This window comes from Pedobacter yonginensis (assembly GCF_003173595.1).
In the GTDB taxonomy this organism is placed as follows: domain Bacteria; phylum Bacteroidota; class Bacteroidia; order Sphingobacteriales; family Sphingobacteriaceae; genus Pedobacter; species Pedobacter yonginense.
Genome location: NZ_QGNZ01000003.1, coordinates 691,426 through 749,096, shown reverse-complemented (window position 1 = coordinate 749,096; position 57,671 = coordinate 691,426). Strand labels below are relative to the sequence as shown.

Sequence of the window (57,671 nt, the reverse complement as noted above, 5' to 3'; positions counted from 1 at the left end):
TTCTGCCATCATTAAGTGGTAATCCGGCCATCGCATTACCCTTGGGCAATAATAGCGAGGGTTTGCCGTTAAGTATTCAGTTTACAGCCAAACATTTTGAGGAAGATAGGCTTCTGGCCTTCTCTCAGGCATTTTTAAAATAGGCATTAGCTCGGTTGAGCGGTGTTCGTATTTTCGTTAGCCTCGATTCTTTTATAAGGAATTGAATATCAGATTTTTATTATCACATCTGTGGGTAGCGAAATAAAACCAAATAGCCCATGATTAAAAAATTACTTTTTACATCCCTTTGTGCTTTAATCGGACTTGCATCTTCCACAAATGCGCAAAAAATCGTTAAACCCGATAGCATTTCAAAAGCTCAGAACAATATATTCATCAATACAGATACTGTTGCTGTTCCTTTAATTTATGAAAACCCCTTGTTAATGGGGCAAAATTACATTTATAAGCTTCGGTTAGATTCGATTGTGAAGACGATACCTTTGCCTTATAACGAATATGTTCAACAGTATATCGACATTTATGCCAAGCGTAAAGATATGTTTGGTAAAATGATTGGCCTGTCCAATTATTACTTCCCAATTTTTGATAAAGCCTTAAAGGATTATAATCTTCCAACAGAAATTAAATATTTAACGATTGTCGAATCGCAAATGAATCCACATGCCATTTCTAGAGTAGGTGCAACGGGCATTTGGCAATTTATGTTTGGTACAGGGAAGGCCTATGGCTTAAAGATGGATAATTTTGTTGATGAACGTAAAGACCCCATCCAAGCCAGTTATGCAGCCGCGGCTTATTTTAGAGATGCTTTTGAAGAATTAGGCGATTGGTTGTTGGCCATTGCGGCTTACAATTGTGGTAAGGGAAATGTAACCCGTGCGATGGACAAGGCTGGATCAAGAGATTTTTGGGAAATTAGGCAGTTTTTACCCAAAGAAACCCGAAACTATGTGCCCGCCTTTATTGCTGCGGTGTATGTGATGAATTATTCGGGAAAGCATCAAATTACGGCACAAGCTTGTAACCTTTTTTTGAAAACGGATACCGTTCAGGTGAATAAATTTGTCTCGTTATCTACCTTGGCTAAAGCATTAAATGTAGAAGAAACTACCCTGCTGGCATTAAATCCATCTTATAAAAAGAAAATTGTAAACGGCACAGATGAACTCCCGAAAAGGATTGTGATGCCCAAGCTTAAGAATTTTGATTACGCAGGTGTGTACGATGCACTAAATAACTCGGCAGCAGATACAGATATGAGAATTATTCAGGCAAGCACGGATGATGTTCGCGAGTTACGGAAGAAAAAGTCGTTGGTTGCGCCCAACTCAAATCCTAATGTAGTTTATCATAAGGTTGCTTCCGGACAAACGCTTAATACTGTTGCCGATAAGTATGGCGTAGAGGTTCAAGATTTAAAGGTTTGGAACGGCTTAAAGGCGAAAACAATTGTACCTGGTCAAACCCTTAAGGTGTATGCCAAAAACCAAAATAAGCTCAAAGCACCTGCTTCTTTTTTAAGCTACAAAGTTAAACTTGGAGATACACTTTCGGAAATTGCCGAAAAATTTGATGGTGCAACCGTTCAGCGGATTAAGAGAGACAACAGATTGGCTAAAGCGGGTTTGCAACCTGGAATGGTGTTGAAAATAAGTAAGGGCTAGTAAAAAAGGATTGTTCTAAATGGGCCTTTTTAAAATTTTAAATAACGGGAGTTCGGGAAAACAAAAAATTATCTGTTTAGAAGCTAAAAGAACCCTGAATTTATTCCAACATCTTAATCATGCTCATTTCCTTTCGTCCTTCTTCTTTAGGGCGTAAACCGAACACAGCTTAAAAAAGCACTAATTTTTGTTATCGTCTTAAAACCAATATATGCTTTTGCCTGTATTGGTTTTTTGGGTTTCATTGTCTGTTTATTCTTAAATGAACAGCATATTTATTTCTTGCCTAATAAAAGAATTGTACCTTTGCGCGGTCACTAATAAGTTACGTAATGAGTAAAACCAATAAAAAGCAAGATGCACTTGATTACCACGCTCAAGGTCGTCCGGGAAAGATACAAGTAGTACCTACAAAACCTACTAATTCTCAAAGAGATTTAACTTTAGCGTACTCTCCTGGTGTTGCAGAACCATGCTTAAAAATTGCAGAAAATAAAGAAGACGTTTATAAATATACCGCAAAAGGCAATTTAGTTGCCGTAATTAGTAATGGTACAGCCGTTTTAGGCTTAGGCGATATTGGCCCAGAAGCAGGTAAACCTGTTATGGAAGGTAAAGGCTTGCTATTCAAGATATTCGCTGATATCGATGTGTTCGATTTGGAATTAGACACGAAAAATGTAGATGACTTCGTAAAGATTGTTAAGGCTTTAGAACCCACTTTTGGTGGTGTGAACTTAGAAGACATCAAAGCGCCAGAATGTTTCGAAATCGAGCGTCGCTTGAAAGAGGAAATGAATATTCCAGTAATGCATGATGACCAGCACGGTACAGCGATTATATCGGCTGCTGCCTTGTTAAATGCTTGCGAAATATTCAAAAAGAAAATGGACAAGATTAAAATTGTGGTAAATGGCGCTGGCGCCGCTGCAATTTCTTGTACCAAGCTTTATGTTTCTTTGGGTGCTAAGAAAGAAAACATCGTCATGTGCGATCGTTCTGGAGTGATCCGTAAAGATCGTGCGGTGCTGGATGAAATTAAGGCAGAATTTGCTACTGATCGAAAAATAAACACTCTTGAAGAGGCAATGAAAGACTCTGATGTTTTTATTGGTCTTTCCTCAGCAGATTGTGTTACAGCTCCGATGCTGAGCTCGATGGCTAAAAATCCTATTGTTTTTGCCATGGCTAACCCAAATCCTGAAATTGCATATGATTTAGCGATCAAAACCCGCAAGGATATCATTATGGCTACAGGCCGTTCTGATTATCCAAATCAGGTGAACAACGTGTTAGGTTTCCCATATATTTTTCGTGGTGCTTTAGATGTTCGTGCAACCAGCATCAACGAAGCGATGAAAATTGCTGCGGTAAAAGCCATCGCCGAGCTGGCAAAAAAATCAGTTCCAGAAGCTGTAAACTTGGCCTACAATGCCCGGAACCTTAAATTCGGTAAAGAATACATCATTCCAAAACCAGTTGATTTTAGGTTGATTACAGAAGTATCTATCGCGGTAGCAAAAGCAGCCATAGAAAGCGGTGTGGCCCGTAAAATCATTACCGATTGGGATGCTTACTCAGAAGAATTGAGGAAACGTTTAGGTTTGGATGATGTAATTATGCGTGCCATTACCACCAAAGCAAAATCAGATCCTAAACGCGTTGTATTTGCAGAGGCCGATAATTACAAAATTTTGAAAGCGGCTCAAATTGTTAAAGATGAGGGGATTGCAATTCCAATTTTGCTGGGAAACAAAGAAAAGATACAAACCATTATAGATGAACATGCTTTGGAACTGGAAGGCGTATTGATTATCGACCAGATGCAAGAGCCAGAAAAGACCAAAAAATATGCGGATGCATTGTTCAAAAAACGTCAACGAAAAGGCGTTTCTGCTAGCGATGCAACCAAATTATTAAGGGATCGGAATTACTTTGGCGCATCAATGGTTGAGTTTGGAGAAGCCGATGCCATGATTTCTGGTTTAACTAAAAACTATGGTTCTACCATAAAACCAGCCTTGCATGTAATTGGTGTGGAGCCGGGTGTTAAGCGTGTTGCCGGCATGTACATGATGATGACCAAAAAGGGGCCTGTATTCTTTGGCGACACTACAGTTAACGTCGATCCAACAGCAGAAGAATTGGTAGATATTACGCTATTGCTCGATAAATCCGTTAAGCAATTTAACATCAAACCGCGTATTGCGCTGTTGTCTTATTCCAACTTTGGTTCTAACGATGGTGTTACGCCAGAAAAAGTGAGAGAAACTGCCAGGTTGCTTCACAAAAACCATCCAGAAGTTATTGTGGACGGCGAAATGCAAGGGAACTTTGCCATTAACAATGAATTGTTAGAAGATAATTTTCCGTTTAGCACATTGGCAGATGCACCGGCAAATACTTTAATTTTCCCTAACTTGGAATCGGGTAATATTGCTTATAAATTGTTACAAGAATTGGGTGGGGCAGAAGCAGTTGGTCCGATTTTGTTAGGATTGAATAAGCCTGTTCATATTGTTCAATTAGGAAGTTCGGTAAGAGAGATCATAAATATGGTTACTATTGCAGTTGTAGATGTGCAGGCTAAAGAAGAGATTGCCGCATCGAAACGCAAAGGTCTATTTAGTAAAGCAATTAAAAAATAAAATAAGATGTACGCCTATATTGATGGTAAATTAGCTTTTAAAAGCCCGGCTTATGTTGTGGTTGAAGCCGGAGGTATAGGCTATCATATTAACATCTCTTTAAATACCTATAGCAATCTGGGCGATACCGAGAGGTGTAAGCTATACACTTGGTTGCATGTAAAAGAAGATGCGCATACATTATACGGCTTCGCCGATGAGGGCGAACGCCGTTTATTCTTACATCTCATTTCTGTATCGGGCATTGGCCCAAATACCGGAAGAATGATTTTATCTTCTATCACTCCGATAGAAATTCAGGCTGCAATTGTTCATGCAGATTTGCCTTTAATCCAACGCATTAAAGGCTTAGGGGCTAAAACCGCACAACGTTTGGTTTTAGAATTACAAGACAAATTAAAAAAAGAGGGGGTAGATTCATTAATTTCTATGCCTCTACACAATACCGTTAAAGATGAAGCGTTATCAGCTTTGGTAATGCTCGGTTTTGCCAAACAAACTGCCGAAAAAACCATCGATCAAATATTAAAAGTAACTGAAGGAACACTTTCGGTTGAGCAACTAATTAAACAAGCTTTGAAAAATTTATAAACCAAACGCCTTTGAAGAGAATATATACCCTATTATTTCTCATCCCACTTTTTATTTTATTTGCCTCTCAAACTACCCTCTCTCAGGTCATAGCTGGCAAAGCAGACACAACTGCGTCAAAAAATAACTTTAGCCTACGCGAAAAACAATTGCTTGGGATAAGCCCCTCTACGAATCCATTTTACCCCTTGCCGAGCAATATCAAGCGAATTGTAGAGTACGATGCCAAAAACAAAAGGTACGTTGTTAAAGAACTCATTGGCGATAAATACGTTACGCAAACGCAGTATTTAACAGTTGATGAATATTCTCGTTTGGTGAACAGTGAAGTAAAGCGGGGAAATTGGCGCAGTATTTCAAACGCCGAAGTAAGCGATTTCAGAAGCACGGGCATTATTCCGCCAATTCAGGTAAATAGTAAGGCTTTTGAAAAATTATTTGGTGGACAAACAATAGATATTCAGCCGCGTGGTGAAGCTGAATTAACTTTTCTAGGGCGGATCAATAAAAACGAAAACCCACTCTTTAACGAAAGACAAAGGGTGCAAACTAACTTCGATTTTAACCAAAGAATTCAGATGGATTTGGTGGGTAACATCGGTACCAAGTTAAAAATCAAAAGCAATTATAACACTGAGGCGCAGTTCGATTTTGAAAATCAGATTAAACTAGATTATACGGGCGGGCCGGATGATATCATCAAAAAAATCGAAGCCGGTAATGTAAGCTTGCCTTTAAACACTTCATTAATTTCTGGAACACAGGCCTTATTTGGGATCAAAACCCAACTTCAATTTGGGAAGTTAAACGTAACCAGTGTTTACACGCAGCAGAAATCGCAATCCCGAGAAATTAAGATTACCAACGGTGCACAACAAAATGTATTTAGTGTAAGTGCCGATAATTATGAGGCCAATAAACACTTCTTCTTGGCGCAATATTTTAGAAACAACTACAATAAAAACCTCGCCAATGCGCCGATCATTACGTCGCCCATTCAGATTACAAAAATAGAAGTTTGGATTACCAATAAATCGGGCAATACCAACGATTCAAGGGATGTTTTGGGACTGATCGATTTGGGCGAGAATGTGCCATTTAATACCGCTCAAGTAGCTGGTGGTACATCGGCATTGCCAGCCGGTACAACCGCAACTGGCTTCGCACAGCAATCCAACAATTTGTTACAGGTGTTGCCAGCAAATTCTAGATTAACAAACTCTAATGATGTCATCAACTTTTTTCAGGCCAATAGAGGTACAGATAACTTTGCTAAGTTAATCTATGCACGAAAACTGACCGATAGGGAGTTTACCTTTCAACCGCAATTGGGTTATCTTTCATTAAACAACCCATTAAATTCTGATGAGGTGCTGGCTGTGGCTTACCGTTACACCTACAATGGAGTAGAATATCAAGTGGGTGAATTTTCAACAGATGTTCCTTTCGATCCAAATAGTCCGAAAGTTTTATATACCAAACTTTTAAAGAACGAAACCACTAAAATTAACCTTCCAACTTGGGATTTGATGATGAAAAACATCTATTCAATTGGTGGTTACCAAATTAGCAGCCAAAATTTTAAGCTAGATATTTATAGGATTGATAACGAAAGTGGTGTAGAAAAACCCATTATGACGGAAGGCCAAAATACGGCCAATAAGCAATGGATTGCCTTAACAGAGTTCGATAGGTTAAATCAGCAGAATGAAAGAAAGCCTGATGGGGTGTTCGACTTCGTTGCTGCAAACAATGCCTTCGGATCTTATTTTTCATCCAATACAGCGGCCAACAATAGCCCTTTTAGTTCCAGTCTTTCCAGTTCTGGTCTTTCATCGTTGGTAAATAATACAAATAACGGTTACATTACGATCGATCCTGCAAATGGTAGAATCATTTTTCCCATTATTGAACCATTCGGAAAGGATTTAGCAAACAGGTTTCTACCTAGCGAACAGGCCTTAATTGATAAATATACCTTTACTGCGCTCTACGATTCTACGCAAACCATTGCGAAGCAATTGTTCCAAAATCAAAACCGATATATACTTAAGGGTCATTATCAATCAGAGGTTTCATCCGAATTTAGCTTAAATGCCATTAATGTTCCAGAAGGATCGGTAAAAGTTTTTGCGGGTACGATGCCACTAACCGAGGGTGTAGATTTTACAGTTGACTATCAGGGCGGTCGGGTAAGTATCATCAATCAGGCACTATTAACCTCGGGTCAGCCGATTAGAATTACCACAGAAAATAATGAGCTTTTTGGTTTACAACAGCGTTCTTTATTTGGAACCCGATTGGATTATCGTGTAAATAATAAATTGAATTTGGGCGGTACCATTATGAACCTGACGGAGAAACCGCTAACGCAAAAAGTAAACATTGGCGAAGAACCGATTTCGAATACCATTTGGGGTGCCGATTTGAACTACAGCTCACCATCAAGGTTTTTAACCAAATTGGTTGATAAGCTGCCCTTAATTTCGACCAAAGCACCTTCAAGTGTTACCTTTTACGGAGAATTTGCACAATTAATTCCGGGCCACCCAAGCGCACTAAACTTTGCTGGCAGTAAAAATGGAGTAAGTTATTTAGATGATTTTGAAGCATCAAGATCAGTTATCGATTTAAAAAGCGCTATCGCATGGCAGCTTTCGGGTACACCGCAAATGTTCCCAGAATATGCCCTAAGCAATGATTTAGCTTATGGATACAATAGGGCTAGAGTGGCGTTTTATAACATCGACCCAACTTTTTATAATTCTGCTGCTTCTACAACACCATCCAATATTCGTAACAACGCCACCGAACTTTCCAATCATTATGTGAGGGAAGTAATTGAGCAAGAAGTATTTCCTTTTAAGGAAACGGCAACCGGGCAAGCCTTAAACATTACAACTTTTGATGTTGCCTATTACCCAACCTTGCGTGGGCCATACAATTTTAGTACCACTGGTTTTGCCAGCGACGGTCGGTTGCTAAATCCAAGAACCAGATGGGGAGGTTTTCAACGCAAAATCGAAACTAATGATTTTGAGGCACTAAACGTTGGATTTATTGAGCTTTGGGTGTTGGATCCATTTATCTATAAACCAAATTCCGTAGGGGGAGATGTATATTTCAATTTGGGTAACATTTCAGAGGATATACTTAAAGATGGACGTAAATCTTTAGAAAATGGCCTACCAGCAGGAAATGATCCAACTAAATACGATGAAACAGCTTGGGGGCGGGTGCCGAAACTACAACCCGTTGTGCAAGCATTTGATAATAATCCAGATAGCCGTAAAGCGCAGGATGTGGGTTTGGATGGTTTGTCTGACGCGAATGAACGTGCTAAATTTAATGCTGCCCTCACTCAAATTAGAGCACAGTTAAATGAAACGGCTGCGGCCGAAATAGATAACGATCCAGCATCTGATAACTATAGTTATTTTAGAGGCCCCGCACTAGATCAAATTAATGCTGGAATATTAAAGCGCTACGAAAAATATAACGGACCAGAAGGCAATTCAAAAACTTCACAACAATCGCAAGAAGAACTCGGATTAGAAAATTCTGCTTCAACTTCTTTACCAGACGGAGAAGATATCAATCGGGACAACAACATGACGCAAAGCGATGAATACTTTCAATATAAAGTTTCTATGCGCCCTGCAGATTTAGTGGTGGGTCAGAATTTCATTACCGATAAAGTTACCTCGCAGGTTAAACTTGCCAATGGAAATACACAAGCGGTTTCGTGGTACCAGTTTCGAATTCCAATCAATCAATATCAAGCAAAGGTAGGTAACATTCAAGATTTCAAATCCATCCGTTTCTTCAGGATGTTTATGACAAATTTTGCCGATACCACCGTAATGCGATTTGCTAAAATGCAGTTGATTCGTGGCGAATGGCGAGAATACAATGCCAAAAACACTGGAGATCAAGCAATCATTGATCCGGCATTGCCTGCATTAACGCCAGATAATTCGACCATCGAAGTTTCTACAGTAAACATTGAAGAAAATGGAAAGCGTTCTCCTATTCCTTACGTAACACCGCCAGGAATTTTACGTGAAAGAGATTACAGCAATTATAGAGGCGACACCCGTTTAAATGAACAATCTTTATCGGTAGCCGTAAAAAATCTTCGGGATGGTTATGGTAGGGCTGCCTTCAAAACTGCATACAGCGATTTCCGTTCTTATAAACACTTGGAAATGTTTATTCATGCAGAAGCCATAAACAACATTATTGTAAGCGATAACGAAACCGCAGCCTTTTTAAGAATCGGAACCGATAATCAGGATAATTATTACGAATACGTACAGCCCTTAAAAATTACTCCGCCAGGAACAAGCGATCCAGATGCAATTTGGCCAGAAGCCAACCGAATGGATGTTGATTTAACACTCTTTCAAAATGCAAAAGTAGCCCGTAATTCGGCAAAGCAAGCCAACGGACAGCCTTGGCCAATTAATGTTCCTTACACCTATTTTGATGGTACCAGAACTATTGTGGTAAAGGGACAGCCCGATATGAGTAAAGTTAGGGTTTACATGGTTGGGGTGAAAAATCCTTTACGTAACCCCGCAAATCCGGAAGGTGATGACGGTTTAGATAAAAGCGTGTTGGTTTGGTTTAACGAATTGAGGTTAACTGAGTTTGACGAACGAGGAGGATGGGCAGCAACCGCAAGATTGAATTTGAAATTGGCTGATTTTGCTGATGTAAACATTTCTGGAAGTAAATCAACCATCGGTTTTGGATCTATCGATTCGAGAGTGAGTGAAAGAAATAGGGCCGATAATGTTCTGTTAGATGTTTCTTCGGCAGTAGAATTGGGTAAATTTCTACCTCAAAAATCTGGCGTAAAGATTCCGATGTTTGTAAGTTATTCAAAGCAAGTTTCTACTCCTCAGTATAATCCGCGTACACCTGATATTGAATTAAAAAATACTTTAGATCAATCTACAAAGGCACAAAAAGATTCAATTTTGAACTTCGCTCAAGATTACACCGTACGCAGAGGGATTAACTTTACCAACGTGCGTAAAGAAAGAACCAATAATTCGAAGCCCGTTCATCTTTGGGATGTAGAAAACTTTGCGGTAAGCTATGCCTATACCCAATATAACCATAGAGATTTCATTAATCAAAGTAGCTTGCAAAATACCTATCGGGCTTCTTTACAATATAGTTATTCGAAAGAAGCTAAACAGTATGCTCCATTTGAGAAAATCATAAAATCGAATACGCTCGCTTTGTTGAAGGATTTCAATTTTAGTATTTTTCCAAGCGCCATTAATTTTAGAATAGATGTAGATCGTTTGTACTCGGAAAATACATTGAGAAATAACGATCCCCTTAATTCGATTCCAATTTACCAAAATGGCTTTGGAACAACCTTTAATAAAAACTTTAGGATGAGCAGGGTTTATGGCATTGCGTGGAATTTAACCCGTTCCCTTCAACTCGATTTTAATGCTACAAATTACTCTATTATTGATGAACCAGATGGTAGGATTGAAGGCTTAAAACGCGATACCGTTTGGCAGAACCTTAAACGTTTGGGAAGAACAACAGATTATAACCACAATTTGAATGTTACCTACAATTTGCCTATTGATAAAATTCCAGGGTTGAATTGGGTTAGCATTAAAACCCGTTACGGAACTGTTTTTAATTGGCAAACAGAGCCGCTATCTACACTTTTAGATCCAAATATCAATTTAGGCAACACGGTTCAAAACAGCCGAACCATTCAACTGAACCCCACCTTAAACTTAACAACCCTGTACAATAAATTTGGCTTTGTAAGAAATGCGGGTAATGCCGAAGATGGAAATAAAACGAAGAACTTCTTCATCAATTTATTAACGAGTGTAAAAAATATCAATGCAGCCTATACCCAAACCAAAGGGATTTTCCTGCCGGGCTATTTACCTAAGACCAATTATTTCGGTATTGAAAACGTAACAGGTGCACCTGGTCTTGGTTTTGTTTTCGGAAGTCAGAGAGACATCCGCGATATGGCTTTTGGGAACGGTTGGTTAACGACTGATACCTTACAAAACCAACTTTATGTAAACACATTAAGGGAGGATTTAAGTTTAACCGGACAAGTTGAGCCTTTTAAAGATTTACGAATTACGCTACGTGCAAATAAAGCTCAAACCAGAAACTTCTCAACCAATTTTAGGTATGTAGCAAGTGCATCGTCTTTCGAAAATCTGAGCGCCATCACAACAGGAGATTATAGCGTTTCATTCATTGCTTTAGGAACGGCTTTTAAAGAAAATAATTCAACTTTAACCTCAGCCTTGTTTCAACAATTTCAAGATAACAGGGCCATTATTTCTAGAAGGTTAGGGCAACAAAATCCAAATTCAACTGGCGCAACTGGTGGTTATGCAGATGGTTATGGAAAAGAAAGTCAAGATGTAATTATTTCTGCGTTTTTAGCGGCCTACAAAGGCAAAGATGCAAGCAAAATAAAGCTGAATGCCTTTCCAAAAATTCCATTACCTAACTGGAGTTTAACCTATAGTGGTTTAACTAGAATTCCTTTCATCGCCGATAAACTTTCGTCTGTGGATATCCGACATGGCTACCGCTCTGCATATAATGTTAACGGTTACAACTCTTTATTGCGATATACCGAGACCAATGGCTTTTCGAGCAATAGAGATGTAAGCAACAACTTCTTGCCACAATTCCAATTTGCACAGGTAACCATTTCCGAGTACTTCTCGCCTTTGGTGGGGATAGATACCCGTTTCAAAAACAACTTAACGGCATCCTTTGAATTAAACAAATCGAGGTTGTTGGGCTTGAGTTTGGCCAATAGCCAGCTGGCACAGTTATCAGAAAACAACATGGTATTAGGCTTGGGTTACCGAACAACGAAATTCCGTTTTCCATTTGGTTGGTTTAAAGGCTTAAAAATGGATAACAACATGGATTTTAAACTCGATGTTGCCATTCGGGATAATAAAACTGTGATTTATCGCGCTGATGTTAAAGATGCAGAGGTTTCATCGGGTGCCAAGAACATTACGCTGAGGCCAAGCGTTGATTACGTGTTGAACCAGAAATTTAACATCAAGTTGTTTTACGATTCGAACATTACCAAACCCTACACTTCGCAAACGTTTAACACCTCGTTTAGCAATTTCGGGTTTAGCTTAAGGTTTACACTAAATTAGGTATGATTTAAGTTGTAGAATGATGGAATAACGTTTTAACATTAGAACATTATAATTAACTTTGGAAAAACTAATTTTAAAACACATGAATTTTCCATCAGAATTAAAATATACCAAAGACCACGAATGGGTTAAGGTTGAAGGTAACGAGGCTTATATTGGGATTACAGATTTTGCACAACGCGAATTGGGCGATATCGTTTATGTTGACATCAACAGCGTTGGCTCTGAGGTTGCTTCAGAAGAAGTATTTGGTACAGTAGAAGCGGTTAAAACAGTTTCTGATTTGTTCATGCCTGTAGCTGGAACTGTTTTAGAGGTTAATGCCGAGTTAAACGATAACCCAGAGTTGGTAAACTCTGATCCTTATGGTAAAGGTTGGATGGTTAAAATTTCATTATCAGATGCTGCTGCGGTAGATGCTTTACTTTCTGCTGATGCATATCAAGCCCTAGTTGGCGCTTAATCTATAATATTCGTGTTCAAAGCATTAAAACATCAAAAATGGGCCATTTTTTGGACTGCAATAATTTTAGTGCTTTGCAACATGAGAATGCCCGAAGCCCAAGGCGGAGGATTCTTCTTCGAAGGTTTCGATAAAATGACCCATATGGGTTTCTTTTTTGTACTCTCTGTTTTACTGTTCTACGGCAAGATAAACTACCAACACAGCTTTGGATTTAGAACACTAACCATATTTAAAATACTCTTAATCAATGTGGCAATCGGCGGAGGCATAGAATTGTTACAATGGAAAGTATTCACCTATCGTTCTGCAGAGTGGTGGGATTTTGGTTGCGATATGTTGGGTGCCTGTATGGCCGTTTTCAGCTATGTTTTGTTGCATAAAATGAATTATAATGAAAAAAAGAGCTAGTTTAATTTGTATAATAGTCGCTTTAAGCTTCACTGGTTGCAGTATCTTCAAAAAAAACTGCAATTGCCCAAAGGTTTATTACAAAACCTATCCAAGCCCGCACAAATAACATTTAAATCTGCCCTTTTTATTGCTTTTTATCCACGTGTTATTGGCTGTACCTAAAATGTTACCAAGCTTTTAACACATCTTAACAAACCTTTGAACTTTCTCGTAGTCTGATAGCTTAGTTTTGTAATTATCAATCTAAATTTTTTTAATGAAAAGGAACGTTCAAAGGGCAATACTAATTGTTCTTATATTTTGTGGGTATATTGCACAAGCCCAAAACACAGGTTCAGTAAGTGGAAAAGTGATTAATGCTAAGGATAAAAAGCCAGTAGATTTTGCTACAATAGCAATCAAAAGTTTAAAAGATAGCAGCGTTGTTGCATCAGGTCAATCAAATCCAGATGGTACATTTTCTTTCAAGAATATTCCCGCAGGAAAATACAGAGTTTATGCAGCTTTTTTGGGTTTAAAAACAGCAACCAAAGATATTGATGTGGCAAAGGCTGCTGTAAATACCGGAGATATTGCAATGGGCGATGATGGCGTAGATTTGAATACCGTAAACGTTACGGCAGCCATTCCAATCGTGGTTAAGAAAGATACCATTGAGTTTGATGCAAAGTCTATCAAAGTAAGAGAGAATGCCGTAGTTGAAGATTTATTGAAAAAAGTACCAGGAGTAGAGGTAGCCAAAGACGGAAGTATTAAAGCCCAAGGTGAAACCATAACGAAAGTTAAGGTGGATGGTAAAGAATTCTTCGGGAACGATCCATTATTGGCAACGAAAAATTTACCTGCTGATATGGTCGATAAAATTCAGGTGATTGATGAACTTTCTGAACAGGCGCAATTTACCGGTATTGATGATGGAACGAGAAATAAAATCTTAAACATTACAACCAAAAGCGGCATGAAACATGGCTATTTTGGAAACAGTACGGTGGGTTATGGCTCCAATGATCGTTACGATGCAAATTTGAATGTTAATAAATTTGATGAAGATCAGCAACTGAGTTTTGTTGGGCAGTTTAATAATGTAAACAAACAAAACTTCGGCGGTGGCGGCGGTTTGGGTAATGGTTTTGGCGGCGGCGGTGGTCGCGGTGGTTTTGGCGGCGGAACGAGCTCAGGTGGCGGAATTACCACAACAAACGCGGCAGGTTTAAACTTTGCCGATGTGTATAAAGATGGAACTCAATTTCAAGCCAGTTATTTCTTTAATAATGCAGCTGTAATAAACAGTCAAACCTCTACTATTCAGAATCTTTTAGGAAATAATACCACAAACATTAACCAAGTTTTAAACAGCACCACCAATAAAAACAACCATCGTTTCAATTTCATAGTCGATACGAAGATAGACCCATCACTATCTATTAAAATTCAACCGAATGTAACCTATACCGAAAACGATGGAAACAGCATCACTCAGTACAACCGTGATTATGTAAGCTCCCTAACAAACGGTACCCAAAGGAATAATACTAACTCTTCTACCCCAACGATAAGCAATAACTTACTGGTTAGAAAAACCTTTAAACGCCGTGGCAGAACTTTATCGCTAAACGTAAGCACGAACATTAACGATAATGATGGTTCTAACTTTAATTATATTGAGGATAACAATACCATTAATGGCGTCACTACTAAGAAAATTACCGATCAATTAAACAATACCAATAGCCAGGCGGTAAACAATACTACTAGGGTTGTTTACACCGAGCCATTAAATAAAACCTTAAGCGTAGAGTTTAACTACCAAAATGGATATTCTAACAACGATTCTCAACGCGATGTGTTTAACTATAACCCAGCTACTTTGAGTTATGATTTGGTAGATAACACCTACTCAAATATTTACAACAACCGCACCCTAACCAATGCAGCTGGAATTAGCTTCACCAAAACAGAAAAGAAATACAACTGGAATATTGGAGTAGCCGCACAGCAAACCAACAGGGTAAATACAAATTTAAGTACGGGGGTAAAGTTTTCTCAAAACTTCATCAATATTACGCCATCGGCACAGTTTAGATATAACTTCAGCAACAGCAAAAGATTGTTCATCAACTATCGTGGATCAACTAATCAACCATCTATAGAACAAATTCAGCCTGTTCCGGATAACACAAACAGTCAAGCCGTTTTTATTGGTAATCCGAACTTGAGACCATCTTTTACCAACTCATTAAGAATTAATTTTAACAACTTTAACATTGCAAGCGGTCGTTTCTTCTTTGTACGCGCCAACTTAACACAAACCATAAATAGTATTGCCAATAGCGTAGCTTTGATTACGGACCCAGCCAGTACAAATTTTGGAAGGCAATCCAGCAGTTATGTAAATGTTGATGGAGTTTTTGCAGCAGATGCAAATGCCAATTTATCACTTCCATTGGTTGCTGAACGCAAATTAACCCTAAATATTTCTGGTGGTGGAAATTACAACCGAAACGTCAATTTGATTACCGGATTAAAAAACGTGACCAATAGCTATACCATTTCCAACGGTTACAAGCTGGTAACCAACGTAGATAAATTTGATTTAACAGGCGGAATAACCGGAAGTTACACACACTCAACTTTCTCGGCACAACCCACATCAAATACTCAATTTTATACCGTTAACCCAAGTTTTGATGTAAGTTATGTGCTTCCAGGAAAAATTAGATTGGCAATGGACATTGATTATTTTAGAAACTTTGGTGGAGGTGATTTATACAATCAAGAATACACCATTCTAAACCCTTATGTTAGTCGTCAATTCTTCAATAACCGCGGTACATTTAAATTCTCTGTAAATGATGCATTAAATCAAAACACAGGTGTTAGCCGAACCGCTACAGGTACATCCATTACCGATTTAAATTACAACGTTTTAAAACGCTACTATATGTTATCATTCACGTATTCGTTAACCCGAATTGGCGGCAGAACCATGAGTGGCGACATGCAGATGCCTGGACAAGGTGGCGGTCAACGCATAAGAATGTAAGATCTTGTTTTTAATTTTTTACTAAGGCTCGTGTTTTACGAGCCTTTTTTTTGAAGTCTATTTTAATTGTCTTGTTGACATTTTATGTATTTCAATTGTTACCTTAATCAAATAAACCTTTGCTACTTAATAACGTCTTAAAAGCACAAATCACATCCCTGCCGAATGAATAAATTTTTTACGCTCTTTCTCCTGTTGATTTCATCAATTGCATACGCTCAAAAAACAGGTACAGTTGCGGGTAGAATCATCCAAACGAAAGATAAGGCCCCTATTGATTATGCATCAATTGCAGTAAAAAGCTTAAAAGATTCTAGTGTAATTGGTGTCAGCACAACTGCAACTGATGGAAAATTTGCTTTCAAAAATCTTCAACCAGGTAATTATAGATTGTACGCTGCTTTTTTGGGTCTAAAAAATTCGACTAAAGATTTCACCATCTCAGCAGATAAAACGGATGTCAATCTTGGCGATATCGTTTTAGAAGGCAATGCGATTGACCTTCAAACGGTGGATATTAAAGCCGAAATTCCGCCCATTGTTGTTAAAAAAGATACCTTAGAGTTTAATGCAAGTTCATTCAAAGTGGTTGAAAATGCTGTTGTGGAAGATTTGCTAAAGAAATTACCAGGCGTTGAGGTGGATAAGGCCGGAACGGTTAAAGCGCAAGGCGAAACCATTACAAAAGTTAAGGTAGATGGAAAGGAATTTTTTGGAAACGACCCTTTGTTGGCTACGAAAAATCTTCCGGCAGATATGATTGATAAAATTCAGATTATCGATGAGCTTTCAGATCAAGCACAATTTACGGGGATAGACGATGGTACGAGAACCAAAATCATCAATATCACCACAAAAAAGGATAAAAAGAATGGTTATTTCGGAAATTCGACAATTGGCTATGGATCAGATCATCGATATGACGTAAATGCAAATGTGAATCACTTCGATCAAGATCAAAAATTAAGTGTAATTGCACAGTTTAATAATGTAAATAAGCAAAACTTTGGCGGTGGTTTAGGAGGCGGCAACGGCGGAAACAATGGGGGCAGAGGGGGTATTACTGAAACCAATGCTGGCGGTTTCAATTATGCTGACACATATAAGGATGAGACTGAAATCAACATGAGTTATTTCTTCAACAAATCAGATAACCTGATTTTAAGAAATAGCGTAACACAGAATTTATTGGGCGATACCAAAACAATTTTCAACAATCAGCAAATCAATAATGCCGATCGATTGAATCATCGTTTGAATTTCATGGTCGATACTAAAATTGATTCACTCACCTCCCTGCGCATCCAGCCAAACTTGAGTTATACCGATAATGAAAGCATAAACAACAGCATTTATACCAGAGATTACAATCTTTACAGAATTAACGGAACGCAAACTTTAACCAACCACAACACAGCACCATCCATCAGCAATAACATTCTTTTACGGAAAAAATTTAGGCGACGAGGCAGAACGCTCTCTTTAAACCTAAACACCAATATCAATAATAATGATTCCGATAATTACAATATAAATCCTGAAACCCGAGTTGAAGGAGGTGTATCTACTGCAAGACTAACCAATCAGTTTAACGATCAGGCAAGCGAATCATTAAATCAAAGCACCAGACTGGTTTACACCGAGCCTTTATCTAAAATTTACAATCTGGAATTTAATTACCAAAATGGATATAATCACAACACGTCTGATAGATTTACATACAATTATAACCCGGCAACATTACAGTACGATTTGCTCGATCAAACCTTTAGCAATGCTTACGAAAATACCATTTTGACCAATAATTTAGGTTTTAGCTTTAATGCCAACGCTCAAAAGTACAATTGGAATGTTGGCATGGGGGTGCAAAATACAGATCGAACCAATAACAACATTTCTCGCGGTTTCGTGCTTAAACAAAACGTATTCAATTACACGCCTTCTGCAATGTTTCGGTATACTTTTAGCAATAGCAAGCGTTTGGTATTTAATTATCGTGGCAGTACCAACCAACCTACTATACAACAGCTACAACCTATTCCAAATAATACCAACACACAAAGCATACCCATTGGTAACCCAGATTTAAAGCCTGAGTTTAACAATAACATCAGAATTGCCTACAACACTTTTACGGTGGGTAAAAACCGCTCTTTGTTCATCAACCTAAACTTAACACAAACCACAAACCGAATTGCCAACAGCAGTAGCCTCATAGAAAGTGGAGTGAATCAAGGTAAATTGGCCGTGTTGCCTGTTAACGTAAATGGAGTGTATTCTGGCTCAATAAGTTCTGCATTAAGTTTGCCATTAATGCCCGAAAATAAACTTAACTTTCACATTAACATTGCCAGCAGTTACGATAGAGACGTTAACTTTACCAATTCTTTAAGAAATGTAACCAACAGCTGGTCCATCGGTAATGGCTATCGCTTAGTTTCAAATCTGGATAGACTAGATTTAACAGCAGGCGTAAATGGGTCCGTTAACAGAGCAACCTATTCGGTACAACCAAATTCGAATACACGTTATTATACGTTCAGCCCAAATGTTAGCGTAAGCTATTTATTTCCTGGGGAAATCAGATGGTCTATCGATGCAGACTATAATCAAAATACAGGAAGAGGAGAAGGTTTCGATACTCACTTCACGCTCATCAACTCCTACATCAGCAAACAGTTTTTTAAAAACAGGGGAACATTTAAAGCTGCGGTAAATGATGTTTTAAACGAAAATCAAGGTGTTAGCCGTACAGCAAACAACAACACCATTCAAGATGTTAGCTTTAACGTTCTAAAACGTTATTTCATGTTTTCATTCACCTATTCCCTAAATAGGATGGGTGGTAAAAATAGAATTCAAGGCGGCGAAGGGAGAGGCAGAAATAGTGAGGGTAGAAGTGGAGGTGGTTTTGGCGGCGGCGGTAGAAGAAATTAATCATTAAACAGTCAAACAAAACTTTTTTGATTAGAACTTCCGTTCATCTTATTTGGAATAAATCTAAAGAAAGGGTAACTTGCGCCAAATTAAAGAGCAGAGCCCAAAATTAGAATAGGTTATTTTATTTTTTAGGTTCTCATCTGACAATTAAAATAGAATAACAGATGAAACTTTCACATTTAAAAGTCGGCGAAACAGGAACAATCATAGCTTTTACAGATTTAGAAATGTCTGTAAAGTTAATGGAAATGGGCTGTTTACCGGGTGAGACTGTAGAAGTAGAGCGCTTTGCTCCATTTGGCGATCCAATGGCCATTCGTGTTGCAGGTTATCAGCTTTGTTTGCGTAAAAGCGAGGCCGAGGTTATTATCATACAATAGAGAGGCTGGCTTTGGATATTAAAATTGCATTAGTTGGTAATCCCAATACCGGTAAATCTACACTGTTTAACCGCTTAACTGGTTTAAATCAGAAAATTGGAAATTTTCCTGGCATCACCGTAGATAAAAAAACAGGATTCACCAAACTATCCGACGGGAAAGAAGTAGAAATTATCGATTTACCCGGCACATACAGCTTATATCCAAAAAGTAAAGATGAGAGCATCGTATTTCAGGTATTGGCCGATCGAGAAAATAGCAGTTATCCAGATGTAATCATTCTTATTGTTGATGCTTCCAACTTAAAGCGAAATATGCTTCTGTTTTCTCAGGTAGCAGATTTGGGCATTCCAATGGTATTGGCTTTAAACATGACCGATCTGTCTGATAAACAAGGCATTTATATTCATGTAAATAAACTTGCCGAAAGGTTAGGCGTGCAGGTTATCCCAATATCGGCAAGAAACAATATTGGTATAGATAAATTAAAACAAGCCGTAGCCAATACCAATAAAATAGCCACCCAAGTAGGTGCTGTTGATGTGAACTTCTTGGCACCAGAGGCCATTAAGGAGCTGAAAGAAAAAATCAATTCTGAAAACGATTACTATACGCTTCAAGTTTTACATCAACACGAGCATTTAACTTTCTTTAGCGAGCAAGATCAATCAGAAATAGAGCAAATAGAGCAAAAGCACCATTTTGAATCGGCTAAAGTTCAGGCTGCCGAAACCATTGCCAGATATAAACACCTCAGCACCATCTTAGCCGACGTGGTTATCGACAAAGGCACCGCGCAAAAATTTTCTTTCAGCGATCGTTTAGATGCCATTCTTACACACAAAGTTTGGGGCTTCGCTATTTTTCTACTCATCCTTTTTGTCATTTTCAATGCCATTTTTGCCTGGTCTTCCTATCCAATGGAGTGGATAGAAGGCACTTTCGGCTGGATTACCACAATGGGGCATCAATACCTGCCATCAGGCATGTTGAGTGATTTGATTTTGGATGGCGTGGTAGCAGGCTTAGGCGGTATCTTCGTATTTATCCCTCAAATCGCCATACTCTTTGCCTTTATTTCCATTCTTGAAGATACGGGGTACATGTCTAGAGTTACTTTTATGATGGATAAAATCATGAGTAAAGTGGGTTTAAATGGTAAATCAGTAGTACCCATGATTGGCGGTTTGGCCTGTGCAGTTCCCTCAATCATGGCCGCAAGAAACATCGAAAATTGGAAAGATCGAATGATTACCATCATGGTAACGCCCTTAATCAGTTGCTCTGCCCGTTTGCCCGTTTACATCCTGCTAATTTCCATTATTATTCCTTCAAAAACCATTTTTGGAATTATCAGTTTACAAGGCTTAGCCCTAATGGTAATGTATTTGGTAAGTTTTGTAGCCGCAATTATAGTGGCATGGGTTATGAAAATCATCATCAAAACCAAAGAGAAATCTTACTTCATCATGGAATTGCCCATTTATCGCATGCCACGATGGAAAAACGTGCTCTTTACCATGTACGAAAAATCAAAAACCTTTGTTTTTGAAGCGGGTAAAGTAATCATAGCCATTTCTATCATTCTGTGGGTTTTAGCCTCATTCGGACCTGGAAATCGTTTCGAAAATATCGATCAAAAATATGCTTCCGCTTTAGCCGATACCAGCAAAAACACCGATCACATTAAAACCCTGGTGGCTACAGAGAAGTTAGAAAACTCTTACGTGGGTATTTTAGGCCATTTTATCGAGCCAGCCATTCGCCCGTTGGGTTACGACTGGAAAATTGGCATTGGCTTAATTACCTCTTTTGCCGCTCGCGAAGCATTTGTAGGCACTATGGCAACCATTTACAGTGTAGATGGAGGCGATGCAGATAGTGCAACCATAAGGCAACGTATGGAGGCATCAGTAAACAGCAAAAATGGTTTGCCCGTTTATACATTCGCTACAGGCATATCGCTTATGCTATTTTACGCCTTTGCCATGCAGTGTATGAGTACAGTTGCCATTGTGTATCGCGAAACCAAAGGATGGAAATGGCCCGCAATCCAATTGGGCTACATGACAGCAATGGCTTATGTTGCAGCATTAATAGCCTATCAATTGCTAAAATAAGCTGTAAATACTTCTTCGCTAAGCGCTAATTTTTTGAAGCGCAACTGCAGTAATAAAATTAATGCATAGTCCCGCTTTCCGTTTTACTGCGCCGTCAGCCAGAATGGCTTTGGCTCCGTGCACACTCCAATCAGGGCTAATGGGCAATAACAGCAAAAATATCCGCGGCAAATACCCGCCGCAAAACCATAAAGTTGGGCAGTAATGGTTATTTAATTCTTCCTTTTAACCCAGTTCAATCTGCCGCTTAATGCTTTCTTCCAACGAAATTAAAGTTTCTGTACGTTGTATTCCATTAACTGCCTGGATTTCCTCATTCAACACATGGCGCAAATGATTGGTATCTCTGCAAATAATCTTTGCAAACATACTGTACGCTCCAGTGGTATAATGTAACTCTACAACCTCTTTTATTTTGCTAAGCTGTGCCACAGCATCTTTATATTGGATTCCCTTTTCCAAGTAAATCCCTAAGAAAGCACAAATATCGTAACCCGCCTTTTGTGGGTCGATAATTAAATGCGAACCTTTTATAATGCCCATTTCATGTAGCTTTTTCATCCTAACATGGATGGTACCGCCAGAAACAATTAAATCTTTAGCAATTTCAGTATAAGGTTTTGTGGCATCCTGCATCAACTGTTTTAATATATCGATATCTAGGTTGTCAATTTCTAAATTGGAATTGTCTTTTTTAAGCATATTTTTGAATTATGACAAGCAAATTTACAATAATTTATCAATATTATAAAAATAAAATTAAATGTTTAAAATATTTGCAAGGTATTGGATGTTCCTTTACATTTGTATCAAGCAATTAACAAAAAAGGGAACGTTCTTTAACAATTGCCAAACATACTGTAGGGTGGTGAAACAGGCAGACACACCTCCTTGTCTCGGTGGCGGAGAATATGGAAAATACTGAGTAATCAGTACTAACTACTCCTTGAAGGTTCGACTCCTTCCCCTACAGCTTCTTTAGTCATGAGTCAGAATTAAACAATCCGTTTACAGGATATAGGCTCAAGGCGACGGAAATTACAATGTTGGGTGGTGAAACTGGCAGACACGCCTCCTTGTCTCGGTGGTGGGGAATAATGGGACAAACGCAGTTTATTGGGTTGACCACAATTAATTTTTTGAACTGTAGCTAACTACCCCTTGAAGGTTCGACTCCTTCCCCAACAGCATTTTTTATGAATAATAAGTTAGTTAATTGAGCAATCCCGGATGGGTTGCTCTTTTTCTTTTAAGGACTTTCTTTCATTTCATCAATAACAATCCGAATACAATTCCAAATCTTTCCATAAATTAAGTTCAACCCTAAAATAATTGATTATATTACCCTGTTCATAAAGTAGAAATATATTGAATAAAGAAGTTAATGAAGAAGAAAGTTCTGCTAAAAGATATTGCTAATCAGCTCAATATGTCCATTACAACCGTATCATTTGTAATAAATGGTAAGGCTAAAGAGAACAATATAAGTGATGCCTCTATCAAAAGAGTTTTGGATCTCGTTGCAGAACTGGATTATCAGCCCAACTCGCTCGCACAAAGTTTACGTACTGGCAAAACAAAAATTATTGGATTTTTGGTTGACGATATTTCCGAGCCATTTTTTTCAGGTATTGCCCGTCTAATCGATGAAAAAGCCTCCGAAAAAGGCTATAAGATATTATTTAGCAGTTCACGAAACAGCACGCAAAAAGCCATTGAATTATTGCAGATTTTTAGAGATCGACATGTTGACGGCTACATTATGGCCTTGCCCGAAGGGTTGGAAGACGAGATTAAGAAATTGGTACAAACAAACGCTCCAGTCGTACTTTTCGATCGTTATGTACCAGATTTGAAAACTGATTATGTTATAATCGATAATCAAGGCAGTACCGAAAAGGCAACTCAGCATTTAATCGATAATGGCTACAAAAATATTGCTTTTGTAACGATCGAGACGGAGCAACAGCAGATGATCGATCGCCTTTCTGGATACGAACTTGCCATTAGCAAGAATAATCTACAGATGCTTACCCTAAAAATTCCTTATCAAAACTCTTCAGATTCTATTCAGAAAGTAACAGATTTCCTATCTAAAGAAAAGCAATGTGACGCCATAATATTTGCCGCCAACTACATTTGCATGGATGGTTTAAGAGCATTTAGACAAATGGGCCTCCAAATTTTTGATGATTTGGCCGTAGTTTCTTTTGATGATTTTGAATTGTTAGAGTTTTGCGACCCGCCAGTCACAGCCATTGCCCAACCTTTAGAAGCCATTGCCGAGAACATTATGAAGATTCTGCTTTCGAGGTTGAACGCATCTACGAAAACCACTGTTAACAGGCAAATTGTATTGCCCGCAGTATTAAATGTAAGGGGTTCGAGTGAAAGGAAAAACAGATTATAGTATTGATATATTAAAAGTGCAGATGAGTGTGGGCTTCCTTTAATTTTTTAGAATGCCTTGAAATTTCTATTATTTCTTCGAGTGCAACACAATACAATTCTGCAATTCTAGCCAGCTGGGAAACAGAGAAATCCACCTCATTATTTTCCCATTTGCGGTAAGCAACCCTGCTAATTCCAACATAATTTGCAACATATTGTTGCGTATATCCATTCTTATCTCTAAGTTTTCTCAAAGTAATCCCTATATCTAACATCGTGAAGAGCGCTAATTTTAGTGTGTTTTTAGCTTCAAATATGTATCATTAATCACTAAATAATGATAACTAGGGATTGTCAAAAATAACTTTTAAAGTTGGTTTTTTTGTAGAAAAAATATTATGATAATACGTAATTTATTAAAAGCAACATTCTTTACATGTATTGCTTGCATCGCTTTGGGGAGCTGTAAAAAAGACTCCAAACCCTCCCTGTCAGAGGAGGTAAAAACTTATGAGAAATTACCAGATAATATCTCGCCTGAAGAGTTCAAAGTAGTCAAGCAGTATTACTCCAAAATTATTGGTGTAGATACAGGTAGAATCATTTTCAATGTTAGTGATAAAACTTTCTCTATACCGCAAACTCAAATTAAAGATGAGTATCAACAAATTAAATTGAGTTATGAAACCTATACTAAATACCATAAAGAATAAAACCTATGAAAAAATTAGTAATATTCATGTTGGCATTTACTTTAACTAAAGTTTCCTTAGCCAGTGTATCGTTTACAATAGCTCCGACTAGACCTTTTGATGCTGGATTAAATAGCATTGTTTTAAATACGCAAACCGAAACCAAGGTTGACTTCACTCTGCAAATGACAAGAGGAGTTAACAGTAATGGTACTTACGAGAGCGTATACGCTGTGATTTATTTCATTTATGATGTTGCGGGTAAACAAATGCAAATAGCAAAAAGGGAGATTAATAGCGAAAGTTTCAATAATTCCACAATTAATTCAAGTTTAGTCTTAACCTATCCAAAGTATGAGCCGAATGCGAAGATTATGGTTAAAGTAGATTACGGTAATGATAAAGGAAAGCAAATATCTTCTACCAACACGGTTCCTTATATTCCACCTACGATTACATTAACGGAAGGAACATTAATTCAACAGAACGATAAGGTTTACATCGTTATGGATGGGCTTCTGAGGCATATCTTATCTCCCGTTACAATGAATAAGATATTTATTAACAACCCACCTATAATTCGGCCTACACAGCCTTATTCCAATAAAATTGGTTCAGAAATTGTAGCAACAGCGAGATTAGTTTCTACACCATTTGACGGCAAAGTCTATTTTGAGGAAACCATTTGGTCTTTATCTCTAAAAAATGGTTATAAGGAAATTAAACGATTAAGGCATATAATTAGCCCCGAAGTCGCTAATATGTATAGTTTTAAATTAAGTAACTTACCAACCATCCCGAATACTCAAGGATATGAGATTGGTGAAAAAATGATCTTGAAGTCAGTAGTTGAGGGATCTCTTGTAAGATCCAATGATGGAAAACTTTATACAGTTATTGGAGGTGTTGCTAGGCATATTGAGAAATATGAGACCTATACCTCAATTTTTAATGTCAACGCATCAATCATTAATACTGGCTATATGGATGCAATACCTTTTCCGGTGGGTGCAAGTTTACGCTTAGGTTCGAGATTGGTAAATGATGTGACAACTGGGAGAGTGTATTTACAAGATGGTAATGTTTTGATGTATGTAAGTAATATGGATGTCGTAAATAAATACAGTTTCGACTTGTCAAAGGTTCAGAACATAAATGGTACAGCTGGCTATGTTCTTGGAAATACATTACTTTAGTTAAGTTAGATTCTATCCAATTAATATTAAGTTAATAATAAGGAAGGCAGAATTTAAGAACCAAATCCCTTGTCAACTACATCTTGGCTGACAAGGGGTTTTTAAAAAAACACATATGATGGATTTAGAATATAATGTTCAATTCAAATCTACTGCCCAACAATCCACTTGATTCTTTCGATTTTATTAATTAAATAAACTAGAAGATAACTAACCAAATAGGTAAATAAAAATCTTCCATACTGAATTAAAACTAAATCGAAAGAAGATTTTCCATCTGGTGTGATGTGAAGTGGCCTAAAAATAAGTGGTAAAATCTGTGCAATTATAATATAATGAATTAGATGAACGCCGTAGGTTGAACTTCTAGGATTTAACTTATTTATCCATTTTATGTTTCCTACCTTATACAATAATAAAAATGAAGTAAGGGAGTAGACTATATTGGTGATTTTAAGCGTATTGTACGGATCTACAGTAGATCCAGAATTCATTATCGATAAACTTTCCCAACAAGAGAAGAAAAAAGTTAAAGCCACAAATATGATTAATGGAAGCATCCGTATCCTTTTTATCCAACTATCAAACTGACTATAATTCTTGTGCATGATAACACCTAGCCACAAATAGAATACAAAACCTAAAATTGCGGTTGTGTGCCTTGTAGGAATCCATTCAAAATATAGGTTTATAGAATAAAACACTGAGCAAGCAAACAGAAAGACACCCAGCCAGTATTTGTAGAGAAATTTCCTGAAAACTAGTAAAATCGAAATACTGCCCAGAAAGTTTAAAATGAACCAAAAGCTAGTTTCGACAATAATGTATTTTATTTTTTCCCAGAAAAAAGAAAATGGATTTTCAAAAGCTGGAACATCACCACCCTTGAAATATATTACAGCAAAATCTGCATAAATAAGAACAAGAAAAACCACAATCCAAAACAGCCATGGTTTAAAAGTTCCATCAAATCTGCGCTTTAAATATGTCAGTGAACTTGTGGTGTGTATTTTGTCTCCAATTAAAAAACCAGCAAGTATATAAAATGTGATGGTGCCAAATTTGAAGAATACCATCGTAATGGTTTGAATAATTTGTTCACTTTGAGTTTGAAAATAAACAAATGATGGCCATAAATAACTGTGTTCTATAACAATTGTTATTATGGCTATGAATCTAAGCGAATCTATGAAGTCATAGTTCACCTTTTGTTTTTGGATGGTTTCAGACATATTTCTTGCAATGATAGCAACTTGACTTCATAAATTGGATTAGGTTTTGGGTAATTGGAGCATAAATCATTGTTTTGGTTTAATTTGGGAGGTTTTATAAATAGAATTGTTACTTTCGATATGATGAATAATTTAAACTTGCCATTAGTATCTATCGTAGTTTGTACCTATAATGCCGGCCCCTACCTCAATCGCCAGCTGGATACGCTAGTTAATCAATCATATAAGAACCTTGAAATTATTGTAGTTGATGATTTTTCGACAGATGCTACTTTGGAGGTTCTGGATGGGTATAGAGATTATCCTTTCTTTAAAATATACACCAATGAAACCAATATTGGATTTAACAAAAATTTTGAAAGGGGAATTTCTTTCGCTAAGGGTGATTTTATTGCAATCTGCGATCAAGACGATATCTGGGCTTTAGATAAAATTGAATTACTTGTTCGTAACATCGGAGAAAATCACCTGATTTTTTCGAACTCTGAGCTGATAGATTCAAATGATATACCCATCGGAAAAGAACTTCTCCCTCAATCATTTAATATTGAAGGTTTTGGTTTCAAATCAATTCTGCTCAGAAATTTCGTTACTGGCCATACTTGCCTTTTTTCTAAAGGCTTTGCCTCATTTATCATTCCATTACCAGAATCAGGCTATTATGATTGGTTTATTGGATTTAGGGCTCTTTATTATAAAAAGATAAAATTTTTGAATCTCAATTTAACAAGCTATCGTGTGCATAAGGATTCCGTGATACAAAAAAGCCTCGTTGGTCCAACGAGTGCAAGGAATAATTTAGCATGGATTAATTATAAATCTACTTTAACTGAATTAAGGTGTTTCAAAGAAATATTAGCACTAAAGCAAAGTGACAAACTCTTCATCGAAAAGCTGGTAAATATGTATGAAACGATTTGTGCGAAATCATTACTTAGATGGATATTATTTATTTATATTAATTATAACGACCTGTTTCCATTTGATAAAAAAAGGAAATTATTGAGTAAAACTAGAATGTTAAAAGCAAAGATTTTTGTTCAGGAGGTATTAAATGTCAAAAAATCTATGGCTAAATCACAATTTTTGTGAAAAATTTCATATTTCCGAAATAGCAGCTAATTTGTTTTATTTTTGAGACAATGATATCTATTATTATAGCTTCCTTAAGCGAGCAACTGTTGTTTCATGTTAAACAAAATATTAAACAAACCATCGGAGTTGAATGCGAGATTATTGCATTTGACAATTCAGATGGATCAAAAGGCTTATGTGAGATTTACAATCTAGGGGTTCAAAAATCGAAGTTTGATTTGCTGTGTTTTATGCACGAAGACGTTGATATAAAAACAGAGAATTGGGGAGATATTGTTAATCGCGCTTTTAAGCAGAATCCAAAATTAGGATTACTAGGTATAGCAGGTACAACTTATAAGGCGTTGAGCCCATCTGGCTGGCATTGTAATGCTACCGATGTTGAAAGGACAAACATTATCCAAACTTTTAAATTTGCAGAAAAGGAAAAAATACATCACCTTAAAAACCCTTTAAACGAGGTATTTTCAAATGTTGCTTGCGTTGACGGCGTTTGGTTCTGTACGAAAAAGGATATCGCAAATCGGTTTCCGTTCGACGAGAAAACTTTTAAGCATTTTCATGGATATGATCTTGATTTTTCCATGCAAGTATATCAGAATTATGATATAAATGTAAGATTTGACATATTACTTCATCATTTTTCTGAAGGGAAGTTTGACAGAAAATGGATTGAGGAAATATTAAAGTTTCACAACAAATGGGATAAAAGTCTGCCAATTAACATTCGTGGCTTTGATAAGGAAGAACAATTGAGTGTTGAGAAGAGAACATTTAAGGATTTTATTCGTAAAGCCTTGACTTATGGAATTCCAAAATTGATCCTGTTTAAAACAATTTGGAAAACGCAGGGCATAAAAAAAATAAGCTTCCTACTCCTTTTAAAGTTAACTACTTACCTCAGTTTAAATCGTAAAAGTTAACTATCGTTTCTAAAGGGAGGATTTATAGAAAAGGCAATTTTGCGGGCGTAATTTATCTTGCTTAATAAACCTTTTGGTTTACTAATGATGTGAAATAGAAGATCATAATAGGTAATGATAAATAAAAACAATTCAACCCTACTTTTACCTTTTTGGATATTCGAAAACAAGGTAAAGGCCTTGTTTATCAATATAGGTTCTTTATTTGCCACGAAAAGACTACATTTTTCTAACCAATTAAGATTTACGGCAATCCTATTTTCTGACGATATATCCAAACTTTTAACCTTAATGTTAAGGTTATCCGTTATGCTACTTTCATGTTGGCGATAATGAACCAAAATTTGATTTAGGTACTTTACACTTCCAATGTTGAAAGCTACGTAGGCAAGCCACCAATCATGATAAAATCTTTTGTCAAAAGGTAGTAGGTAAGGCAATAGTTTTTTTGAAAACATTGTGGCATGACCTGAAATGCAATTGGACAAGATTAAGGGAAGGGCACTACTGCCTTCATACATATTGTATCGGGTAAACATACTTTCTTCTCCAATCCGCTGATCGCTTTCATCTATAAAGTCAGAGTCGTGGTAAATCAAAGCATGATTATCAATGTTCTTGTATAATTGCTCTACTTTATTTTTTTCCCATATATCATCTTGATCGCTTAAGCATAGATATTCCCCCGTACATGATTCTATTGCTTTTTCGAAATTTTTACTGAAACCCAAATTCCGTTCGTTTTGAAGAAATTTAATTATGTGGTATTCTTGTGCATACTCATTAATGATGGCTGCTGTGTTATCTGTAGAACAATCATCTATTATGATGACTTCTATATTTTTATAAGTTTGTTGCAGGATGCTCTCAAGCTGCTGCCTCAGAAACTTCTCACCATTATATGTACATAGGGCAATTGAAACGAGAGGAAAGTTTTTATGCATAAACTAATTATGATTTTGGAACATACCTTTTCTTATGCAGAAAAACCTTATAATATTGTCGCACAAAAAACTTTACGGGTTGCAAGTTATAAAACCATGAGGTAAACCAGTTTCCAGAAATGTATAGGCGTGTTATGGTAGTCGCCATGAATCTTCCCCTCAACGCGTGATTGTACTTCTTTTTAAAATTACTTCTTGATTCGTAAAAACTTTTATCGGCATTGCCATCGCTTTTATGAATAATGTTAAAATCGATAACATAGGCTGTAAAGCCTAAAATATCTGCTAATAAGCACAAATCCGTACCATACATGTGAAAACCCGATAAATCGTTAGATAAACTCAAGTTCGCACTATTTTTAGCAATTATAAAATTTTCATCAACGGTTTTAGTCAACAAAGGCAAACGCTTTTCTTTTATAACATTGCCCGATCCCTGGGTTAAGTTTGTGGCAATCCATTTAAAATTTACGCCACCTGCATTAGCCAAAATACCCCAGTTTTTGTCTTTTTTGTCTATATCCGCAATTTGAGCCAAAAGATGGTTCCTATCATGATCGTGGATGACGATATCTTGATGGCAAAGAATAATGTACTTTCCTTTGGCTTGTAACAAAAACTGATTTAAACCCTTATACGCATCAAAGGTGCAAGCTGAGCTATTATCTATATGAAGATACTCGCAGGTTTTTTGATCAAAGCCTTTATTCAAGAAGGATTGAAGCATTTCTTCATACTCTTCTTTTCTGGTTACAAGTGTGCAGATAGAAAATTCGAAAGGATATTCTTGCTCGATAATCGATTTGGATATGTTCAAAACCTCACCCATATTTAATCGTTAAAAGCTTGCATGTCGATTAATCTTCGGTAAAGGCCGTTTTTGGCCAACAACTCTGAATGGCTACCCGTTTCCACAACTTCGCCTTTATCAATCACTATAATTTGGTCAGCATGTTGTATTGTGCTTAACCGATGAGCAATAACAATAGACGTTCTGTTTTTCATCAAGTTATTTAAAGCTTCTTGCACCAATTTCTCTGATTCGGTATCCAGCGCTGATGTTGCTTCATCTAAAAGCATAATTGGTGGATTAGCCAAAATTGCTCTGGCAATACAAACGCGTTGTCGCTGACCGCCAGAAAGGCGATTTCCACGATCGCCAACAAAGGTTTGATAACCGTTTTCTGTATTCAGGATAAATTCGTGGGCATTTGCAATTTTTGCTGCTGCAATTACCTCCGCTTCGGTAGCGTGTGGTTTGGCGAAAGCAATGTTGTTAAAAATAGAATCGTTAAAAAGGAAAGACTCCTGGTTAACCGTTCCCATTTGCGAACGGATGCTTTCTACGGTCAAATCTTTATAATCTATTCCATCAATTTTTATTGAACCAGATTTGGGGTCGTGGAAGCGGGGAATTAAATCCATCAATGTACTTTTTCCTCCTCCAGATGGACCAACCAAAGCGATTGTTTTTCCTTTAGGTATGTTAATATTGATGCTTTTTAAGACTTGCTTTTCTCCGTAGTTGAAAGATACATGATTTAGTGTTAAATCGGTAGTAAAGCCAGCTAAAACCCTAGCATTTGGTTTGTTTACGAGTTGCGGTTCGGTATCAATTAATTCTAAAACACGTTCGCCAGCGGCAATGCCAGAATGTATTCCACTAAAGGAATCAGTAAGTGCTTTTGCAGGACGCATTACTTGAGAGAAAATAGCAATGTAGGCAATAAAATCTGCCGCTGCCAAGGCATTGCTTTCTTTATTAATAATAAGTGAGCCACCGTACCAAACTATTGCAGCCACCATCAATACGCCCAAAAATTCTGAAACCGGAGAGCCCAATTGCTGGCGTCTGGTCATTTTCCGGGTTAAATTCGAATAGAAAATGTTTTCTTGGTTAAACTTGTCTTTAACCCGCTCTGTAGAATTAAAGGCTTTGATGATTTTTATCCCACTTAAAGATTCATCAAGGAAACCAATCATTTTCGCAAATGATTCATGAGATTCCTTAGCTTGTTGTTTCAAACGCTTCACAATTTTGCTAATTATGAACGCAGAAAAAGGAATTACAAGTAGAGAAAATAGGGTAAGTTTTGCAGAAATGTTAAATAAAAGAATGATGTACACAATTAGTGTTACTGGTTCTTTAAAAACCACTTGCAAGGTGTTGGTTACTGTAAATTGTACAACCTGGACATCTGAAGCAACTTTTGAAATAATATCTCCCTTGCGCTCATTATTAAAATAGCCAACATGCAAATTCATTACATTGTTAAATACCGTTTTGCGTAAATTTAAGAGTGTATGTACGCGCAAATCTTCCATGTATCTTTGAGAGAAGTATTTGAACAGGTTGGAAAGTAATACAGATGTAATAATGACAATGCAAACGTAGCCTAAAGTTTTACCAGGGCCAACTGTGCTAATAGATTCATTTACAAACTGCCTAAACTGGCCAAGGATGTTAAATGATGATACGGCTTTATCTGTTAACGAATCAGTTTTTGATCCTTTATTCAACAATGTTTCGAATAGCGGCGATAACAACGCAAGATTTAAAGTGCCAAATAAAATGGATAGGAGCGTTGCGATAACATAAGGTATCGCAAATTTTTCTATTGGTTTGGCAAAGGATAATAAACGAAAGTAAATCTTCATTTTATGTAGTAGAGTATGTAAAAACGGATCTTGCGTTTAGAAGCCGGTCCATTAAAAAATCTTATTAAAACTTGGCAAATGTACGGTTTTCAAATAAACCTAATCTCTTTTCAAAAGCCAACCAATTTAAAATTACAATCGTTTAATTTTCTTCGTTTCTAAAGATTCATTTATCAGAGCGATAACATCAGAAATATTTAGATTAGAGTTGTACTTCTTTTTCAAATCAGCAAACCTTTTCCGGCTTGACAAGATGGCTTCCTCATGTGCATGGTAATCTTTATAACTATCCAACACCCATAACTTGCTTGTTATTATTTTTGGCAACAGCTCGCTAAAAATCTGCTGAAAGGGCCATAGTATTCTCCTTATGCCCTGTAAATGGATGCCTTGTAAAATATATCGGTTTCTGTAGTAAATTTTTTTGATGAAGCTTGATTTAATTTGCGTTTTGGTACTGCCGCTTACCTGGTGGAAGCAATAGGATTGATGCTCATAGTAGCATTTCCAGCCCAATTGCCAAGCTCTTAAGCTTAAGTCAAAATCTTCGGATGAAAATGGGGAATAAATCTCATCAAATCCCAGGAGTTGTTTAAGTTTATTTGCATCCACCAGTGCATTTGCTCCCGATAAATAGGCGGTGTAAACATTCTCATCAGTAGGGTCTTCGCTGTAGTAAAATTTGTTGGCCTTTATTCTACAACCGCTATAATACAAAAGTCGGGCAGCATCTTCAATTCTACTTTCATCAAAACTCATAATACGCCCCATTACGCCAAAGGTGTCTGGTCTGGCGAAATATTTCCATTGATGTTCAAAATAATCAGGTGTTAACTTCACATCCGAGTTTAAAAGCAATATAAGTTCATGCTCTGCTTCTCTAATGCCATGATTACAGGTATAAGAAAAACCCCTATTTTTATCATTCATGAGCAGCCTAACATTTGGATAGTTTAATATAACAAACTGGATGCTACCATCATTTGAGCGATCATCAACCACAATCACTTCGAAAGTTGTTTGGGCATTTTCGGCTGCGGTGAGAACAGATGGCAGGTATTTTTCTAGTAAATGCTTGCCATTGTAATTTGGTATGATGATAGAAACGCTTTTTTGCATCTACTTTACGATTTTATAGTTACGATATTCAAATAAACGCATGCCTGTCAAATCTTCAATTTTTTGGAGCAAGCGCCTTCTAAAATTCATTTTAGGTGTTTGTTTTGTTAAATCTTGCTCAAATTTCCAATTGGCAGATGCAATTCTTGGGCGCATCACTTTTGGGTGAGTTCCCTTAAAATGTACTAGTCGATCGGCATTGTGCATATCGAAGGTGTTCTGAAGAGGAAAATTTTCTTCAATCCATTCCTCCGTTTGGTAATACTGATTAAAATTCCGAACCTTTCCTTGCAAGCCCTTGGGTGGTTTTACCCAGCCATAATGATAAATATAAGCATCAATTAACTTCACTCGAAGCTTCCTATCATTAATTCTAAATCCCTGTGCATCTCTATAGGAATGAACGCCAGCTAAGTTTTTTATAATCCGGACTTCTCTCCTGTACCATCTTCTCGATTCTGCTAAATAATCGTAAGAGACATAAAAATGTTTATATTTTAATAAGAGCGCCTCAACATTCTGGTTATTTAGCTCCAGTTCCATTTCCTTTCTGATCAATGAAAGATAATCTTCGTGGACGGCTTCATCACCTTGTATATAAATCATCCAATCGGTATCGTGCGGAATTAAGGCCAATGCCTTATTCGTTTCTTCGGCAAAAACACGTCCACCATCTCTTAAACTTTCATCCCAAACGGTGTTGATGATTTTGATTTTCTTAGGATCAATGCTTTTCACCAACTCTGCGGTCTGATCAGTAGAATTACCCAAGGCAATAACAAAATCATCACAAAGTGGTAAAACAGAAAGTATGGCTTCTTTAACAGGATAATCGTTTGCAATCGCGTTTCTGATAAAGGTAAATCCGGTAACTTTCATATGTAAATAGATTGCTTGAGGCTAAACAATACCTCCTTACAATTGCGATTAAAAATAAATATGTTTATTTGTACAAAGATAGTTTTATTGATGAATACACATCTATCCATTTTAAACGAAGTAAAGGAGGGCAATTTTAAGGTTTTGGCAAGGGCACTAACTCTCGTTGAGAACAATCTTGCACTAGCAGATTTGCTTCTTCGAGATTTGGATAGTAAAGCACATGTTCCTGTTGTGGGTATAACTGGCCCGCCAGGAGCTGGTAAAAGTACCTTGGTTAATGCGATAACCAATCATTTTACTGCTTTAAATAAAAAGATAGCAATCTTAGCGATTGATCCAACTTCCCCATTCAACTTTGGCTCTTTGCTTGGTGATAGAATCAGGATGTCGGCTCAGTTTAATAAGCCAAATGTTTTCATTCGTTCTTTGGCAACCCGAGGGGCTCTTGGCGGTATTTCTGCAAAAACCATTGAAATGGTAGATGTATTAAAAGCAGCTAATTTTGATCTTATTTTAATTGAGACCGTTGGTGTGGGACAATCTGAAGTAGAAATTGCTGGTTTAGCAGATAAAACAATAGTTGTGTTGGTGCCTGAATCGGGTGATGAAGTGCAAAATATAAAATCGGGTTTAATGGAAATTGCCGATTGCTTTGTTGTGAATAAAGCCGACCGCAATGGAGCCGATACATTTGCCAATAATTTGAAAAAAATTATACATCAAGGTGTTAAATCAATCCCGATTTTAAAAACTGTGGCAGATAAAAATGAAGGCGTTGAAGAGCTTTGTAACTGGGTTATCAAGCCGGTAGAATCTGTTAACGGTAGGAAAGAATTTCTTTTTGCTGAGAAAGCTTGGAAAATAATCCAACATCGAAAAATGCAAGGAATAGATAAAAAAAGGCTCCGTGAGGGCATTCACGAAGCCTTAAAAAAAGATGACTTTAATATTTACCGCTTTGCAGATAACTTTTTGGGTAAAGACTAAATTTATACTCAAACTATTTAACCAAACTTTTTTAATTCATCAGGTTTTCAATTTCCTCAGCTTCTACCGGAATATCGGCCATTAAGTCTATATTTCCAGAAGCAGTAATTAATATATTGTTCTCCAAACGGATGCCTAATCCTTCTTGTGGGATATAAATGCCAGGCTCTACTGTCAAAATGTTTCCAACTGCAAAAGGGGTATATCGCCCAGCAAAATCATGCACATCAATTCCTAAATGATGCGAAGTTCCATGCATAAAATACTTTTTGTAAGCAGGATAAGTTTCGCTTTGATTTTTTACATCAGCAATTGAAATCAATCCTAAGTTAACCAACTGCTCTGTCATAATTTCCCCAACTTGCTCGTGGTAAGTATTCCAAACGGTATTTGCAACGATGAGTTTTGTTGCTTCTCTCATTACATGTAAAACAGCTTTATAAACATCTTTCTGCCTTTTAGTAAAACGACCGTTAACTGGGATAGAACGACTCATATCAGCATTATAATTGGCATATTCTGCTCCAAAATCAAATAGAATCACATCACCATCCTTACATTCTTGGTTGTTATCGTTATAATGAAGGATGTTTGCATTATGCCCAGATGCAATGATTGGAGTATAAGCATGGCCCGTTCCGCCCTGTCGAATAAATTCGTGAATAATTTCAGCTTCAATTTCGTACTCCTTAACACCAGGCTTGGTAAACTTTAGTACACGTATAAATGCATCTCTGGTAATTGCACAGGCTTCTTTGGTAAGTTCAATTTCGATATCAGATTTTATGGCCCTCAATCCACGCATAATGGGCGCCGCACGCTCATATTTATGTAAGGGGTATTTTGAACGAATTTCTTCAATGAATCGGATGTCGCGATAAGGCACTGTATGTGCATAGCGGTCATTTTCATTTGTGTTTAAGTAAATATGGTCTGCATAGTGCACAATGCTTTGCAGGATATTGTCAAAATCTTCCAACCAATAAATACTTTCGATGCCAGAGGCGGCTCTCGCTTGCTCTTTCGTGTACTTATATCCCTCCCAAACTTTTATGTAATCATTTGTCTGTCTTAAAAACAGGACTTGTCTGTACAATGGATTAGGACAATCGGGGTAGAGGAGCAATATCGTTTGTTCTTGATCTATTCCTGATAAATAAAATAAATCTGGATTTTGTTTAAAAAGGAAGTTTTGATCGCCACTTCTAGGAAACTCATCGTTTGCTTGAAAAATAGCTAACGAGTTGCTTTTTAGCTCTTTAATAAAATTATTTCTGTTTAATATGAATAGTGATTGATTGATGGTGGGATATTTCATAATTATCGTGTTTTGAACATAGTAAAGATCAAATGTAAGAAAATGATCAATTATGGTGAAGTTTGGAACGGAGTTTGTATAAAAGTTTGAAAATTTAAAATTTTGTTTAATTTTGCGATTACTTAAAAAATTAATCAATTAAATTGTTTAACCCTTAAAAAAGAAAAAGATTATGAATTATTCTACTTTAAAGAAAAGTGTTGCACTTTCTTTAGTGGCATTAACAGGAGTAGCTACTCTTGCTGTCGCTCAAGATGCGCCTGCAACAACTTCTTCAACCAAGGTATTTGGTGGAAGAGGACAGTACAGAACTTGGTCAATCGGTGTTAACGGAGGTGTTTTAGCTCCAGTTATCGCTATCGGCGGTTCAAATGACTTCAACAAATGGGATGTTAACTTAGGTTACGGCTTAAACATCCGTAAACAATTAGGTCACTCATTCGCTTTAGAATTAAACGGATTACGTGGTAAAGTTTCTGGATCTAACGATTTAGCTCAGTCAGGTGCTGGATCAACTGCTAGAGAATTCGAAACAGAATTACAATACGCAGTAGATTTACGTGGTGTTGTTAATGTTGGTTCAATTGATTTCTTACGTCGTGAGAACTCAGTAGGTTTCTTCTTAACTGCCGGTGGTGGTTATTTGGCTTATGCTCCAAAAGTAACTAACAACAATGGTTCAGTAACTGATTGGAAAGGTAATGCTACAGGCCCTGCAGGTGATAGACATGAAGCTAAAGATTACGTTAAAGGTTTCTACATTCCAGTTGGTGCTGGTGTTAAATTCAAAGTTTCTGAGCGTGTTAACTTTAACTTAGGTTACACCATGAACTTTGTTGACGCTGATAACTTTGATGGAGTTTATGCAAAAGGTACTACTAAAGATCACTTCTCTTACGGTTATGCTGGTTTAGAGTTCTCTTTAGGTTCTTCTGCTAAACCTAGCTTAGAATGGTCTAACCCATTAGCTACAATGTATGACGAATTAAAAGATCCAACTTTACGTCAAGAAGTTGAAGCTTTAAAAACTCGTGTTACTGCTGTTGAAAAATCTGTTGAAGATTTGAAAAAAGATACTGATGGTGACGGTGTTGCTGATCAATTCGATAAATGCCCAGGAACTCCTGCTGGTACTGCTGTTGATGGTTCAGGTTGTCCTCTACCAGTTGCAGCTCCTGCTACAACTACAGCTACTGGTGTAACTGGTTTCGAAAAAATCGGTTTCGATTTCAACTCATCAGTTTTAAAAACTGAGTCTTATCCAACTTTAGATAAATTATCTTCAGTGTTACGTGAAAACGGTGGTAAAGTAACTGTAAACGGTTACGCTTCAAGCGAAGGTACTGCTGCATATAACTTGAAATTATCTAAAGACAGAGCAAACTCTGTTAAAACTTACTTAGTAAACTCTGGTGTTAACGCTAGTCAAGTTGCTACTAAAGGTAATGGTGAAGCTAATCCAATTGCTTCTAACGATATTGAAGAAGGTCGTATCCAAAACCGTCGTGTTGAAACTGCTAGAAACTAGTATTTCAATATAAAGTTTAAGAAAAGGCTCCGAAATTTCGGAGCCTTTTTTTTTGTGCCTTTTTTTTCCTGTATTCAGGTTTTTCACTAAGTTTGCTATATGTACTTCTTTAGAAAAAAAGATCCGACTCGGCCAAATAATATTAACCTCAAAATTATGCATATCATTAATGCATTGGCCATTTCTGTTTTTCTAGCAGGCATCATTTATAAGCTTATTCAGTGGCTTATCAAATAATTAAATAACTTCTTACCTTCATTATGAAAGAAATCATAAATACATCCAGTGCTCCAGCACCGATTGGTCCATATAGTCAAGCTGTAAAAGCAGGTAACTTTTTATTTGTATCTGGTCAGGTGGCCATCAATCCAGAAAATGGCGAGTTAAACATTGCTAATATCGAAGAAGAAACGCACCAAGTTATGCGGAATTTAAAGGCCGTTTTATTGCAGGCCGAATTAACTTTTGATCATGTTGTAAAATCGACCATCTTTTTGAGTGATATGGGCACCTTTGCTCAGGTGAACGAAGTTTATGGTCAGTATTTTACTGCAGATTTTCCAGCACGCGAAACCGTTCAAGTATCAGTATTACCTAAAAACGTTAATGTGGAAATTTCTGTGATTGCCATAATTGGATAATTTTGGCGACAAGCAAAAGCAAATACTTTTTAGCAGGCATTATTCCGTACATCATTTGGGGAACTATGTCTATTCCGTTACGAAATTTAAGGGGCTTTCCTCCGCAAGAAATCCTATACTATAGAATTTTTGTTTCGATAATTATGGTTTGGGCAATGATTTTATTGTTCAGGAAGGAAGCACTTAAGAAAGATTTAACGTTTGTTAGGTCGCTTAGTAGGGCTAAAAAGAACAGGTTGCTAATTTTAACCATTGTATCTTCTGCACTTATAACGGGAAATTGGTTTACCTACATTTATGCCGTAAACAGCATCAGTTTAAAATCTGCTGCATTTGCTTACATGGTTTGTCCGCTTTTAACGGCGCTATGTGGGTTTCTTATTTTAAAGGAGCAGCTTAGCAAGGCAAAGATAACAGCGATGATCATTGCGCTCATCAGTATCTTATTACTGGCTACCGGATCATTCCATGAAGTGCTTTGGGCCGTCGTTATTGCTTCCTTTTATGCTTTATATGTTATTGTATTAAAGGTGATTAAAGATGTTGATAAGTTTAATTTTTTGGGTGTACAATTGATTTTGTCGGGTTTACTTATGTTGCCCATGTATCTTATCCGTTCAAATGCTTTTCCAATTGATGGTTTTTTCTGGGCACATATCTTTTTAATAGCAATTGTATTTACCATTGTACCTCTTTTTTTAAACGCTTATGCACTATTGGGTATGCCCTCGTCTGCTTTGGGGATTCTAATTTATCTGAACCCAATTGTTGCATTTGCAGTAGCCTTTTTATATTTTAAGGAGAAAATTGATGTGCATCAAATTTTTGCTTATTTACTTTTGTTGCTCTCGATACTTATATTTAATGCACAATTGATAAAAAGTGTTGTTTACAAAAAACAGTAAGGATTTTGTTTAGCTCGGTTTTAGATACTCCTGTTGAGTTTATAAAGGGCGTTGGTCCAACTCGTGCCGACGTTTTAAAAAAAGAACTCGGCCTGTTTACCTATCAAGATCTTCTCTCGCACTATCCATTTCGATATATTGACAGGACCAAATACTTTAAAATTAACCAAATCAATTCGGATTCTCAGTACATTCAAATTATCGGTAGGGTAATTAGTAAAAAAGTTATTGGAGAGAAACGCGCCAAAAGAATTGTTGCGGTTTTTAAAGATGATACCGGCTTAATGGAGTTGGTTTGGTTTCAGAGTTTAAAGTGGGTTGATGAAAATATCACCGTTGGGCTAGCCTATGTTGCCTTTGGGAAGCCAAATTTTTTCAATGGAACATTCAGCATTTCTCATCCGGAGATGGAATTGTACCAAAATAAGCCAACGGGTAGGGGAAACTTAACCTTGCAGCCCGTTTACAATTCAACCGAGAAGCTTAAAAAATTTAACCTCGATTCAAAAGGATTGCAGCGTTTAATTGCGGGTTTACTGGATCTGGTTATTCCACAGGTTGTTGAAAATTTACCTCAATACATTTTAGATAAGTATCAGTTGCCAAGTAAAAAAATGGCTTTGCTGAACATTCATTTCCCTAAAAATCAACAAGATTTAAATGCTGCCGAAAGGCGATTGAAATTTGAGGAATTATTTTTCATTCAGCTTCAGTTATTAAATAACAAGCATCTTCGGGCATTAAAATTTAAGGGGGTTAACTTTGATAAAGTTGGTGAAAAGGTAAACCGCTTTTATAAAGAATTTCTACCTTTTGAACTTACGAATGCTCAAAAACGTGTTATTAAGGAAATTCGGTTAGATACCCAACGTGGGGTTCAAATGAATCGGCTTGTTCAGGGCGACGTAGGCAGTGGGAAAACGGCTGTAGCCTTGATGAGTATGCTGCTTGCTAATGACAACGGCTATCAAGCTTGTATGATGGCACCTACTGAGATTTTAGCTCGGCAACATTACGCATCCATCACCGAATTGGTTACTGATGATTTGGTAAGGGTTGCCATCTTAACTGGAAACAGTAAGAAAAAAGAAAGAACCATCCTTCATAAACAATTGGAAAGTGGGGAAATCGATATCTTAATCGGCACACATGCCTTGATAGAAGATAAAGTTCAATTTAAAAATTTAGGTTTAGTTGTGATAGATGAGCAACACCGTTTTGGCGTTGAGCAAAGGGCAAAACTTTGGCGCAAAAGTTTTATTCCACCACATATCCTGGTGATGACGGCAACACCCATTCCGAGAACATTGGCCATGACTTTATACGGCGATTTAGATGTATCGGTTATCGACGAATTGCCAGCGGGTAGAAAACCAATTGAAACTAGACATCTTTTTGAAGGACAGCGAATGCGGATGTTCGGTTTTATGAAACAGGAAATCGCGAAAGGAAGGCAGGTTTATGTTGTTTATCCTTTGATTAAGGAAAGCGAAAAATTAGATCTTCTTCACCTTGAAGCTGGTATAGAACAAATGAGTTATCAGTTCCCTCGCCCAGATTACCAAATGAGTATTGTACACGGCCAAATGCCTAATGCGGATAAGCAGTTTGAGATGCAACAATTTATTGATGGCAAAAGCCAGATTATGGTGGCCACAACGGTGATAGAGGTTGGTGTAAACGTACCGAATGCTTCTGTAATGGTGATTGAGAATGCTGAACGTTTCGGTCTCTCTCAGCTGCACCAATTGCGTGGAAGGGTAGGAAGAGGTGCAGAGCAATCTTTTTGTATTTTAATGAGTGGTAATAAGCTGAGCAAGGAGGGGAAGGTACGGTTGGAAACGATGGTACGAACCAATAATGGATTTGAGATCTCGGAAATTGATTTGCAGCTTCGTGGCCCGGGAGATATTACCGGCACACAACAGAGTGGTGTTCTAGATTTAAAACTAGCTGACTTGGCAACAGACCAGGTTATTTTACAGGAAGCTAGAAATACAGTAATTCAGATTTTAGAAGATGACATGCGGTTGGAGAAACCTGAAAATGCCTTGTTGAAAGCCTACATAAAGAAATTGGAGCGCGGCATTTCTTTCGATAAGATTTCTTAAATCATTTAGCTGTAAGGTTTGTGCATTGTGTTTAGAACCATTGAATTATTTACCTTTCAAAACGTAGTTTTGCAAAAAAAATATCTTTAAGTGATAGATTCCGACCCCAATCCAACAATAGAAAAACCAGACCCTTTTGCGGCCTTAAGGTTTAAAGAGTTTAGATCGTTTTTAGGCATGCGTTTCTTTTTTACACTCGCTTATCAGATGCAAGCGGTGGTTATAGGCTATCATATTTACGATTTAACACATGATGCTTTAAAATTGGGTTTAGTTGGCCTATGTGAAGCCATTCCGGCCATAGGCATTGCGCTGTACGGTGGCTACGTTGCCGATAAAAGTGAGAAAAGAGGATTGCTGATTAAGATATTTTCTGGGGTGTGGTTAGCATCGGTTTTGATGCTGATTATTACAAGTCAGTTTTTACATCTTAAAGAAGATTTAATCGTACTCATTATGTATGGTTTGGTTTTCTGCATTGGTTTAGCGAGAGGCTTTTTTGGTCCGGCAACGTTTTCGTTGATGGCGAAAATCATTCCTAAAGAATTATATCCAAATTCTAGCACTTGGAGCAGCAGTACCTGGCAGTTGGCAACAATTATTGGTCCGTTGTTGGGTGGTTTAATTAATTGGTTGTGGGGAATCACTGCGGCCTATAGTGTTATCGTTGCGCTGGTTTCAATATCACTAATCTGCATTTTTACGCTTAAAAAACACCCATCAACCTATATTCCGAAGGAAAACATTTTCCACAGTTTGAAAGAAGGAATAAGTTTCGTGTTTAAAACCAAAATGATGGTTTGGGCCATGAGTTTGGATTTATTTTCAGTGTTTTTTGGGGGTGCAGTGGCTTTACTGCCAATTTTTGCGAAAGATGTTTTCCATTTGGGTTCTTTCGGCTTAGGGATGATGCGTGGAGCAGCTTCTGCTGGTGCGGTTATTACCATGTTAGCGATGACCCGTTTTTCTCCAATGGGCAAACCTTGGCGAAACCTGTTGATTGCGGTTACGGGTTTCGGTTTAAGTATTATTTGTTATGGCCTATCTAAAAATTTCTATCTAACGTTGTTCTTTTTATTCTTGGAAGGCTCTTTTGATAGCGTAAGCGTAATCATCCGACAAACAATTATGCAATTGCTCACGCCTGACGAAATGCGGGGGCGGGTCTCTGCTGTTAATAGTATGTTTATCGGATCATCCAACGAAATTGGCGAATTTGAATCGGGCTTAACCGCAAGATATATGCGCCTTGTTCCTGCGGTAGTTTTTGGTGGCAGCATGACGATTGCTATTGCCGCATTGACTTGGTTTAAAACGAAATCGCTCACGAAATTGAGTTTGCAGGATATTAATGAGCAAACCACGAAGTAAAATGAAGCTCTTTGGTTACTGAGTGGCACCAAGGAAATTTTTGGCGTGCTCGAAGCTACAGCGTTGCAGATGTTTCCGTTGAAATATTCAAGTCCTGTGGATTACGAGGTGCCTTCTCATACTACATCTTCTTACATTTAGAACATACTCTCCAAATCGGAGTCATTTTCTGCGTAACAATCTTGGTTAAATCAAATCTTAAATAAAAACACAAAAAATGAATTTTATAGGGAACATCATCTGGATCGTTTTTGGCGGTATTTTTATTTTCTTCGAATATATCATCGGTGGATTAGTGCTTTGCTTAACTATTGTTGGCATCCCGTTCGGTATTCAATGTTTTAAATTTGCAGTTGTCGGTTTGGCACCATTTGGGGTAAAAATTACAGATACCTCATCAAATACAGGTTGCCTATCAACCATAATGAATATTATTTGGCTTTGCTGTGGTGGTTTTTGGATTGCTTTAACGCATTTGTTTTTTGGCTTGTTGTTGTGCATAACTATCGTCGGAATTCCCTTCGGAAGGCAGCATTTTAAATTGATGAATTTGGCTTTTACTCCATTTGGAAAATCAATTTCTTAGCGAAACCCAATCCAACAACATGCAAACACTATTAAATTAAACCGATAGCTTTGGAATGTGCAATGGCTTCTTCGCTATGCTTAAAAAGGCAAGAATGAACATCTTGCGCCTCTATTTTAAGCAACAATTGCTTCGTTTCTACTTCCTTTTCTGGCCTGATGTTTCGAATATAAACCGCTTGGATGTTTTGCGGATATTTTTCTACAATGGCTGCGTAAATGGCTGGATCTTGCTGAGAATTATCGCCAAAGAAAACGAATTTTTGATTCGGAAATACATCCAAAATACGCATTACCCGAAGTAATTTCCCTTCGTGACCTGTTTTACCGGTTTTAATTAAATCTTTCCAACGTTTTAAGGTATTTAAAAGAAAAGCACCATCAGGCAGTTGATTAAATTTAAAAGTCTCAATCAAATAATCATACAAGTTCCATTCGCTGCTGCTTACATAAAAAAAAGGATTTGGCTGATTTTCGGAAGTATGTGAAAGTGCCAATTGCTGGTAATGGCTTGAAGCGTTTGGAAATGTTTTGCGGGTATGGGGGTTTTTAATAAAAAGTTCTCTTAATCGTTTGGCAATAGTTGCCGAATGAGAAATCATCACCGTATCATCTACATCCGAAATAAAGGCATACTGTGTGATATGGGGTACATAAATTTTCCCTTTACCAACATTTAAAACCAAGTTATCATTCGATAAAGCTTCTACCGTAACATCGTGCCAGCCAGCCGGAACATCGGTATTAGCTCCCCATTCAAACTTAAAAAAACCATCGGTTTCGGTTGTATTGTAAATGGTTTGACCAAAAAATTGAAGCCTCACCTTTACATTGGGATATGGTTTAAGGATGAAAAGTTTTAGAAGATGGACGATGTTCACAAATAAATTGTTGCTGTAAACTTGTTTGCTTTTGGCTTTCCTTTTAAACACATGGCCATAAACAACCAAGTTATGGGTGTGGCCATAGCCGTGGTAAACTTTAACACTTACAGATTTATTCATTGTAGTTAAAACAGAGTTTACTAAAAGTTGTTTGTGTTGTAAACCCATTAAGATTAACGGCATGAAATTACTATTCATAATTAACCCAAGCTCAGGCAGTCACGATATTAATTTAAAGGAAGTAATTTCGGCGCACTTTAATGATAAAGAAACTGAAATTGATTTATTTGAGCTTCCAAAAGATTGTGACTTAGATAAAATTAAGAAAAAAATTAAGGCTTCGAACGCAGATAGGGTGGTTGCTGTTGGTGGCGATGGCACCCTGAAGTTGGTAGCTGAATGTTTATTAAGAACGGATACACCAATTGCCATAATTCCCGCAGGTTCTGCCAATGGAATGGCTAAAGAATTGGGCATACCTACGGATATTGAAGCTGCCTTAGATTTAGCCGAGAGCGGAACACCGAAAAAAATTCATGTAACAAAACTGAACGATGAAATCTGCATTCACTTATCAGATTTAGGGTTCAATGCGTATTTGGTTAAAAAGTTCGATACATTATCAGAGCGTGGGATGTGGGGTTATGCAAAAGCCACTTGGCATGCCTTATGGAACCACAAAAGAATGGAAGTAGAGCTGAAACTTAAAGGCGAAACGGTTAAATCTCCTGCGGCAATGGTAGCCTTTGCAAACGCAACTATGTATGGATCGGGCTTAAAAATCAATCCCGATGGAAAACTAGATGATGAGCTCTTTGAAGTAATCTTAGTAAAAGATTATTCCTATCTCGAAATCTTAAAAATTTGGGTAACCAACATCCCCTTTAATCCTAAAAAAATTGAAGTTTTCCAAACAGCAGAAGTTAAAATAACCTCAAAGCATAAGGCTCATTTTCAGGTAGATGGGGAGTATATTGGTAAAATAAATACGGTTGAAGCTAAGATAATTAAAGATGCTATAGCCGTGATCGTTTAACTTAAAGCACCGCGGTGGATTTTGATGGTATAGTACAATCTAAAAAATTCAGCAATAAAGCAGAGCTTAAAAAAAATATCGAACCAAACTTCTTTTAGGTTAAGCAGTTCTGGAAGAAGGGTTATGAAGCCAATTGAAAATACCCACACCACCAAACGAAAAGGGAATTGCAGGTAATACGCAATAAAGCCAAACTTTTTGAAAAGGAATAAGCCCACTGCCGAGACAAAAAGAGAAATGAATAAGGGTAAAGTTAAAACTACCCTGGCCTGAGATAAAAATTCTTGAGGGATTTCATTAAGATGAGTAACAATGGCCCAGAAGGGCTGAGCCAATAAAATAATGCTAATTACATCTAAAAATGCAAAGAATTTAACGGTGTATCGCATTTATTTACAGTATTGGGCAATGTATGGATCGGCTTTGGTGCTGCCCATATTCTTTACAAAAGTAAAATCCTCGCAAGCACCTTGTTTATCGCCTTGTTTAATTTTCTTTAAACCATCTTTAATTCGTTCATCTAAATACTCATCATCTATACCAAGCTGATTTTTAATGGCGATAATTTGTGCTTCTTGTCCGGGCTTAGAAAGATCTATATTTTTATAAAAATTGATAACCGTTTTGATTAGGTTTTCTTCATTTTCGTAAGCTCGTATCGCCTCCTGAATCTCGCGTTCACTTCTTCGTTCACAATTATAACCAGATAGTTTAAAATTAACTGGCACTACTACTGAGGTTGTGGTGTCATAGCCAGCTGGAATTTGCCATTTGCCACCGCTCATTCTAATCAAGCGTAACGCTTCTTGGTCTAACTCGGTAATAATGCCTTTGGTTACTTTAGATGAATATACTTTTCCGGCGGCATCCAGTTTGAAGCTGATGTTTACAGTACCCTGAATGCAGTTGTTTTTCGAAAAGGAAGGATAAACGGTGTTTTCTCGTAAAAAATTTACGAAGCCAGCTTTACCTGTTTTAAACTGCAACTGCGCAACCGAGGCAGTGCACCAAAACAATAATCCCAAAAACAGCAACTTCTTCATTAAGCTAATTTACGCTTTCTAAAAACCTTTAATGCAAATAAAATGAAGTTTTTCATGTGTAAATGAGCGTTTTTAGGAATTATTTAAACGAACGATCATTAATTAAGCTGGTACTTTTACGCTTTACTAGGGCTTGGTAACCCAAAGCCACAGTTTAGAATCAAATTTGGGTCAGGGCAGTTTGCCAAATATTTTTCCCTTTCGCTAAACTTGCAAACGCCTGGGTAATCGCCTTTTAAACCTTGCATATCCCTAATGATTTGAAAATGTAAATGTGGCGGCCAAAAGCCATTTTCTTCTTTTGCACCCAATTCTGCAATTTTCGTTCCGGCGGGAATAAATTGGCCTTCCGTTAAATTATTTAGAGATGCCAAACTCAGGTGTCCATACAAAGCTTGAAATTTAAGGCCATCAATTTCATAGCCCAAAATAATGGTGGCGCCATAATCGCCAAAATTATTGTTATTGGCAAAGCTGTGCACTGTTGCATCGTAAAAAGTATAAATGGGCAAACCAACCGGGCCCCAAACATCAACCCCCAAATGTAACCGGCGCGGTTCTTCTTCAGTATCGAAATGTGCGCTTCTGGCGTAAATGGTTCTGTGTTCATTGTAGCCTCCAATTCCGTATCGAGCATTGTTATTAGCCAGTTTTTGGTTTACCCAAGCCGAAAACAGATCTGTATCGCCCAAAACTTCGGCCGTGAGTTCTTTATTAGTGACGGTAAAATCTAGTGGAAACAGTTGGTCCGTAGTCGAATCAAAATCAACAATTTGTTGAATTGCAAGTGCATTCGATTGTATAATCTGCTCAAAGGTTTTCATTATGGGTTTTACCTAAAAATATAAACGTAATTATAAATATAATGAGAGAGTGCGCCGCCTATTACAAATAAGTGCCAAAGCTCATGGCTGTGCATCCACCTATACATTTGCTTATCCTTGGCATAATAGTATGTGCCAGCAATGTAAAAAAGCCCGCCAAAAAGCAACCAAAATATGGCTCCAATAGGCAAGGTTCCAAGCATTTTTTGGAGTAAGGGAACAATTAAGCAGCCCATTAAAATGTAAATGCTCAAAGAAAGGGCGGTACTTTTAAGTCGGTTAAAAATTTTAAGTAAACAGCCAACAAGAGCAATAACCCATACAATGGCAAACAGGCTCCAACGCAACCATCCATCAAAAACCAACAAAGCCGTTGGGGTGTAAGATCCCGCAATCATCAGGTAAATGCAGCAATGATCAAATTTTTGCCAAAAACGTATTCCATAATCAGTTGATGGATAGCCATGATACATAGCACTTACGCCAAATAGAACAAATGTAGCGATGCTGTAAATCCAAGCAGCTGTATATTCAATTGGGGCATTACATTTTTCCAATAAAAGGTATCCTGCCGGAATTGCCAATAATGCCGGAATGAAATGCGTAAAGAAATTAACGGGTTCTCTTATGCTTCTCACCAGAAACTATTCTTCGCCTTCCTCTTTTTGTCTCGGTTCTTTAGCAATTTTATCAAAAAGATGATCCATCTTTTCTACATATTCATTTGTATCATCAACAAAGAAATTAAGTTCGGGCACAACCCTTGCCTGATGGCGAATTCTAGCCCCTAACTTATATCTAATCTCGCCGTTATGCGCATTAACGGTATTAATTGAAAGTGTTGTATTGGTGGTATTAAAAAAGCTCAGATAAACCTTCGCAACAGATAAATCTGGAGATACCCGAACCCGTGTAATAGTAACCAATGTGTTGGGCAAAAATGCACCACCCTCACGCTGAAAAATTTGTGCCAATTCTTCTTGTATTACTCCTGCAAATTTTTGCTGACGTTTACTTTCCATAATATTTTCTTCTTCGTTATTGCAAGGCACAAAATGCTTCTAAACAATGCCATTGATAGTGTGCATTCACATCATTTGTACCTCGAAACAACGGTTTAAATAATTAATATAACAAATTATTGTCATAAGGGTATCTGGCTGTATGTATGGCCTTTACCTTGTCGTACAACAATGTTTTAAACTCTTCTATATTTTCCTTTTGCGTAGCTGAAATAAATAAAACAGGCGTTTTGCCGTGGCTCATCCAACTTTTCTTAAAATCTGCCAAGCTCATTTTCCCTTTTTCAAAAGCCACCAAATCATCCTCCTCTGGCGCAACATAAGCATCAATTTTATTGAAAACCAAAATCATGTCCTTATCAATGGCGCCAATATCTTTAAGGGTTTCGTTTACAATATGAATTTGATCTTCAAAGTTCGGATGCGAAACATCAACTACATGAATTAAAATATCGGCTTCCCTAACCTCATCTAAAGTTGATTTGAAACACTCTACCAAATGGTGAGGCAGCTTGCGGATAAATCCAACCGTATCTGACAATAAAAAAGGCAAATTTTCAATCACAACTTTCCGTACGGTGGTATCTAAAGTGGCAAATAACTTATTCTCGGCAAATACCTCCGATTTTGAAAGCATATTCATAATGGTAGATTTACCAACGTTGGTATAACCCACCAAAGCTACCCGAATTAACTGACCACGATTTTTTCTTTGCGTTTCGTTTTGCTTATCAATTAAGCGCAAGCGCTCTTTTAACAACGAAATTTTATTTAAAATAATCCGCCTATCACTTTCAATTTGTGTTTCGCCCGGCCCACGCATTCCGATACCACCTTTTTGGCGTTCTAAGTGGGTCCACATACCCGTTAAGCGGGGTAATAAATATTGTAATTGAGCGAGTTCTACCTGCGTTTTTGCCTGTGCGGTTTGGGCTCTATTTGCAAAAATATCCAGAATTAAATTGCTTCGATCTAGAATTTTAACGCCAATTTCGCGCTCTATATTTCTCAGTTGCGATGGCGATAATTCATCATCAAAAATCACAACATCAATTTCTTCCGATTTTACAAAGCCCTTAATTTCTTCCAGCTTTCCGGTACCCACAAAAGTTGCACGTTCTGGTTTCAACATTTTTTGGGTAAAGTTTCTTTCCACCACACCGCCAGCAGTTTCAACCAAAAAGGCCAACTCATCCAAATATTCTTTCGTTTGCTCCTCCTTTTCGCCAGGGGTAATTACACCCACCAAAATGGCTCGCTCCTGCTGTACGGCAGTATCATATAATTTTTGTTTTCCCATGTATAAGTAACAAACTTAAGATAAATTGCCAGCAATTACTTCGCAAATAAGCAATTTTATTGTTGTATTTTAAGCTAAAAATGTAGAGGCTCAAAAAAATTTTATCCTATTGATAAACCTTTCGATTTTAGGAATTGTTTTTTTCCTTTTGAATTGAAAGGTAAGGGATGTTGTTCAGTTTAGCGAGACCGTATCATAAACCAAAATAATGATGGCAAATAAAATTTATTTTGAACCACAAAAGAAATAAAAGGGCATAAAAGTAGTGATGCAATATTCGCAAGCATAATTTGACTTTTAAAAATCATTGTGATTTCTATCGCAAAATATTATTTGGCTACCTCAAACAAAAATTGAACTATGATACAGGCTGCTTTTATTTTTTTGGAAGTGATTGGCAATAGCTTTTGGCCAATACAGCCCCGCTTTTTGTTTCAAGGCCCGATAGAAAAAATCGGGCGCTTTCCACTTCAATCGGGCTTATTAAACAAAGTGACTACATCTTTGCTACAAAATCGGCAATTGCAGCACCAGGATTATCCGTTTTCATAAAATTTTCACCAATTAAAAACCCATTAAAGCCAGCCGTTTTTAATGTATTGATAATCGCGGGGTCGCTTATGGCGCTTTCCGATATTTTCAAAAACTCATTTGGAATTTTTTCAACCAAATCGAAAGAAGTTTGAATATTGACCGTAAAATCACCCAGATTTCGGTTATTTACGCCAATAGCGTCTAAATTTGGCGAAAAGCTTCTTTCCAGTTCTTCTAAATCATGAACCTCCAACAATACATTTAAGCCCAAATCTTTTGCAAACTTCCCAAAATCATGAATTTGTTTTGGAGTTAATATCGAAGCGATTAGTAAAATAATATCCGCTCCCCAAGCCTTTGCTTCCAAAATCTGGTATTCATCTATCATAAAATCCTTTCGCAAAATCGGGATAGTATTGGCGGCTCTGGCAGCTAACAAATCATCTGTTTTACCGCCAAAAAAATCAACATCAGTTAAAACCGAAATGGCAGAAGCACCAGCTTTATTGTACGCCTGTGTAACTTCAGCAACATCGGCTATGCCATTAATTAATCCCTTTGATGGCGAGCGGCGCTTAAATTCTGCAATAATGCCCGTCCGATTTTCTGCGAGTAAAAATTCTTTGAAAGAATAAGGTGTTCTGTTAAAATGTTCTCCTTTTTCTAAATCCTGTACAGAAACCAGTTGCTTTGCATGAGCAACTTCTTCCTTTTTACGGAGTACAATTTTATCTAAAATGTTCATAAAATTATTTTAAACCATGCTGAGCATGAATTCTTTTTATCATCAACCAATTAAACTAGCTTGTTAACCAGTTCTCCATCATTTGCTTACCATGTTCAGTTAATACACTTTCTGGGTGAAACTGCACGCCACGCACATCTAAACTTTCGTGTCTTAAGGCCATAATTTCACTTTTGTGGTCTCTAGCCGTAATTTTCAAACAAGATGGAAAGTTTTCTTTACTCACCACCCAACTGTGATATCTGCCAACATTAATGGTTTGCGGGCACTCCCAAAATAATGGTTCATCGCCATCTACAACGGTTACCGGCGTGGCTATACCGTGCATCGGGCGGCCCAAATTGAGCAAAGTGCCACCAAAAGCTTCTGCAATGGCCTGCTGACCTAAACACACACCAAAAATACTTTTGGTGGGCGAGTACGTTTTAATCACATCGAGCAGCAAACCCGCCTCTTCCGGTATTCCAGGGCCTGGTGAAAGCAAAATTTTATCAAATTTCTCTACATCTGCCAAATCAAACTTATCATTTCTCCAAACTACAGCTTCGTAACCCACCTCATTGATTAAGTGTACTAAATTGTAAGTAAAACTGTCGTAGTTATCAATCACTAAAACTGTTTTTTTATCTATATTTTCCATTGTAATTTCTTCGTTTGTAATCACATTATCTTGCCTAAACATTCCAATTTAATGTGTTACTGGTTAAATTCCTTCTGCCATTACAATTGCTTTACGCAAGGCAGCAATTTTGTTGTTTACCTCTTGCATTTCAGTTTCTGGAACAGAATCTGCAACAATTCCTGCACCAGCACGATAATGCAATTCGTTGTTTTTGCTCATGAAGGTTCTAATCATAATGGCATGGTTAAAATCTTCATTAAAGCCCATAAAACCAATCGCCCCAGCATAAAAGTTACGACCAAGTTTTTCGTTTTCATCAATTAACTGCATGGCCTTATATTTTGGTGCACCACTTAACGTACCAGCCGGATAGGTATCTGCAACCACTTTGAAAGCCGTAACATCTTCCTGTAATTGTCCACTAACTTTACTTACCAAATGAATTAAGTGCGAGTAGTATTGAACTTCTTTGAAAGATTTAACCTCTACTCGGTTACAATGTCTGCTTAAATCGTTTCTGGCTAAATCAACAAGCATAACATGTTCTGCACTTTCTTTTGGGTCTTGCTCCAGTTTTTTGGCTTGTTCTGCATCTTCAATATCATTTCCACTTCGTTTAAAGGTGCCTGCAATTGGAAAAATGTTTGCGGTGTTGTTTTTTATGGTAATCTGCGCTTCTGGCGAAGAGCCGAAAAGCTTGAAGTTACCGTAATCAAAGTAGAATAAATAAGGTGATGGATTGATCGATCTCAAGCAGCGGTAAACATTAAATTCATCGCCCGAAAAGGATTGCTTAAAAGCTCTTGAAGGTACAATTTGAAACACGTCGCCTCGGTAAATGTGCTTTTGCAGTTTTTCTACCAAGGTCATAAAACCTTGATCGGTTAAATTAGATGTTTCTTCACCTTTGATTTGAAATTTATATTCTGGGTAGTTTTTGTTTTGGATTAAATATTCCATTTTTTCCAAACCACCTTCTTCTTCCCCTTCAAAAGTGTTTTTAAATAAGGTAATTTCATTTTTGAAATGGTCTATGGCAATGAGGTATCGATACAAATGGTATTGCATCTCTGGAATTTCCTCTCCCTCAGGTGTTTCTGATGTGAATTTTATGTCTTCAAAATGCTGAACGGCATTCCAAGTGAAGTAACCAAACAATCCACTAGATATAAATTTAATTTCTGGCAGTTCAGTTTCCTTGAATTTATCTTTAAAGGCCGTAATCTCTTCGGTTAAATTTTCGCTTTCTTTAATTTCTACAGAACCATCGGGAAAGTAAGTTTCTAATCGGTTTCCCTTTAAAATTATACCCGCTACAGGCTCGGCGCAAACGAAGCTCATAGAATTTTCGCGACTATGATAATCGGAACTTTCTAATAAGATGCTGTTTGGATATACATCCCTTAAGCGAAGGTAAATGCTTACGGGTGTAGTGGTATCGGCAAGTAATTTTTTATAGGTTGTATTAATCTTAAACATTTTTTTAATCGTATTTGCGAGGAGCAACGTTTCGTAACTTCCTCAATTTTGTAAAAAATTTTAAATAAAAAGCCCTGCGTGTGGTTCTACGCAGGGCTTTAATGGTTCTTTAAGGTTTAGGTTGATAAACTATACTTTTCTCATACGCAGCCTGCGCAATCCGTTTTAGAATTACTTTGCCAAAGCCATGTATGTATATTGCTGATCATGAGCAACAAAAATATAAAGAATTTTGAAAAACCGAAATATTTATAAAAATTGTTTTGCCAAATTTATTTTGTCATTCCAAAAAACGATCTTCCTGGTACATCTTTAACCATAAGCAAAATGGTGATAATGATTAAAATTAAGGCTAGACCGAAAAATATCGAAATGGTACGGTGTTTGGCAACGGCTTCGGTTAACTTTTTAGATTTTGAATTACCGATGGTGATTAGGACGATTGCGATAATCATCATACTGATGTGCTCCATTTTCCAATAGCGACCAACTGCATTGCTGCTATCTACCTTATACCAATCGCCTAAGAAATACAAAGCCAAGCCTACTAACAATTGAATGTGTGCACTGATTAAGGTAAATACATTTAGCTTTCTATCGCCCTCTGTATAGGTTTTATTGCCAAACCATCCTGATAATGCCTTAATAACCGCAATTACCAATAGAACAAGTACAATATAGCGCCAACCAGAATGTGCGCTTTTTAAGATTTGATACATAAAATGAGATTTTGTTAGTCAAAAGTAATCATTAATTGTAAAAAATAGGTTATTAAGCAATATCAACGCTTATTTATATTAGTTTTAAACAAAATAAACCCCTAAACAAGTTATGAAGAAAATTTTACTCGCCATTGTGCTGGTATTTTCGACTACAATCCTGTTTGCCCAACAATCTACATTTCCCGTTAATGGTTCTTACGATACCAGACCAGGAATGTACGCTTTTACCAACGCAACAATTGTAGTAAATGCCAACCAAACCTTATCAAATGCCACGCTTTTAATTAAAGGACAAACTATCCAAGCTGTTGGCGCAGGTTTAACCGTACCGAAAGGTTATGTGATTATCGATTTAAAAGGCAAATTCGTTTATCCATCTTTGGTAGATGCATTTACCAGTTATGGCTTACCTGAAACCGCAGTAGCTGCACGTGGTTTCGGTGGTGGTGGTGGCGGCAATCGCCAATCTGTTTTTGTATCGACTAAAAAAGGTGCATTTGGTTGGAACGAAGCCATCAGACCAGAAACACAGGTTAAAACGATTTTTTCTGTAGATAGTAAAAAGGCCGATGAACTGCGTAAAGTGGGTTTTGGAAGTGTTAATGTGGTTAATCGTGATGGAATTGCCCGTGGAACTTCTGCGGCGGTAACTTTAAACGAGGGATCAGACAACAACGTTTTTTTGAAAGATCAAACTGCGGCCAATTATTCTTTTAACAAAGGAACATCATCAAACGATTATCCAACGTCATTAATGGGTTCTATCGCTTTGTTGCGCCAAACTTATTACGATTCGCAATGGTATGGCAAACAAAAAGATGAATATAACATCTCACTAGAGGTGTTTGGAAAACAGCAAGATTTACCTCAAATTTTTGAGGTTGATGGTTGGCAAAGTGTGCTTCGTGCAGATAAAATTGGAAAGGAGTTTGGCAAAAAATATGTCATCAAATCAAGCGGGGATGAGTATCAGCGTATTAATGAGGTTAAAGCAACAGGTGCAACCTTAATTATACCATTGGCTTTTCCTAAAGCGTATGATGTTGAAGATCCTGCAGAAGCCAGAAACGTAAGTTTAACCCAAATGAAGGGCTGGGAACTGGCGCCAACAAACGCTTCAGCCTTAGAAAAAGCGGGAATTAAATTTGCTTTAACTGCATTCGGTTTGGAAAACAGCCGCGATTTCTGGGCCAATATCCGCACCGCTATCGAAAATGGTTTAACCGAAAAACAAGCCTTGCAATCTGTAACTGAGATTCCTGCTTCTATTTTAGGCATTAGCGATAAAGTTGGTTCGATTGAAAAGGGCAAAGTAGCAAACTTCTTAATATCTTCGGATAACTTATTCAAAAATGGAAACATCATTTTCGAAAACTGGGTGCAAGGTAAGCGCTATGTGGTGAACAAAATGGATGTCAGTGATGTGCGTGGAACCTATAATTTAAATGTTGACGGTGTGGGTGCGCTCACTTTAAAAATTACTGGCACATCGGGTGGATCTACCGCCGCAATTGAAAGAACTGGAGTGGATAGTGTTAAAACCACAGCCACCTTTAGCAGAAATGGCGATTGGGTAAGCATCAACTTTAATTTAAAGAAAAATCCAAAAGGCGATGTACGCTTAAGTGGTTATTTAACTTCTGCAAGTCCGTTAACATTTAAGGGCGAATCTGCCTTATCAGACGGAACATTTGGAAAATTTACAGCTACTTATAAAGAAGCGGCCAAAGAGATGCCAAAGCGCGATGAGCCTAAGCCAAGTTTAGCCGTAGGACCAGTAATTTTCCCTTTTACCGCTTTTGGTACAACTGAATTGCCCAAGCAAGAAACGGTTTTAATTAAAAACGGTACCGTCTGGACAAATGAAAAAGAGGGGATTTTGCAAAACGCAGACATCCTTTTAGAGAATGGAAAAATAAAGGCCATCGGTAAAAATTTATCGGCTGGAGGCGCAAAAGTGATTGATGCAACAGGCAAACACGTTACCACTGGCATTATTGATGAGCACTCGCACATTGCAGCAAATGGAATTAATGAAGGTGCACAGTCGGTTTCATCTGAAGTTCGTATGGGCGATATCATTAACCCAGAAGATGTAAATATTTATCGCCAATTGGCAGGGGGGGTAACCACTTCTCAAATTTTACACGGTTCAGCAAATCCAATCGGCGGTCAGTCTCAATTGATAAAGTTACGTTGGGGTAAATCTGCAGAGGAACTTAAGTTTGCTGGTGCAGATAATTTCATCAAATTTGCATTGGGCGAAAACGTTAAACAAAGTAATTTTGGAACCGGTGCTCGTTTCCCTGTAACGCGAATGGGTGTAGAACAGACCTTTGTTGATGAATTTACTCGTGCAAAAGAATACGAAAAGGCCATGTCGGTTAAAGGTAATTCGGTTCGCAGAGATTTAGAGTTGGATGCAATTGTAGAAATTTTGAACAATAAGCGATTCATCACCTGTCACTCTTACGTACAGAGCGAAATTAATATGCTGATTCATGTTGCAGATAGCCTCGGATTTAAAATCAACACTTTTACTCATATTTTAGAGGGCTATAAAGTAGCCGATAAAATGAAGGCGCACAATATCGCTGCCTCTACTTTCTCTGATTGGTGGGCGTACAAAAACGAAGTGGCAGAAGCCATCCCGTACAATGGAAAAATTATGCACAATGTGGGCATTACCACTGCTTTTAACTCTGATGATGCAGAAATGGCCCGTCACTTAAATCAAGAAGCTGGAAAATCAATTTTATATGGAAATGTGCCTGAAGAGGAAGCTTTCAAATTGGTGACTTTAAACCCGGCTAGAATGCTTCATATTGACGGCAAGGTTGGTAGTTTAAAAGCAGGTAAAGATGCTGATGTTGTTATTTGGTCGGCTAACCCATTGTCTATTTATGCAAAAGCAGAAAAGACTTTTGTGGATGGTATTGCTTATTGGGATATTGACAGAGATGCACAGATTATGAAAGCCCAACAAGTTGAGAAAGCTCGATTGATCCAGAAAATGTTAGATAGCAAAAGTAAAGGTGGCCGCACGCAACGCCCAATGGGAGATGCACCGCGTTTATTCAATTGCGAAACTTTATTTAATTATTCAGCAGAGTTAACCGAAAAAGAAAATGCACACTAACATGAAAAATTACCTATTCAGTCTGGCATTATCGGCAACTAGCCTGATGTGTTTTGCCCAAGCAAATATATCGCCAGCACCAAAGCAAAGCAAAACCATCGCCATAACGGGTGCAACCATACATGTTGGAAATGGAACGGTTATCGAAAACGGTACCCTCCTTTTTGGCAACGGAAAAATTATTTCGGTAAGGGCCGATGGGCAGGTGCCACAAGATGATGTGGTAAGAATTAACGCTACAGGCAAGCACATTTACCCGGGCTTAATTGCAGCCA

The 57,671-nt window shown here is 37.4% G+C and carries 47 protein-coding genes (2 of these 47 only partly in view); 27 read left to right on the top strand and 20 right to left on the bottom strand.

Annotated elements, in window-relative coordinates; translation table 11 throughout:
* The 11 genes from gatA to feoB form a co-directional block, all read left to right on the top strand.
* Positions 1-143, top strand: the 3' portion of a protein-coding gene (gatA, locus tag DHW03_RS14830; RefSeq protein WP_109926594.1) for an Asp-tRNA(Asn)/Glu-tRNA(Gln) amidotransferase subunit GatA. Its footprint begins 1,276 nt before the window's first position; only the last 143 of its 1,419 coding nucleotides appear in the window; its start codon lies beyond the left edge, outside the window; the stop codon is at positions 141-143.
* Between the two features lie 117 nt (positions 144-260).
* Complete coding sequence (locus tag DHW03_RS14825) at positions 261-1,670, top strand: lytic transglycosylase domain-containing protein (RefSeq protein ID WP_109926593.1); 1,410 nt, start codon at positions 261-263, stop codon at positions 1,668-1,670.
* A 332-nt stretch (positions 1,671-2,002) separates the two neighbouring features.
* Complete coding sequence (locus DHW03_RS14820) at positions 2,003-4,318, top strand: NADP-dependent malic enzyme (RefSeq protein WP_109926592.1); 2,316 nt, start codon at positions 2,003-2,005, stop codon at positions 4,316-4,318.
* A gap of 6 nt (positions 4,319-4,324) precedes the next feature.
* On the top strand, positions 4,325-4,909 hold the full coding sequence (gene ruvA / locus DHW03_RS14815; RefSeq protein ID WP_109926591.1) for a Holliday junction branch migration protein RuvA: 585 nt from the start codon (positions 4,325-4,327) through the stop codon (positions 4,907-4,909).
* 11 nt (positions 4,910-4,920) lie between these two features.
* On the top strand, positions 4,921-12,105 hold the full coding sequence (sov, locus tag DHW03_RS14810) for a T9SS outer membrane translocon Sov/SprA (protein WP_109926590.1): 7,185 nt from the start codon (positions 4,921-4,923) through the stop codon (positions 12,103-12,105).
* A gap of 85 nt (positions 12,106-12,190) precedes the next feature.
* Positions 12,191-12,571: a glycine cleavage system protein GcvH gene (gene gcvH / locus DHW03_RS14805; protein ID WP_109926589.1), complete on the top strand. Its 381-nt coding sequence runs from the start codon at positions 12,191-12,193 to the stop codon at positions 12,569-12,571.
* Positions 12,572-12,583: 12 nt separating this feature from the next.
* Positions 12,584-12,982 carry a VanZ family protein gene (locus DHW03_RS14800; protein ID WP_109926588.1) on the top strand — a complete coding sequence of 133 codons (399 nt, stop codon included), beginning with the start codon at positions 12,584-12,586 and terminating at the stop codon, positions 12,980-12,982.
* Positions 12,983-13,241: 259 nt separating this feature from the next.
* Entirely contained in the window at positions 13,242-16,028 is a 2,787-nt protein-coding gene (locus DHW03_RS14795; RefSeq protein ID WP_109926587.1) for an outer membrane beta-barrel family protein, read from the top strand.
* A 165-nt stretch (positions 16,029-16,193) separates the two neighbouring features.
* Complete coding sequence (locus DHW03_RS14790) at positions 16,194-18,965, top strand: TonB-dependent receptor (protein ID WP_109926586.1); 2,772 nt, start codon at positions 16,194-16,196, stop codon at positions 18,963-18,965.
* 167 nt (positions 18,966-19,132) lie between these two features.
* Positions 19,133-19,348, top strand: a complete 216-nt coding sequence (locus tag DHW03_RS14785) for a FeoA family protein (RefSeq protein ID WP_109926585.1) — start codon at positions 19,133-19,135, stop codon at positions 19,346-19,348.
* 5 nt (positions 19,349-19,353) lie between these two features.
* Positions 19,354-21,468 carry a ferrous iron transport protein B gene (gene feoB, locus DHW03_RS14780; RefSeq protein ID WP_165825430.1) on the top strand — a complete coding sequence of 705 codons (2,115 nt, stop codon included), beginning with the start codon at positions 19,354-19,356 and terminating at the stop codon, positions 21,466-21,468.
* Between the two features lie 225 nt (positions 21,469-21,693).
* Here the strand turns inward: feoB and DHW03_RS14775 are convergent, their stop codons facing one another.
* The gene (locus tag DHW03_RS14775; protein WP_029287690.1) at positions 21,694-22,170 is read right to left on the bottom strand and encodes an Lrp/AsnC ligand binding domain-containing protein; all 477 of its coding nucleotides are present in this window, start codon (positions 22,168-22,170) and stop codon (positions 21,694-21,696) included.
* 682 nt (positions 22,171-22,852) lie between these two features.
* Here DHW03_RS14775 and DHW03_RS14770 point away from each other — a divergent pair.
* Positions 22,853-23,878 carry a LacI family DNA-binding transcriptional regulator gene (locus DHW03_RS14770; protein ID WP_109926583.1) on the top strand — a complete coding sequence of 342 codons (1,026 nt, stop codon included), beginning with the start codon at positions 22,853-22,855 and terminating at the stop codon, positions 23,876-23,878.
* Between the two features lie 10 nt (positions 23,879-23,888).
* On the opposite strand, the gene DHW03_RS14765 is transcribed toward DHW03_RS14770, so the two are convergent.
* Positions 23,889-24,134 carry a helix-turn-helix domain-containing protein gene (locus DHW03_RS14765; protein WP_109926582.1) on the bottom strand — a complete coding sequence of 82 codons (246 nt, stop codon included), beginning with the start codon at positions 24,132-24,134 and terminating at the stop codon, positions 23,889-23,891.
* 123 nt (positions 24,135-24,257) lie between these two features.
* Between DHW03_RS14765 and DHW03_RS14760 the strand changes: the two genes are divergently transcribed.
* On the top strand, positions 24,258-24,572 hold the full coding sequence (locus DHW03_RS14760) for a hypothetical protein (RefSeq protein WP_109926581.1): 315 nt from the start codon (positions 24,258-24,260) through the stop codon (positions 24,570-24,572).
* Between the two features lie 5 nt (positions 24,573-24,577).
* The gene (locus DHW03_RS14755) at positions 24,578-25,747 is read left to right on the top strand and encodes a hypothetical protein (RefSeq protein WP_109926580.1); all 1,170 of its coding nucleotides are present in this window, start codon (positions 24,578-24,580) and stop codon (positions 25,745-25,747) included.
* A 149-nt stretch (positions 25,748-25,896) separates the two neighbouring features.
* Here the strand turns inward: DHW03_RS14755 and DHW03_RS14750 are convergent, their stop codons facing one another.
* Positions 25,897-26,979 (bottom strand): acyltransferase family protein, encoded by a 1,083-nt coding sequence (locus tag DHW03_RS14750; RefSeq protein WP_109926579.1) that lies wholly within the window; start codon positions 26,977-26,979, stop codon positions 25,897-25,899.
* Between the two features lie 120 nt (positions 26,980-27,099).
* Here DHW03_RS14750 and DHW03_RS14745 point away from each other — a divergent pair, with 120 nt between their 5' ends.
* Both DHW03_RS14745 and DHW03_RS14740 read left to right on the top strand, forming a co-directional pair.
* Positions 27,100-28,071, top strand: coding sequence for a glycosyltransferase (locus DHW03_RS14745; protein ID WP_133248531.1), 972 nt, complete (start codon positions 27,100-27,102; stop codon positions 28,069-28,071).
* Between the two features lie 50 nt (positions 28,072-28,121).
* Complete coding sequence (locus DHW03_RS14740) at positions 28,122-28,997, top strand: glycosyltransferase (protein WP_109926577.1); 876 nt, start codon at positions 28,122-28,124, stop codon at positions 28,995-28,997.
* Here the strand turns inward: DHW03_RS14740 and DHW03_RS14735 are convergent.
* From DHW03_RS14735 to DHW03_RS14715, 5 genes are all read right to left on the bottom strand, one after another.
* Positions 28,994-29,941 (bottom strand): glycosyltransferase family 2 protein, encoded by a 948-nt coding sequence (locus tag DHW03_RS14735; RefSeq protein ID WP_109926576.1) that lies wholly within the window; start codon positions 29,939-29,941, stop codon positions 28,994-28,996. The genes DHW03_RS14740 and DHW03_RS14735 overlap by 4 nt on opposite strands.
* Before the next feature lie 7 nt (positions 29,942-29,948).
* On the bottom strand, positions 29,949-30,770 hold the full coding sequence (locus tag DHW03_RS14730) for a hypothetical protein (RefSeq protein ID WP_109926575.1): 822 nt from the start codon (positions 30,768-30,770) through the stop codon (positions 29,949-29,951).
* 2 nt (positions 30,771-30,772) lie between these two features.
* Positions 30,773-32,599, bottom strand: a complete 1,827-nt coding sequence (locus DHW03_RS14725) for an ABC transporter ATP-binding protein (RefSeq protein ID WP_109926574.1) — start codon at positions 32,597-32,599, stop codon at positions 30,773-30,775.
* Between the two features lie 132 nt (positions 32,600-32,731).
* The gene (locus DHW03_RS14720) at positions 32,732-33,718 is read right to left on the bottom strand and encodes a glycosyltransferase family 2 protein (RefSeq protein ID WP_109926573.1); all 987 of its coding nucleotides are present in this window, start codon (positions 33,716-33,718) and stop codon (positions 32,732-32,734) included.
* Positions 33,719-34,597 (bottom strand): glycosyltransferase family protein, encoded by an 879-nt coding sequence (locus DHW03_RS14715; protein WP_109926572.1) that lies wholly within the window; start codon positions 34,595-34,597, stop codon positions 33,719-33,721. It abuts the gene before it with no gap.
* Between the two features lie 90 nt (positions 34,598-34,687).
* Between DHW03_RS14715 and meaB the strand changes: the two genes are divergently transcribed.
* Positions 34,688-35,587, top strand: coding sequence for a methylmalonyl Co-A mutase-associated GTPase MeaB (gene meaB, locus DHW03_RS14710; protein WP_109926571.1), 900 nt, complete (start codon positions 34,688-34,690; stop codon positions 35,585-35,587).
* 31 nt (positions 35,588-35,618) lie between these two features.
* On the opposite strand, the gene DHW03_RS14705 is transcribed toward meaB, so the two are convergent.
* Positions 35,619-36,905, bottom strand: a complete 1,287-nt coding sequence (locus DHW03_RS14705) for an aminopeptidase P family protein (RefSeq protein ID WP_109926655.1) — start codon at positions 36,903-36,905, stop codon at positions 35,619-35,621.
* A gap of 172 nt (positions 36,906-37,077) precedes the next feature.
* Here DHW03_RS14705 and DHW03_RS14700 point away from each other — a divergent pair, with 172 nt between their 5' ends.
* The 7 genes from DHW03_RS14700 (at position 37,078) to DHW03_RS14675 (ending at position 44,047) form a co-directional block, all read left to right on the top strand.
* Positions 37,078-38,433, top strand: coding sequence for an OmpA family protein (locus DHW03_RS14700; protein ID WP_109926570.1), 1,356 nt, complete (start codon positions 37,078-37,080; stop codon positions 38,431-38,433).
* A gap of 99 nt (positions 38,434-38,532) precedes the next feature.
* On the top strand, positions 38,533-38,670 hold the full coding sequence (locus DHW03_RS19640) for a DUF6728 family protein (protein ID WP_317046816.1): 138 nt from the start codon (positions 38,533-38,535) through the stop codon (positions 38,668-38,670).
* A 23-nt stretch (positions 38,671-38,693) separates the two neighbouring features.
* A complete protein-coding gene (locus DHW03_RS14695; RefSeq protein ID WP_109926569.1) occupies positions 38,694-39,074 on the top strand; it encodes a RidA family protein in 381 nt (126 codons plus the stop codon).
* Between the two features lie 2 nt (positions 39,075-39,076).
* Positions 39,077-39,979, top strand: a complete 903-nt coding sequence (locus DHW03_RS14690) for an EamA family transporter (protein ID WP_109926568.1) — start codon at positions 39,077-39,079, stop codon at positions 39,977-39,979.
* A gap of 5 nt (positions 39,980-39,984) precedes the next feature.
* Positions 39,985-42,090, top strand: coding sequence for an ATP-dependent DNA helicase RecG (recG, locus tag DHW03_RS14685; protein ID WP_109926567.1), 2,106 nt, complete (start codon positions 39,985-39,987; stop codon positions 42,088-42,090).
* A 93-nt stretch (positions 42,091-42,183) separates the two neighbouring features.
* On the top strand, positions 42,184-43,461 hold the full coding sequence (locus DHW03_RS14680) for an MFS transporter (protein ID WP_109926654.1): 1,278 nt from the start codon (positions 42,184-42,186) through the stop codon (positions 43,459-43,461).
* A 217-nt stretch (positions 43,462-43,678) separates the two neighbouring features.
* Positions 43,679-44,047, top strand: coding sequence for a YccF domain-containing protein (locus DHW03_RS14675; protein WP_109926566.1), 369 nt, complete (start codon positions 43,679-43,681; stop codon positions 44,045-44,047).
* Between the two features lie 31 nt (positions 44,048-44,078).
* On the opposite strand, the gene DHW03_RS14670 is transcribed toward DHW03_RS14675, so the two are convergent.
* On the bottom strand, positions 44,079-45,128 hold the full coding sequence (locus tag DHW03_RS14670; RefSeq protein WP_240618548.1) for an App1 family protein: 1,050 nt from the start codon (positions 45,126-45,128) through the stop codon (positions 44,079-44,081).
* Here DHW03_RS14670 and DHW03_RS14665 point away from each other — a divergent pair.
* Positions 45,112-45,966: a diacylglycerol/lipid kinase family protein gene (locus tag DHW03_RS14665; RefSeq protein ID WP_109926565.1), complete on the top strand. Its 855-nt coding sequence runs from the start codon at positions 45,112-45,114 to the stop codon at positions 45,964-45,966. The two genes, DHW03_RS14670 and DHW03_RS14665, sit on opposite strands and share 17 nt — an antisense overlap.
* On the opposite strand, the gene DHW03_RS14660 is transcribed toward DHW03_RS14665, so the two are convergent.
* The 10 genes from DHW03_RS14660 to DHW03_RS14615 form a co-directional block, all read right to left on the bottom strand.
* Entirely contained in the window at positions 45,963-46,355 is a 393-nt protein-coding gene (locus DHW03_RS14660) for a hypothetical protein (RefSeq protein ID WP_109926564.1), read from the bottom strand. The genes DHW03_RS14665 and DHW03_RS14660 overlap by 4 nt on opposite strands.
* The gene (locus DHW03_RS14655) at positions 46,356-47,009 is read right to left on the bottom strand and encodes a TonB family protein (RefSeq protein WP_109926563.1); all 654 of its coding nucleotides are present in this window, start codon (positions 47,007-47,009) and stop codon (positions 46,356-46,358) included.
* A 116-nt stretch (positions 47,010-47,125) separates the two neighbouring features.
* The gene (locus tag DHW03_RS14650; protein ID WP_109926562.1) at positions 47,126-47,833 is read right to left on the bottom strand and encodes a peptidoglycan DD-metalloendopeptidase family protein; all 708 of its coding nucleotides are present in this window, start codon (positions 47,831-47,833) and stop codon (positions 47,126-47,128) included.
* Positions 47,834-47,841: 8 nt separating this feature from the next.
* On the bottom strand, positions 47,842-48,471 hold the full coding sequence (trhA, locus tag DHW03_RS14645) for a PAQR family membrane homeostasis protein TrhA (protein ID WP_165825426.1): 630 nt from the start codon (positions 48,469-48,471) through the stop codon (positions 47,842-47,844).
* A 6-nt stretch (positions 48,472-48,477) separates the two neighbouring features.
* Positions 48,478-48,855 carry a 30S ribosome-binding factor RbfA gene (rbfA, locus tag DHW03_RS14640; protein ID WP_109926560.1) on the bottom strand — a complete coding sequence of 126 codons (378 nt, stop codon included), beginning with the start codon at positions 48,853-48,855 and terminating at the stop codon, positions 48,478-48,480.
* Positions 48,856-48,958: 103 nt separating this feature from the next.
* Complete coding sequence (gene hflX, locus DHW03_RS14635) at positions 48,959-50,155, bottom strand: GTPase HflX (RefSeq protein WP_109926559.1); 1,197 nt, start codon at positions 50,153-50,155, stop codon at positions 48,959-48,961.
* Positions 50,156-50,651: 496 nt separating this feature from the next.
* The gene (gene trpC / locus DHW03_RS14630; RefSeq protein ID WP_109926558.1) at positions 50,652-51,434 is read right to left on the bottom strand and encodes an indole-3-glycerol phosphate synthase TrpC; all 783 of its coding nucleotides are present in this window, start codon (positions 51,432-51,434) and stop codon (positions 50,652-50,654) included.
* Between the two features lie 55 nt (positions 51,435-51,489).
* Positions 51,490-52,074, bottom strand: coding sequence for an anthranilate synthase component II (locus DHW03_RS14625; RefSeq protein ID WP_109926652.1), 585 nt, complete (start codon positions 52,072-52,074; stop codon positions 51,490-51,492).
* Positions 52,075-52,137: 63 nt separating this feature from the next.
* A complete protein-coding gene (locus tag DHW03_RS14620; protein WP_109926557.1) occupies positions 52,138-53,535 on the bottom strand; it encodes an anthranilate synthase component I family protein in 1,398 nt (465 codons plus the stop codon).
* Positions 53,536-53,807: 272 nt separating this feature from the next.
* Positions 53,808-54,254 (bottom strand): cytochrome B, encoded by a 447-nt coding sequence (locus DHW03_RS14615; protein WP_109926556.1) that lies wholly within the window; start codon positions 54,252-54,254, stop codon positions 53,808-53,810.
* A 112-nt stretch (positions 54,255-54,366) separates the two neighbouring features.
* Between DHW03_RS14615 and DHW03_RS14610 the strand changes: the two genes are divergently transcribed.
* Together DHW03_RS14610 and DHW03_RS14605 are read left to right on the top strand one after the other, a co-directional pair.
* Complete coding sequence (locus tag DHW03_RS14610) at positions 54,367-57,396, top strand: amidohydrolase family protein (protein WP_109926555.1); 3,030 nt, start codon at positions 54,367-54,369, stop codon at positions 57,394-57,396.
* A 1-nt stretch (position 57,397) separates the two neighbouring features.
* Positions 57,398-57,671, top strand: the 5' end (the start) of a protein-coding gene (locus tag DHW03_RS14605; RefSeq protein ID WP_109926651.1) for an amidohydrolase family protein. 1,037 nt of this gene lie beyond the right edge of the window; only the first 274 of its 1,311 coding nucleotides appear in the window; its start codon is at positions 57,398-57,400; its stop codon lies off the right edge, out of view.

What these genes read in the sequence shown, in the direction of transcription:
- DHW03_RS14825 (WP_109926593.1), top strand. Translation starts at nt 261, where the DNA reads ATGATTAAAAAATTACTTTTTACATCCCTTTGTGCTTTAATCGGACTT.
- DHW03_RS14820 (WP_109926592.1), top strand. Translation starts at nt 2,003, where the DNA reads ATGAGTAAAACCAATAAAAAGCAAGATGCACTTGATTACCACGCTCAA.
- ruvA (WP_109926591.1), top strand. Translation starts at nt 4,325, where the DNA reads ATGTACGCCTATATTGATGGTAAATTAGCTTTTAAAAGCCCGGCTTAT.
- gcvH (WP_109926589.1), top strand. Translation starts at nt 12,191, where the DNA reads ATGAATTTTCCATCAGAATTAAAATATACCAAAGACCACGAATGGGTT.
- DHW03_RS14795 (WP_109926587.1), top strand. Translation starts at nt 13,242, where the DNA reads ATGAAAAGGAACGTTCAAAGGGCAATACTAATTGTTCTTATATTTTGT.
- DHW03_RS14790 (WP_109926586.1), top strand. Translation starts at nt 16,194, where the DNA reads ATGAATAAATTTTTTACGCTCTTTCTCCTGTTGATTTCATCAATTGCA.
- DHW03_RS14785 (WP_109926585.1), top strand. Translation starts at nt 19,133, where the DNA reads ATGAAACTTTCACATTTAAAAGTCGGCGAAACAGGAACAATCATAGCT.
- DHW03_RS14775 (WP_029287690.1), bottom strand. Translation starts at nt 22,170, where the DNA reads ATGCTTAAAAAAGACAATTCCAATTTAGAAATTGACAACCTAGATATC.
- DHW03_RS14770 (WP_109926583.1), top strand. Translation starts at nt 22,853, where the DNA reads ATGAAGAAGAAAGTTCTGCTAAAAGATATTGCTAATCAGCTCAATATG.
- DHW03_RS14765 (WP_109926582.1), bottom strand. Translation starts at nt 24,134, where the DNA reads ATGTTAGATATAGGGATTACTTTGAGAAAACTTAGAGATAAGAATGGA.
- DHW03_RS14760 (WP_109926581.1), top strand. Translation starts at nt 24,258, where the DNA reads ATGATAATACGTAATTTATTAAAAGCAACATTCTTTACATGTATTGCT.
- DHW03_RS14755 (WP_109926580.1), top strand. Translation starts at nt 24,578, where the DNA reads ATGAAAAAATTAGTAATATTCATGTTGGCATTTACTTTAACTAAAGTT.
- DHW03_RS14750 (WP_109926579.1), bottom strand. Translation starts at nt 26,979, where the DNA reads ATGTCTGAAACCATCCAAAAACAAAAGGTGAACTATGACTTCATAGAT.
- DHW03_RS14745 (WP_133248531.1), top strand. Translation starts at nt 27,100, where the DNA reads ATGATGAATAATTTAAACTTGCCATTAGTATCTATCGTAGTTTGTACC.
- DHW03_RS14740 (WP_109926577.1), top strand. Translation starts at nt 28,122, where the DNA reads ATGATATCTATTATTATAGCTTCCTTAAGCGAGCAACTGTTGTTTCAT.
- DHW03_RS14735 (WP_109926576.1), bottom strand. Translation starts at nt 29,941, where the DNA reads ATGCATAAAAACTTTCCTCTCGTTTCAATTGCCCTATGTACATATAAT.
- DHW03_RS14730 (WP_109926575.1), bottom strand. Translation starts at nt 30,770, where the DNA reads ATGGGTGAGGTTTTGAACATATCCAAATCGATTATCGAGCAAGAATAT.
- DHW03_RS14725 (WP_109926574.1), bottom strand. Translation starts at nt 32,599, where the DNA reads ATGAAGATTTACTTTCGTTTATTATCCTTTGCCAAACCAATAGAAAAA.
- DHW03_RS14720 (WP_109926573.1), bottom strand. Translation starts at nt 33,718, where the DNA reads ATGCAAAAAAGCGTTTCTATCATCATACCAAATTACAATGGCAAGCAT.
- DHW03_RS14715 (WP_109926572.1), bottom strand. Translation starts at nt 34,597, where the DNA reads ATGAAAGTTACCGGATTTACCTTTATCAGAAACGCGATTGCAAACGAT.
- meaB (WP_109926571.1), top strand. Translation starts at nt 34,688, where the DNA reads ATGAATACACATCTATCCATTTTAAACGAAGTAAAGGAGGGCAATTTT.
- DHW03_RS14705 (WP_109926655.1), bottom strand. Translation starts at nt 36,905, where the DNA reads ATGAAATATCCCACCATCAATCAATCACTATTCATATTAAACAGAAAT.
- DHW03_RS14700 (WP_109926570.1), top strand. Translation starts at nt 37,078, where the DNA reads ATGAATTATTCTACTTTAAAGAAAAGTGTTGCACTTTCTTTAGTGGCA.
- DHW03_RS19640 (WP_317046816.1), top strand. Translation starts at nt 38,533, where the DNA reads ATGTACTTCTTTAGAAAAAAAGATCCGACTCGGCCAAATAATATTAAC.
- DHW03_RS14695 (WP_109926569.1), top strand. Translation starts at nt 38,694, where the DNA reads ATGAAAGAAATCATAAATACATCCAGTGCTCCAGCACCGATTGGTCCA.
- DHW03_RS14675 (WP_109926566.1), top strand. Translation starts at nt 43,679, where the DNA reads ATGAATTTTATAGGGAACATCATCTGGATCGTTTTTGGCGGTATTTTT.
- DHW03_RS14665 (WP_109926565.1), top strand. Translation starts at nt 45,112, where the DNA reads ATGAAATTACTATTCATAATTAACCCAAGCTCAGGCAGTCACGATATT.
- DHW03_RS14670 (WP_240618548.1), bottom strand. Translation starts at nt 45,128, where the DNA reads ATGAATAGTAATTTCATGCCGTTAATCTTAATGGGTTTACAACACAAA.
- DHW03_RS14660 (WP_109926564.1), bottom strand. Translation starts at nt 46,355, where the DNA reads ATGCGATACACCGTTAAATTCTTTGCATTTTTAGATGTAATTAGCATT.
- DHW03_RS14655 (WP_109926563.1), bottom strand. Translation starts at nt 47,009, where the DNA reads ATGAAGAAGTTGCTGTTTTTGGGATTATTGTTTTGGTGCACTGCCTCG.
- DHW03_RS14650 (WP_109926562.1), bottom strand. Translation starts at nt 47,833, where the DNA reads ATGAAAACCTTTGAGCAGATTATACAATCGAATGCACTTGCAATTCAA.
- rbfA (WP_109926560.1), bottom strand. Translation starts at nt 48,855, where the DNA reads ATGGAAAGTAAACGTCAGCAAAAATTTGCAGGAGTAATACAAGAAGAA.
- hflX (WP_109926559.1), bottom strand. Translation starts at nt 50,155, where the DNA reads ATGGGAAAACAAAAATTATATGATACTGCCGTACAGCAGGAGCGAGCC.
- trpC (WP_109926558.1), bottom strand. Translation starts at nt 51,434, where the DNA reads ATGAACATTTTAGATAAAATTGTACTCCGTAAAAAGGAAGAAGTTGCT.
- DHW03_RS14625 (WP_109926652.1), bottom strand. Translation starts at nt 52,074, where the DNA reads ATGGAAAATATAGATAAAAAAACAGTTTTAGTGATTGATAACTACGAC.
- DHW03_RS14620 (WP_109926557.1), bottom strand. Translation starts at nt 53,535, where the DNA reads ATGTTTAAGATTAATACAACCTATAAAAAATTACTTGCCGATACCACT.
- DHW03_RS14615 (WP_109926556.1), bottom strand. Translation starts at nt 54,254, where the DNA reads ATGTATCAAATCTTAAAAAGCGCACATTCTGGTTGGCGCTATATTGTA.
- DHW03_RS14610 (WP_109926555.1), top strand. Translation starts at nt 54,367, where the DNA reads ATGAAGAAAATTTTACTCGCCATTGTGCTGGTATTTTCGACTACAATC.